The organism is Empedobacter sp. UBA2044 (assembly GCF_002333005.1).
GTDB classification, from domain to species: Bacteria; Bacteroidota; Bacteroidia; order Flavobacteriales; family Weeksellaceae; genus Empedobacter; species Empedobacter falsenii_B.
In genome coordinates, this window is record NZ_DDBA01000066.1 from 84,882 (window position 1) to 142,552 (window position 57,671).

The following is a 57,671-nucleotide window of genomic DNA, read 5'->3' on the forward strand; positions in this document are numbered from 1 at the left end:
TTTAATTTTCGTGCAACATTTCCCGAATGTACATCCAAAGGACAGGAAAGAATAGAAGTTGGAATGGATTTCCAAATTCCTAAATCTACGCCTTGTTTGTCATCACGAATCATCCAACGCAAGTACATATTGATACGCTTTGCAGCCGAATTATTCAATGGATCTGAAATATGTTTAGTTGTTCGAGTTGGATGTTCTATTTCAAAAAAAGTTTGTTTGAAATTCGAGATTGATGCTTGCATCGAATCTGAAGTTTGATGTTTTGCAAAAACTTGTTCCAATCCGCCATGATTTTGATAAATGTTACGAAGCGATTGCATGAAAAATTTCAAATCTTCACTATTGAATGTTCTGTGAACAAAACCACCCAAATTCTTTAAATGATTCTCAGAGAAATTCATCACAAAATCGTAAGGCGAATTTCCCATCAACTGCATCATTTTATTCGCATTATTGATAATCATTTTACGATTTCCCCATGCAATTGTTGCCGCTAAAAACCCAGCAATTTCGATATCTTCTTTCGCAGAAAATCTATGCGGAATCTGTACTGGATCAGAATCGATAAAGTCTAATGTATTATATTGAAGAACTTTTTCGTCTAAAAAATCCTTTAATTCTTCTTGAATCATTTACATTTCTATTTGAAAAATTCCATCAGCCATCACCAATTTTCGATCAGTCATATTTGCTAATTCTTCGTTATGTGTCACAATGACAAAAGTTTGTCCAAATTCGTTTCGAAGATTGAAAAATAATTCATGTAATTCTTCAGCATTTTTAGAATCTAAATTACCAGAAGGTTCATCAGCAAAAACTACTTTAGGCTGATTAATCAACGCACGAGCTACTGCTACACGTTGTTGTTCTCCTCCAGAAAGTTGATTAGGTTTATGTGTCAAACGTTGCGAAAGTCCCAAATAAGACATTAACTCTTTTGCACGCTTTTCGGCTTCTGCTTTTTTTGTTTTCTTGATAAAAGCTGGAATACAAATATTTTCTATTGCATTAAATTCTGGCAACAATTGATGAAACTGAAAAATGAATCCAATGTTTTCGTTACGAAATTTAGATAAATCGCGATCGTTTAACTTCGTGATATCTTGTCCCGCAATCTGAATAGAAGTATTATATTTCTTTGGCTCAGAACTTTTTTCTAATGTTCCTAAAATTTGAAGCAAAGTTGTTTTTCCTGCTCCAGAAGCACCAACGATAGAAACGATTTCTTTTTCTACAATCGATAAAGAAACATTTTTTAGCACTTCTAATTCACCAAATTTCTTAACAATATTTTCTGCTTTTATCATGAGGTAAAGATATAAATTAAGTACTAAGTCTTAAATCATAAGTGATAAGTTTTTTTTGAATTAAAATTCGTCAGTTCGAGTGATTTTTAGAAATGAAATGATAAAAAATTGTATCGAGAATAGAATTTCACTAGAATTGACGGTTTTTTATTGATAAAATTATAAAATCAATCCTCCGTCGAAAATGCTTTAAACCCAAAACAAACAATTTTAGTGTACTTGGTACGATTTAAAAATTATATAACAATTGTTTTGACTTTTTAAATCATTAATATTCGTATCTTGTAACCTCTAAATAAATAATATTAATCACTTTTTTAGCATAAGCTGATAAAATTAATATGGCAAAATTTAGAATACATCAACAATATTTTTATTTTTGTAATTGAAAAATCAAAAAAAATGAATCTTCACGAATATCAAGGAAAAGAAATTCTTAGTAAATATGGTGTGAAAGTACAACGTGGTATCGTTGCTACTACACCAGAAGAAGCTGTAGAAGCTGCTAAACAATTAACTGAACAAACTGGTACAGGTTGGCATGTCGTAAAAGCACAAGTACACGCAGGTGGTCGTGGAAAAGGTGGTGGAGTAAAGCTTGCTAAAAACTTGGACGAAGTTAAAGAGAAAGCAAACGAAATCATCGGAATGCAGTTAGTAACACCTCAAACTTCGGCTGAAGGTAAAAAAGTTCATCAAGTTTTAATTGCTGAGGATGTTTATTATCCAGGTGAATCTGAAACTGAAGAATACTATGTTTCTGTATTGTTAGATCGTGCAACTGGTAAAAACATGATTATGTATTCTACTGAAGGTGGAATGGATATCGAGGAAGTTGCTGAGCACACACCAGACAAAATCTTTACAGAAGAAATTGATCCTGCTGTAGGAATCCAAGGTTTCCAAGCGCGTAAAGTTGCTTTTAACTTAGGTTTATCAGGAAATGCTTTCAAAGATGGTGTTAAATTTATCACTGCTTTATATAATGCATACGTTGCGATTGACGCTTCTATGTTCGAAATTAACCCAGTTCTTAAAACATCTGACGATCAAATTATCGCTGTAGATGCTAAAGTATCTATCGATGATAACTCATTATTCCGTCATCCAGATATCGCTGCTTTACGTGATACAAGAGAAGAAGATCCAACAGAAGTTGAAGCTGGTGAAGCTGGATTAAACTTCGTAAAATTAGACGGAAACGTAGGATGTATGGTTAACGGAGCTGGTTTAGCAATGGCAACTATGGATATCATCAAATTATCTGGTGGTAATCCTGCAAACTTCTTAGACGTTGGTGGTACTGCTGATGCTGAGCGTGTAGAAAAAGGTTTCCGTATTATCTTAAAAGATAAAAACGTAAAAGCTATCTTAATCAATATTTTTGGTGGTATTGTACGTTGTGATCGTGTTGCTCAAGGTATTTTAGATGCTTACAACAATATGGGTGACGAAATTAATGTGCCAATTATTGTTCGTTTACAAGGAACAAATGCAGAAATCGCTAAGAAAATGATTGATGAATCAGGTTTCGCTGTTCACTCTGCTATCACATTAAAAGACGCTGCTGATAAAGTAGAAGAATTAGTAGGTTAAGATTTAACTTATTTACAATATATAAAACCTCTCAAAGAAATTTCTTTGAGAGGTTTTTTTTGTATAAATTAATTTAATAAAATAAATCAAATGAATAAAAATTTATCATCATCCTTAAATAAAACATTAGTTGAATCAGATTTAACTAATATAACTATTGACTTAATTGAAAATTTTTTAGACGAAAAATTTCTTGAAGATAGCATCTTAAAAGAAATTCCTATAATAAGCACAATAATAGGATTTAATAAAACTATAAACTCTGTAAAGGATTATTTATTTGGAAAAAAAATATTAAATTTCCTTAATGGGTTATCTGAAATAAGTATAGAAAAAAGGAATAAAGCAATTTCTAAAATAAATATTAGTAGTGATTATGCTCAATCTGTAGGTAGTAAATTACTTTATATTATTGATAGTGCTCAAGATCATGTAACATCAAAAATAATATCTAAATTATTTGTAGCATTTATAAATGAAGAACTTAGTTATCAAGAATTTTGTAAAGCATCTTTAATTATAAATAAAATAGACTTTTACGATTTAGATCAATTCTTAAATATGCCTGACGAAGTATATGGATATAATAGAATTGGTATGTCAAAATCAGAAGAAATAGATATTTATCTTATTAATTCAGGATTATGTTATACTGAAATGGATCCTGTTACTGTTGAAGATCAAGACGACTGGAAATCTAATGAAAAATATATTGTTAGAGGAGGAGAATCTTTAGTATACAGAACAATAATTGGAACAAAAATTTATAAAATATTAGCAAAATAAAAACCTCCGCTCAATAATTTGAGCGGAGGTTTCTTTTTACGCATATTTAGTAAAGTCTATATATCGTCAAAATCGATATTTGTAAAAGATTCAACTTGCGTTTCATCTTTACTCACAACTTTATTTTTTGGATCAAAATCTTTTTGATGTCTTTCCGAAATTACCTCTTGTCCTTTTTGTGCAAAAACAAAATCGGTCGTTTCATCTAACATATCTTTGAAACTTTCAAAATCTTCTTTGTACAAGTAGATTTTATGTTTTTTGTAATACACATTTCCATCGTCCTGCGTATTTTTTTTACTTTCTGTAATCGTCAAGTAATAATCACCTGCTCTTGTTTCGCGGACATCGAAAAAATAAGTTCTTCTTCCAGCCCTTAATACCTTTGAAAAGACTCCTTCTGCATCCACCTTTTCTTGGTTTTCAAAATCATTCATAAGTCTAAATAGAGTTTAATTGTTAAATGTTTCCTAACAAATCTAAAAAAAATTAAGAAAACAACAACATTTTAACCAAATATTTTCTCTTTTTTTATTAAATCTCTATAAATAAACTTAATCTAGCAGTTGTTTATTGTACAATTCATAATAATAACCATGCTTATTTAATAATTCGCTGTTCGAACCATTTTCTAAAACATGACCATCTTCTAAAACCAAAATCTGATCAGCGCGCTTTGCAGAAGACACACGATGCGTAATAATGATGGTTGTTTTACCATTAATTTCAGAAGATAAATTATTTAAGATTTGTTCTTCAGTTTCGGTATCTACAGCAGACAAACTATCATCAAAGATTAATATTTGTGGATCATTCACCAATGCACGAGCTATAGAAACACGTTGTTTTTGACCTCCAGAAAGCGTAACGCCGCGTTCACCAACAACTGTTTCGTAACGTTCTTTAAATCGATCAATGTTATCATGAACAACCGCTTTCTTCGCAAAAATTTCAGCCGTTTGCTCATCTGTATCATCAGAACCAAACAAAATATTATTGGTTAGCGAATCCGAGAAAAGGAAAGCTTCCTGCGGTACATAACCAATTTCTTCTCGAATAGATTCTACATTAATATCATGAATATTTTTACCATCAATCAAAATTTCACCAGAAGTTGGTTCCAACGAACGCGCAACTAACAAAGCAATTGTCGATTTTCCTGAACCAGTTTTTCCAAGAATCGCTAAATTTTCACCTTTATTAATTTTGAATGAAACATTATCCAACGCCTTAATTCCAGTGTTTTCGTAGATATACGTCACATTCTTAAATTCGATTGTACCTTCTACTTCATGATTCACTAATTGTTTTTCTTTTACATCAGTTTCAGCATTCAAAAATTCGTTGATACGAAACATCGACGCTTCTGCACGCTGTACAACCATCGTAATCCAACCTAAGGAAGTAAATGGCCAAATTAACATATTTAGGTAAAGGAAAAATTGAGCAATAGAACCAATATCCATTGTTCCTTCTATATATTTTACTCCTCCCAAATACAAAATCACCAAATTACTCACACCAACTATAACAACCATCAAAGGGCCAAAGGCTGCCTGAATTTGAGCTAAATTAAGTGCACGTTTCTGATATTCGTCTGCTTCTACTTCGTATTTAGATTTTATAAATTCTTCTGAATTGAATGATTTTATCACGCGAATTCCAGCAAAAGTATCTTGTACAGATGACGAAATCGTAGATTGTTGTTCTTGTACGCGCTTACTTTTCTTGTTAATATTTCGTGCAACATTATAGATTAACAATGATAAAATCGGTAATGGAGCTAATGTATAAAGCGTTAATTGCTTATCTATTTGCAACATAAAATACGCAATGATCACAACTCGCGACACTAAATCAATCGGATACATAATTCCAGGTCCAAGATACATACGCACCAATCCGACATCTTCGGTAATACGATTCATCAAATCGCCCGTTTTGTGTTTTTTGTAAAAGGACAACGATAATTTTTGATACTTATCGTAAATCACATTTTTCAAATCGAACTCAATATAACGCGATGCCACAATAATCATTTGTCGTGTACCAACCGTCAAAACTCCTCCCAAAACTTTAAAAAAGAAAAAAGCCAAACTAGCATACATCAAACCATCTTTCAAAATATCGAGGTTATCTGTTCCTTCTTTCTTAAAATTTCGTAGCAATTCTTCAACTGTATTGATTGCTTCTCTAATATATGTAACGGAATAAACCTGCACCCAATTGGCACAAATCGTAAAAATGAAGCCCAAAAATATTCTCCATTTATACTTCCATAAAAATTTATTTAACTTTTGTAATGATTTCACAAAACAAAATTACATTCTTTTTTTTACCTTTGCATCAATTTATTAGACGTTATATCATTGAAATTATGTTGGGAAGAAGACAACTACGCGAAAAAGTAATGCAGAATATCTATGCTTACAATAGTTTAGGAACTGAAGGCGAAGAAAGAGCGGTCGAGAAAAATATGATGAAAAGTATCGATCAAATCTACGATTTGTACATTTATCTCCTAAATTTGATTAAAGTTCAAAAGGACATTGCAGAGCATAAAATTGAACTTGCAAAATCAAAAAACTTTCCAACCCAAGAAGATTTAAATCCAAATTTAAAATTTGTTCAGAATAAAGTATTCAAAATTATCGAACAAAATCTTGAATTAACTCGTTATTCTACTGACAACAAGTTTTTACTTTGGGATATTTATGATTCTTATCCAAACAATATCTTTAAAAATTTGACAGAAAGCGAATTGTACAAAACGTACATGAGCAGCGACAAACATTCTTTTGAGGAAGACAAAGAATTTATCTTGAACTTTTTCGTAGAATTTATTGCTGAATATGAAGATTTGCACGATTACTTAGAAGGAATTCAGATCACGTGGGCAGACGATGTACATATTGCAAATGCGATGGTACATACAACGATAAAATCGTTCCGTCAAAATAGTTCTCCGTTGATTTCTTTGTTCAAAGTTTACAAAGATTTAGATGACAAAAAATTTACTGAAGAATTATTCCGTAAAACTATTCGTCACCAAGCAGAAACAAGAAAAATTATTGACGAAAAAGCTCAAAACTGGGAATTAGATCGTATTGCAACAATCGATTTGATTATTTTAGAAATGGCTTTGACAGAATTTTTATATTTCTCAAATATTCCTGCAAAAGTTACGATCAACGAATATGTGGAATTAGCGAAAAGTTATTCGACAGAAAAATCACGTGTTTTTGTTAACGGAATCTTAGATAAAACATTAAAAGAGTTAAAAGACAATAATAATTTACCAAAATACGGTAGAGGTTTATTATAATCACTATTTTTTCTTAATTTTGACTAAGACAAATAATTATAAAAATGAAAAGTAAATTATTTATTTTAGGTGCATTTGCATTATCATTCGCAATCAGCTCTTGTGGAGAGAAAAAAGCTAGCGACAATTTTACAGCAGAAGAAACAGCTCAACAAGCTGAAAATGTTGTAGATCCAGCTACAGCTCCAGTTTTAACATTAGCAGAAGCGAATCACGATTTTGGAGATGTAAAAGCTAACAATAAAGTAGAAACATATATCAAGTTCAAAAACGATGGTAAATCTCCATTAGTTATTCGCGATGCGTCTGCAACTTGTGGTTGTACTGTTCCTGAGTTCCCTTCTACTCCAATTGCAGTGGGAGCTACAGATTCTATCAAAGTTGTTTACACAGCTGGAAACATGAACGGAAAACAACAAAAAACAGTAACTTTAGTAACAAACACAGTAAACGGTCACGAGAAATTTGATATTTCTGCAAACGTTGTTGGAGCTACTGCAAATGATCAAAATGCGCAACAAGCATTTGGACAATAAGTATTAAATCGATAAAATATAAAAATGATTCAAACAATCTTTTTACAAGCTGGTGCACAAGGCGGAGGAATGTCTATGCTTTTGATGTTCGGAGGAATGTTCGTAATTATGTACTTTTTCATGATTCGTCCTCAACAAAAGAAAGCGAAACAAGAAAAACAATTTCAAACGGGTATCAAACGTGGTGATCAAGTTGTAACAACTTCTGGAATTCACGGGAAAATCAACGAAATTTATGACGACGCTGTTATCATCGAAACTGGAGCTGGAAAAATTAAATTTGAAAAGGCTGCAATTTCTCGTGAATTAACTGCTGCACGTTATTCAAAAACGACTGACAAAGCTGAAAAATCAGACAAAGTAGTAGAAGAAAAAAACTAAGTTTAAGGTTAACATATATTTAACTGATTGCCGAAGGAATTATTCTTCGGCATTTTTTTAACTTCAAACCATGAAAAACAACCAACCTTTTGTAGCAGGTATTACTGGCGGAATAGGATCTGGCAAAAGTACAGCAGCAAAATTCTTCGAAGAATTAGGTATTCCGGTATATAATTCTGACACAAGAGCGAAAACGATTCAGAATGAAAACTCTGAAGTAAAAGTTAAAATTATTGCAGCTTTTGGTGAAGAAGCGTACAATGAAAATGGTTTGAATAAACCATTTATATCAAAACAAGTTTTTCAGAATAATGAAAAATTGAAGCTATTAAATTCAATTGTTCATCCAGCAGTTTTCCAAGATTTTGAAGATTGGAAAAAAGCTCAAAAATCGGACATTGTAATGAAAGAAGCTGCCATTTTAATAGAAAGTGGTAGTTACAAAGATTGCGATGTTGTGATAAGTGTAGTAGTCGATATAGAAACGCGAATTGCACGAACTATAGAAAGAGATGGTTTATCACGAGAAGAAATTCTTGCGAGAATAAACAATCAGATTTCGGACGAAGAACGAATCGCTAAATCAGATTTTATTATTGATAATAATGGCGATTTAGCTCACTTGAAAAATGAAGTGGAACAAACGTTTATCAAAATCAAAAAAATGATTTAATCGTCCAAATTTTAACAAAAAGATAGAAATTAGAAAAGATTAAACTATTTTTAATCATTCAATAAAAAATAAATGAAAAAAGGATTTTATAAAATCTTAATCGTTATCATGAGTGTTGCGCTTATAGGATTGATAATTATTCAATTCTATTGGCTAAACTTAACAATTCAGAATGGTACAGACAGTTTTAACAACAATGTGTACCAAGCGATGAATTATACAACAGAGAAAATAAACAAAAACGAATTAGAGCGTTATTATAAGAAATTCAATAATATACAATCTGATTTAAAATCAAATAAAGATAAACCGCAAGTTGTAACCAATCAAGTCATCAAAGATTCGCTTGGTGTAACGTACGCTTATGTAACGCGCTATGTAGTCGAAAAATCGATGTTGCCATCATCTGGAAAATACAATGACAGCTTAACGAAAGCGAATATTTATTCGCAAGAACGCGTTTTCAAAATAGACAAAGATTCTTCTGCAAGAGGAATTCCGAATCTTAATCTGAATTTTGAACACGCTTTACAAGACGGAACATTTACATTGGAAAGTGCTGCACGTTGGGACGCTGGTTCTACGCCAATCGACAAACGTGTGAATTATGCGATGCTAGATTCTATTTTGAAAAACGAATTACGCAACAGAGGAATTCACCAAGCAATGCCAATTTTGGCAGTTTTGAAAAAAGATTCGACAGAAACAAATGTCAAATCAAAAGATTTCGATCGCAATAAAATTGAGTTTATGGTTCCGCTATTTTTGGATAGAAAGGATCATATCGAATATTATTTGGCAGCAAATTTTGTTAACCGAAATTTAGCCATTATTGCACCAACCGTTCCAGTTATTTCGTTGACATTTATCTTAACCATGATTATTATTACGGTTTTCTCCTTGTCAATTTATTATATGCAATTGCAACGCAAGAGTTCGGAAATCAAAACAGATTTCATCAATAATATGACGCACGAATTCAAAACGCCTATTGCAACCATTAATATTGCGTCTGATGCATTGCGTAATGAAAAGATATTTACTGATCCTGAAAAGGTGAAATATTATGCAGATTTGATCAAACAAGAAAACAAACGTATGAATGCTCACGTTGAGATGGTCTTACGAATGTCGAAGCTTGATCGCAATCAAATGGACATGAATTTTCAGGAAGTAAATTTGAATGGTATTGTACAAAAAAGTGTTGAGCCGATAAGATTTATTGTAGAAGAAAGAAATGGTACAATATTTGAGGAATACAACGCAGAACAATCATTTGTAAAAGGAGATCCCTTCCATTTAGAGAATATCGTTATTAATGTATTGGATAATGCTCGAAAATACTCTCCAAACACACCAGAGATTAGAGTAAAAACATACAACAAAGACAACAATTTTTTAATTGAAATTTCTGATAAAGGAATGGGAATGTCGCAAAACGTTCTGAAAAAAATATTTGAACAATTTTATAGAGAAGAAACGGGAAATATACACAATGTAAAAGGTCATGGACTTGGGTTGGCTTATGTCAAAAAAATCGTTCAGCTTCACGGCGGACAGGTTTGGGCAGAAAGTTCAGCAGGAAAAGGAAGTACTTTTTTCATTAAAATCCCTCTAAAATCATAGATCAATGAGTGATAAACAACGATTACTTTTAGTAGAAGATGATCCAAGCTTCGGAAGTGTATTAAAGGATTATTTGGTTATAAACGATTTTGACGTAACGCACGCAATCGATGGTGAGGACGGTCTTACCAAATTTAAAGAAAGTGATTATGATCTATGCATCCTTGATGTAATGATGCCTAAAAAAGATGGTTTTACATTAGGAAAAGAGATCAAAGAACTAAAAAGTGAACAACCAATTATATTTTTAACAGCGAAAAACATGCGCGAGGATGTTTTGAATGGTTACAAAATTGGAGCAGACGATTATGTCTTAAAACCATTTGATTCAGAAGTTTTATTGTACAAAATAAAAGCTGTTTTACAACGTAATTCTGGCGAAGAAGAAAAATTTGAACAAGAAGATTTCAAAATTGGTAAGTTTACGTTCAATGCAAAATTGAGACAATTAATTTACGATGGTAAATCACAGAAACTTTCGCCAAAAGAAAACGAATTATTACGTTTATTGGCAGTTTACAAAAATGATTTAATGCCTCGTGAGATTGCCTTAACACGTATTTGGCACGATGATAATTACTTTACATCACGTTCTATGGACGTATATATTGCGAAATTACGTAAGTATTTGAAGAAAGATCCAGCAGTAGAAATCGTGAATATTCACGGTGAAGGATTCCGACTTTTAATTCAGGAATAAGATTAATCTTTATAGAAAAAAACCTCAACATAGTTGAGGTTTTTTTGTGGTATTGTACCGTCATTTACAATAATACATTTCCAATTTTGATAGGTTTGATCTAAGACTGATTGTAGACATTCGTCCATATAAATAGACTGATTGTAGCAAGGAACAATAACCGAAATAAGAGGTTGTTGCATGATGTGTATATTAAGTGTTTCTAATTTAGCTGTTTACAATGTTACTTCATTTGTAAGAATATACAAGTTATTATTTGATGGCATTGCTCTTCTATTTTTTAAGCGTATTTATTTATCATTATTTATTTTATACGATAATTAAGATATTCTTAATGAAAAGTAGATTTACTAATTATAGCTTATGCTTTCTTATTTATAGGAATGTGGTGAGTGTATAGTGAAAAGGATGAAAGAGTTTAGCTTGTTCGTTGTCTTGTGTCACAATGGATATGCCGACAAAAGGAAAAATTGTTGATGAGTTTTGTTGTTCTTGTATTTGTGGTGATAATTTAATTTCTGCAAGTGGTGTAGCAAGGTTATCTATTGGAACATAGAAATTTTGAAAATTGATAAGATTTAACTCTAATTCTTCGGTGCAAACCAACCATCCTATACTGATTTCTAAAAAAGCGTTTGGGAATTTGGATTTGTGTTGAAATACTAGGCCTGCTTGTATTTTTAATTCATTTGTTTGGGCATTATATTCCACATAAAACGGGGATAGTTTGCACTTTTTGTTGAGTGAACGATGTTGTAATTTACCATTTTTGTAGGCTTCTACTAGTGCTGTGTACATGGTAGATTGATTGGTTTCTTTTTTTATAGTAGAAAAAAATGAAACCAATTGGTTGTGAAAAGTTCCGTCTTTTTGTTTCCAGTTGAATGGTAGTATGTGTTTCTTGAATGATGCGGAAAACATCGATAATTCTTTGAAACGTCTCTTAACTTCTATTGTATTTGGATGTTGTTGTGCTGAACTATTAACAAATCCGCCTGCATATTTTTTGACAAAAGATTTACCATTACGTTGAAAAAAAATTAAATTTCCTAATTTACCATTTATATTAAATTCATTATCTGTTTTAGCCATAAATTTACTATATTTAACTATTGAAAATCAATTAATTAAATTTAGCGAATTTATTTCTATTTTTCTCCTTTTTAATTATTTTTTACTTCTTCAACTGTATTCCTAAGTTATTTTTATAGTAGTTCTATGCTACCTCTGTGCTACCTTTATGTCGCCTCTAAGCCGACTTAAAGAGGAGGTTTGTTATAGGAATTTGTGATGATACTTCATGTATATTAGCTATAATGATGCTGAATAAATTTGTGGATTGCTTAATTTTGATTTTGATTTGTTTTATACAAACAGATTGTTTAGTGTTTCTTGCTAAATGTAGATTAGTAGAGGTTAGCTATTAGGTTTTGTTGTAAAGTAAAGTTGTTACCGATTAATATGAGCTTTTTCTAATTATAGGTATTTATATCCTTTAAATAGTCCTAATTTATATAGTAATTTTAGTAATCTTGATTTTTTTAGTAACTCTAATTTAGTAGAAATGTTGTCATTTCCATTTTATTAGTTTTAAAGATGTTCTAAAGCCAATATCTTTAATATAATTTATATACGAAATATCAAACGTTGAGTATTTCAAAATAAAAAAAATATGATTTTTAATTCTTTTATGAATTAGTTTCTTTTGTGAATTATTTAGCTTTTTTTTTAAAGTTTCTTTAATTTGCTAACCTCCTTATTATTAATATTTATAAGATTTGAATGATTTTTTGCTAACTGTGAATATATTCGGAAAAAGTATAAACGGCAGTAATCTGATTGATATAATAAACTGGGATATTGTTGATAGCAAAGCTAAAAATTAAAAGTACCACCAATAGAAATGGAAAGTAGAGAAAATTAATATCTAAATTAACACCGAAATAAATTAAAAAGACGACTAACAAAATAAGTTTCAATCCTAGATTGAAACTTATTTTATACATACCAGCCATTAGAAGCGCTTCTTTAGGGAAATTAATTTTAGAAATAATTCCCTTTCCTGCGTTTACAGAAACCATAGAGCTTTGAACTGTATCAGCAAATACACTCCATAAAATTGTACCAATCACAACAAACAAAGGATAAGGAATACCAACTCCTTGTACTGAAACAACACCTGATCCATTTAAAAACAGCCACACTAATTAGTTAATAATAACTGGAGCAAATGCCAAAAAATACCCAAATAAGACTGTCTATACTGTGCTTGTATGTCCCTTTTAGCCATCTGAAAAGCTAAAAAGTGAGAATTTGATATATCTTTAAATATATTTTTTAATTCCTTGAGGAAATGTGTTTTTTTTGTCAGAAGAGTAAACTACTGTTTTTAAACTCATAAAAACTTTTTAGGTTAAGGTTTTAAGTTTATAGATTAATTTCTTCATTAACCTATAAAACCCTTTTTTAATTATATTGTTTTTCGTAATAATTTTGATAATCGCCAGATGTTACATTGTCCAGCCATTCTTTGTTTGATAAAAACCAATCAATTGTTAGGCTCAAACCTTGCTCAAACGTCACACTTGGTTTCCAGCCTAATTCTTCGTTGATTTTAGTCGCATCAATTGCATAACGTAAATCATGTCCTGGACGATCTTTCACAAAAGTGATTAATTGTTCTGAAGTTCCCGCTTCTTTACCTAATTTTTCGTCCATTTGTTTACACAATTCTTTTACCAAATCGATATTTTTCCATTCGTTGAAACCTCCTACATTGTAAGAATCTCCATTTTTTCCCTCGTGGAAAACCAAGTCAATCGCTTTTGCATGATCGATTACAAATAACCAATCGCGTGTATATTTTCCATCTCCATAAATAGGTAGCGGATTTCCGTTCAAAATATTATGAATACACAACGGAATTAATTTTTCTGGAAAATGATTTGGCCCATAATTATTCGAACAATTTGTCATCACAATTGGTAAACCATAGGTATCATGATAAGCTCTTACAAAATGATCCGAAGATGCTTTTGATGCCGAATATGGTGAATGCGGATCATACGATGTTTCTTCCGTAAAGAATCCTTCATCACCCAAAGCGCCAAAAACCTCATCTGTAGAAACATGATGAAAACGTTTTCCTTCGAAATTATTGTTCCAAATTGTTTTTGCAGCATTCAATAAGTTTACTGTTCCAATCACATTTGTCATCACAAAGTCTAATGGATTTGTGATCGAACGATCCACGTGAGATTCGGCAGCTAAATGAATAACACCATCTGGCTGATGTCTTTCAAAAACTTCTAATATATGTTTTGCGTCAGTAATATCAGCTTTTACGAATTCATAATTTGATTTACTTTCGATATCTTTCAAATTCTCTAAATTTCCTGCATATGTCAATGCATCAAGGTTGATAATCTTCGTTTCAGGATATTTTAAGACAAATTCTCTTACAACGTGAGAACCGATAAATCCAGCTCCACCTGTAATTAAAATAGTTTTCATAGTATTTTATAGTTGTTATTTTTAATCGTTTCCAAACAAATCGCGCGTATAAACTTTCTCTTTCACGTCAGCTAATTCAGGTGCATTTCGATTCGAGATAATCACATCACATTCTTGTTTAAAAGCTTCAAAATCATTCATCACTTTCGATCCAAAGAAAGAATCTTCTTTCAGAACTGGTTCATAAACCACCACTTCAATTCCTTTTGCTTTGATACGTTTCATTACTCCTTGAATTGCTGATGCTCTAAAATTATCTGAACCTGATTTCATAATTAAGCGGTAAACACCAACTTTTTTAGGATTTTTTGCAATGATAGAATCTGCAATAAAATCTTTTCGCGTTCTGTTTGCATCAACAATTGCTTGAATAATATTATTCGGAACTGCATCATAATTAGCCAATAATTGCTTCGTATCTTTTGGCAAACAATATCCTCCATAACCAAACGATGGATTGTTATAATGCAAACCGATACGAGGATCCAAACCAACTCCTTCGATAATTTGTTTACTATCCAAGTTGAATGTTTGTGCATAACTATCTAACTCATTAAAATAAGCGACACGCAACGCTAAATAGGTATTCGAAAATAATTTGATTGCTTCTGCTTCTGTTGAATGTGTAAACAATGTCGGAATATCTTTCTTAATTGCTCCTTCTTTTAACAAATTAGCAAAAACTTCTGCTCTTTCACTTTGTTCACCGATAATAATTCTTGATGGATACAAATTGTCGTATAAAGCTTTTCCTTCTCGCAAAAATTCGGGAGAAAAAATAATATTTTGATAGTCTAATCGTGATTTTAAATCTTCAACAAAACCAACCGGAACAGTTGATTTTATAATAACTACAGCATTCGGATTATATTGCTTGACATCCTTTATAACCGATTCTACGCTTGATGTATTAAAATAATTTGTTTTTGGATCATAGTCCGTAGGCGTTGCAACAACCACATATTCTGCATTTGCATACGCAGTTTCTTTGTCTAAAGTCGCAAGAAAATTAAGCTCCTTATTCTGCAAAAAATCTATAATTTCTTTATCTTCAATTGGAGATTTTTTTGCATTGAGCATTGCAATCTTTTCTGGAACAACATCTAACGCCACTACCTCATTACGCTGAGCTAATAAAATTGCGTTAGACAGACCAACGTAGCCTGTCCCCACTATTGCTATTTTCATTTATGGTTATTTAAAATTAGTTTAAGAGAACAAATTTAGTGAAATTCTCTCAATTCGAACACCAATTTACTAAAAATGAGCAAATAGACAAGTATATTTACTTTTACAAAATTGTGAAAATTGTTATTTCATTTTTAACTAACCGTTTATCTTATTCCTCATCTGTCAAACTGGAAAAAATATCAGTCAAAATTAGTTCTGTCTTAATATTCAAATTAACTTTACAAAAGTTAAAAATATAAACGTAATGTCTGTAAATAAAGAAATCAAACGTATCACTACCGAAACTGTGCGTAACATGAAATTTACCGGAGAAAAAATTTCGATGTTAACGGCTTACGATTTTACAATCGCTTCGCTTGTAGATGCGGCTGGAACTGAAGTTATTTTAGTTGGTGATTCTGCAGCGAATGTAATGGCTGGTCACGAAACTACTTTACCAATTACTTTGGATCAAATGATTTACCATGCTCAATGTGTCGTTCGAGGAGCTAAACGTGCTTTGGTTGTGGTTGATTTACCTTTCGGAACTTATCAATCTGATCCACAAAAAGCCTTAGAGTCTTCTGTTCGAATCATGAAAGAATCTGGTGCACATGCGATCAAATTAGAAGGTGGAAAAGAAATTGAAGAATCTATTCGTCGTATCGTAAATGCTGGTATTCCTGTTATGGGACACTTAGGTCTTACACCACAATCTATTTACCAATTTGGTTCATATAAAGTACGTGCAAAAGAAGATGCGGAAGCAGAAAAATTAATTAGCGATGCTAAATTATTAGAGGAATTAGGATGTTTTTCATTAGTAATGGAAAAAATTCCAGCTGATTTAGCTGCTAAAGTAACAGCCTCTGTTAATATCCCTACAATTGGAATTGGTGCAGGTGCAGGTTGCGACGGTCAAGTTTTAGTTGTACATGATATGTTGGGATTAAACAACGAATTCAAACCAAAATTTGTTCGTAAATATTTAAACTTAGAAGATCAAATTCACCAAGCAATTGGACAATATGTTCTGGATGTAAAATCGGGCGACTTTCCAAATGTGAATGAACAATATTAAATAAGTCATGAGTAATAAGTTTTGAGTAGTGAGTTTTTCAATAACAACTTGAGGAAATTCTAACTCAAAACTTTTATCTCACCACTCAAAACTCACTCATGAATCCAAAAATTTTATTCGAAGATAATCATTTGTTAATCATCAACAAAAAAGCAGGTGAATTAGCACAAGGAGACGAAACAGGCGATATTCCGCTTATCGATAGTCTGAAGAACTATATAAAAGAACGCGATAACAAACCTGGAAATGTTTTCTTAGGGTTGGTGCACCGTTTGGATCGTCCAACTTCTGGTGTGTTGATTTTTGCTAAAACTTCGAAAGCGTTAACACGAATGAACGAAATGTTTCAGAAACGAAATATTGACAAAGTTTACCGTGCAATTGTTCAAAGTAAACCGTCAAAAGACTTCGAAAGATTAGAACATTATCTAAAGAAAAATCCAAAAAATAATAAAACAACTGTTTATTCTAAACCAACGCCTGATGCTAAAAAAGCAATTTTAGAATACACCTATTTAGGTGCTTTGGATACTTTTCATTGTGTCGAAGTGAAGTTATTTACAGGTCGTTCACATCAAATTCGCGCGCAACTTTCTTCAGTTGGTTGTCCTATCAAAGGCGATTTGAAATACGGCGCTAAACGTTCTAATCCTGATGGAAGCATTTGTTTACATGCGCATCGCATCACGTTTGAGCATCCTGTCAAAAAAGAAGAATTGACAATTGTAGCTCCTGTTCCGAAAGATGCAATTTGGCAAGCAACGAACAAATTTAATTCGTAAATTTGTCGCTTATTTGTTTGTTAAATGAACAGCATTTTTTATTTCATAATTTTTCAAATTTCACGTTTACCACTTTCGGTTTTATACAGATTTTCGGACTTTCTGTTCTTTCTGTTGTACACGGTTATTGGTTATAGAAGACGTGTCATTAGAACAAATTTAGAAAACTCTTTTCCTGAAAAATCTCACGAAGAAATCAAAGCAATTCATAAAAAATTCTATGCAAATTTTTGTGATTATTTGGTCGAAACTTTAAAAAGTTTTTCTATTTCTCAAGAAGAATTGGACAAACGATTTACATATTCTAATCTCGACGTTTTTAATGAAATAAAAACTGAAAAACGAGATGTCATGTTGATGTGTGGGCATATTTTTAACTGGGAATGGTTTATTGGAACGGTGAAACATTTACCAACAAAAGAAAGTGCAGCTGTTTATCATAAAATTCGAAATCCATTTTGGAACGATAAAATCAACGCTATGCGTGGGCGTTTCGGAACAAAAGCATTGGACATGAAAGATGTGTTGCGTTTTATGATGAAAGCTCCAAATGATGGAGAATTAGCCTATTTATTTGTCGCAGATCAAAGTCCAAAACAATCGGCTGTTCATTATTTTATTGATTTTCTCAATCAGAGAACTCCCGTATTTAATGGTTTTGATAAAATTGCACGCCGCAAAGATATGGCTGTTGTCTTTTGTCAAACCGAAAAAATAAAACGCGGTCATTATCACACAACTTTTATTCGACTACAACCTCAACGAGATAAATTTGAAGAAAATGAAATTGTTCATCAATTTTTTCATCATTTAGAACAAACTATTCAACAACATCCAGATAATTGGCTTTGGAGCCACAAACGTTGGAAATATGCCGATTTGTAATTTTTAAATATTCATGAAAACAGCAATTGCAATCCTAAATTGGAATGGCGAAAAATTATTGCCTCAATTTTTACCTTCGGTTATTAACAATTCTAAAAACGCAACAATTTATGTAATTGATAATGCGTCGACTGACAACTCTATCGAATTGTTGACAACTCAATTTCCTTCTGTCAAAATCATTCAGAACAAAGGAAATTATGGTTTTGCACAAGGCTATAACGAAGGTTTAAAAGAAATTGATGCAGAATATTTCTGTTTATTAAATTCGGATGTCGAAGTAACTGAAAATTGGATAGAACCAATTGAAAAATTGTTTGACAACAATCCTGATATCGCCGCAATTCAACCCAAAATATTAGACTACAAAAACAAAGAATATTTTGAATATGCGGGTGCTGGAGGAGGTTTCATTGATAAATTTGGTTATCCATTTTGTCGCGGACGTGTTTTTTCAACTTTAGAAAAAGACAATGGGCAATACAACGATACCGCACAAATTTTTTGGGCAACCGGTGCAAGTTTATTCATCCGAAAAAAAGATTTCTTTGATCAAAATGGTTTTGATGAAGAATTCTTTGCACATATGGAAGAAATCGATTTGTGTTGGCGGTTAAACAATGCTGGGCGAAAAATTTATTATTGTGGAGAATCAACTGTTTATCATTTGGGCGGTGCAACTTTGGATAAATCCAATCCAAAAAAATGGTATTTAAATTACCGAAATAGTTTGTGGATGATGCTTAAAAATCTACCTGCAAACAAACTTTTTCCGATGCTTTTCACACGTCTTTCAATGGATGGAATTGCTGCTGTTGCCTTTTTACCCAAACAAGGACTTCCACATGTTTGGGCTGTTTTCTTATCACATATGCATTTTTATTTTGGTTTTATAAAAATGTATAAAAAGCGTCAACAACATCAAATTAAAAATTATTCAGATAAAGAGTTATTGCCATTTCAATATTTCGTGCAAAAACGTCAGTACTTTAAGGATTTAAAATAATCTATCTTCAAATATTAAATCATTTCTTAAAATTTCTATAATTTTTTAAGTCTATTATTGTAGAAATAAAATCTTTTACTATCATTGTAGAACAAATCAAACTACAATGAAAAAAATATTGACAATCTTTACATTATGTTCTTTTCTAACAACTTCTTTTGCACAAAAACTTGAAGTGAATTATCAAGAAACTACTGATATTAATGTAGATGAGTTAAAGAAAAACATGAAAGTTGAAACTTCTGGTTCAGTTAATTTACCAAAAGATTTTTACGATAATATGTTTAAAAGTATGTCTGAACCAAAAGATTATACGTTGACTATTTATGACAATACATCAACTTATAAAAAGGTCGAAAAATTAAGTAATGGACAAGGAGGTGGAGGTTTTTCTATATCTGTTAGTTTTTCTGGTGGAGGAAACGGAATTTTGAAAGACTTGTCAACAAAAGAATATTCAAAAAGTGTCAACTTAATGGATAAGTCATATTTAATAAAAGATAAACTAACCGAATACAAATGGCAATTGACACGTGAAACAAAAAAAATAATTGGTTTTGATGTCAAAAAAGCAACAGCTGTAATTGATAGTACAAAATCTGTTGTTGCTTGGTATACTCCGAGTATCGCTGTCAAAGACGGACCTTCTATGTACAATGGTTTACCTGGATTGATTTTAGAAATGGAAATTATCAACACTTCAAAATCTGATAAAAAATCTTTTGGAAATGTAACTATAAAAGCTACAGAAGTTAAAGAAGTTCCAGATATGAAACCGATAGAAAAGCCAAAAGAAAAAAATGTAATTACAGAGAAAGAATTCAAAGAATTATCTGATAAGCAAATGGAACGATTCAAATCGATGCGCTCAGAAACTATTGATAAAAAAGATTAATTTTTTTAATTACTCATTAAACATTTTATACTATTTCTTGTCTAAGAGCTATAATCACATTTAAAATGAAAAAAATAATTTCAGTTTTTATTTTTCTATTTAGTTTTTCTGCCTTTGCGCAACAAGAAAAAGTAGAAATTTCGTACACAACGCGTATTATTTTGCCAGACGATTTTACGTTTCAACCTCCGGGAGGTGGCAATGGACGTACGATGCCAAAAGAAATGCAAGAGCAATTCAAGAAAAATATTCAGGAGCCGCAAGAAGCTAAGTTGACTATTTTGGGAGATGAATCTTTGTATAAAATGGTTGAAAAAATATCAAACGATCAAAGTCAAGGAATAAGGGGTCCACGTGGAGGCGGAATGCGAATGATGTCGATGAATGGAGATAATATTTATAAAAATAGTACAAATCATTTGCTTTTAAAAGAGCAAAACATGATGGGGAAAAGTTATGTTGTGAAAGATTCTTTGCAAAATTTTGATTGGAAATTAACGCGTGAAACGAAAACAATTTTAGGAAACGAAGCCAAAAAAGCAACTGCTATTATTGATAGCGTTCAGACAACAGTTTGGTACATTCCAACTTTGAAATATAAAACTGGTCCAGAAAATTATTGGGGATTACCAGGTTTAATCGCAGAAGTACAAACAGAGATTAACAGAGGAATGTTTAAAGGTTCTAAAATTATTTCTTTGACAGATATCAAAACATCAACAAATACAAAACCAATCGAAAAACCAAAAGATAAAGGTGCTATTTCTCAAACAGAATTTGATAAATTGATGCAAGAACAACGCTCACGTTTCGAAGAAATGAGAAATTCTGGCGTAAATAAACGAGATTAAGGTTTCTTAAAATTCGATTAATTTTCATAAAAATTGGTTCAATTTCATATTATAAAACTTATATTTAATTCTAAATTAATCTTAAGAAATAAAATACTATGAAAGCTTTAATCATCGTAGATATGCAATACGATTTTTTACCAGGAGGTTCGTTAGCTGTGAATGATGGAGATAAAATTATCGAACGCATAAATAAATTGCAAGAAAAGTATGATGTTGTTGTGGCAACGCAAGATTGGCATCCAGCAAATCACAAAAGTTTTGCTTCGCAACACACAGATAAACAACCTTTTGATGTAATCGAATTAGGTGGAAATCGTCAAGTTTTGTGGCCAGATCATTGTGTACAAGGCACTAAAGGAGCAGAAATACACAAAGATATCAAGCAAAATAAAATAAGTGCAATCATCCGAAAAGGTATGAATCCAGAAGTTGATTCGTATAGTGCTTTTTTTGATGTGAATAAAAAGAATCCAACAGGGCTAAATGGATTTTTGAAAGATCATAATGTAACGAGTGTATACATTTGCGGTTTAGCAGCTGATTATTGTGTGTATTATACAGCAAAAGATGCTTTAGAATTGGGATATACAACATATATTTTAGAAGGAACAACAAAGGCTATTAACCAAGAACTTTTTGATGAATTGAAAGAAGATTTTATCAAAAAAGGAGGAAATGTCTCGACGTATTTATTATAAAAAAATAATAAATTGCTAGATAAAAATGTCATTTGAAAATCCTTAACTTTTTGAATGACATTTTATTTTTAGAATAATTTAAGCAAATATCTGTAACATTAGTCAACAAAAGCAGACTAATTAGACAAATACAACAATTATGAGAAAAGCAATCTTAACATTTGCCTTAGGAATTATCACAACAACAATTTCTATCGCGCAAGACAATAAAACACAAAATATAGACGCAACTTATGTTTGCGAAATAAAAGTTGATTACGAACAAACTATGAAGGAGATTCCTTCTCAATATAAATCTCAGTTTGGACCAATGTTAAAAGCTGAAATTGATGCAGGAATTTTCATGACATATTTTTATAAATATAATGGTAAACAATCAACCTTTACTTTAGAACAAAAAGTAAATAATGGACAAGGTGGTTTAGGATTTATTGCGCAACAAATAACAGCAATGGATAACAAACCAACTTACAAGGATTTTACTGCAACACCAAATATGTACTATAAAGAAGTTGATTTTGGTGTAAAACAGATATTAATCAAAGATCAAATTCCAGATTTTAAATGGAAAATTTCTCGTGAAAAAATGGATATCGCAGGTTATCAAGTTACAAAAGCAGAAGGTGTAATGTTAGACTCTATTCCTGTTACAGCATGGTTTGCCCCTTCTATCCCTGTAAAAGATGGTCCTTATTCATTTGCTGGATTACCAGGATTTATCATCAAAGCGAATTTTAAAGTAAAAGGAACTGAAATGATTTATACCTTAAAAGATTTAAAAATTTCGGATAAAGAATTAAAAGTAACATTACCAACAAAAGGTGAAGTAATGAACGAAAAACAATATATACAATTTATTCAAGATTTTCAGAAAAAAATGCAAGAACAAATGAATAGCGGTGTAGACACCCAATAATTCATCAAACAAAATATAAAACGCATCTGTTTTTAACACATAAACAGATGTGTTTTACAAAAAACTCTATTTTGAGTCATCAACTAAAAAATACATATGAAGAAATTACTCTATCTAATTTTATTTACTTCTGCTGCTCAAATCTCATTTGGACAAGAATGTAAATTAAAAGGATCTGTTGCAAATGATGCTGGAATTCCTGTTACAGATGCTTCTGTCTCTATTTTTGATAGTAAAAACGAAGGAAAAGGTTTTGTTTTTACAAGTAATATGGGTGAATTTGAATTCAAATTACCTTGTGGACAAAAATATGATATCGAAATTGAGCAATCTGGTTACGAAACATATGTTGAAAATGTTGATTTGACTGAAAATGTCAACAAAAAAATAAAGCTTAAACAAGGAAAAGAAATTTCTTTAAAAGAAACAATTGTAAAAGCTCAACAAGCGATCAAAGTAAAAGGTGATACAATTGAGTTTGATGCAGATTCTTTCAAAGTTGGAAATGAGGAAACATTAGAAGATATCCTTAAAAAATTACCTGGAATTGAAGTTCAAAATGGAAAGGTAATGTACAAAGGTAAACCTATGTCGCAAGTAACAGTTGGTGGACGTGAAGTTTTGGGTGGTAACGAAAAATTATTGAACAAAAATTTACCTTCGGATGCAGTTTCTAAAATTCAATTAAATACTAAGTTCAAATCAAATCCGTTTGCTTCTTCCTTACAAGAAGATGACGAACAATTCTCGTTAAACATCGAACTAAAAGATGATATGAAACGTCTTGCATTTGGTAATGTGACGTTAGGTGGAGATGCGGATAAACATACAGATGCACAAGCAAAGATTTTCTATTTCTCAGAAAAAACGGACGGTACTTTAATCAATGATTTTAATACATTCGGGAAACAAGTTTTTGATCAAGATGATTATATGAGCTTCTTTGGTGGATATTCTGAATTTAATTCTGAAGGAAGTATTTATTCATTAAGAGGAAATTCGAACAATCTAAACTTAATGACAAAAAATGATGCGCCGAGTATGAATACCTATAATGGTGCTGTGCATTTTGGTGTTGAACCAAATAAGAAATTAAAAATCTCTGGTTTTGGTTTACTTAATACCAATAATATTCGTTACAATTCTAAATCTGAGCGTTATTACAACAACATCGAAACGCCTTATACAACTGTCGATCAAGAACAAAATAAGAGCAATATTTTGATGGGAATGTCGCGTTTGCGTTTAGATTATAATCCGAATGATAAAGGACAAATTAAATATCGCTTAAACTTTAATTATTTAGATAGCGAAAACGAGCAATTGGTTGATAGTTATTATAATGATCAAAAAAATAGCTTTAGAAATGTAAATTCTGAACAGAAGAATTATTCTTTATCACAAACTTTATCTTACATCCGTAAAGTTGGGCGCGATGATAATGTTGGTTTATATTTCCGTCATCAATATCAAAAAGATACGCCAGATTACAATGTTTTATCAACAGCAAATCCGTTCTCATCTTTTAATTTGTTCAAGAATTTATCTCAAGTAAATAATCAATATAATATCAATCAAGATCAAAACTTTGTTTTGAATACTGTTCAATTATATGGAATCTATAATCATTTGTTGACAAATACATCTAACCTTAAAGTAAAAGTTGGAACAAATTTTAGTACACAAGATTTTGAGAATAAAATCTATGATTTTCAGAAATTAATGAATAATAATTTATTAATCAGTAATACAGATCTAGATTACAACGAGTCTTTTGCTGATGTAACGTTGACAAAAAAATTAGGAAACTTTCAAGTAGATGCAGGAGCAGGAATTTCATTTTTTAATGAAAAATCTAAATACCAAGATGGTGAAAAATTAAATCGTTCGGAAACAAAATTTTTACCTCATTTGAATTTGCAATACAAGTTTAACAATGCAACAAGTGTTCGCGCTAGTTATACACAAAACTATAGCTATCCGTACACAAAAGATTTTAATGATTCTTACACAATTCAAAGTTATCAATCGATTTTCTATGGAAATAGAAACTTAAGACAAGCTTTGACACATACAGCAAGTCTTAATTTTAGTCATTTTAACTCATTCACATTTTTTAATATTTTTGCGAATTTGAGTTATACATTACAAGAAAAAAGTATACAAACACAATCTGTTTTAAACCGTGATTTTATCATCTCAGGAAACGATACAATTGTAAATAACTATCAATTCAATACCTTAATTAATTCTGGTAATAATCAAGAAACTTATTCAGGATATTTCATGATTGGGAAACGTTTTGCTAAATGGTACAATGCACGATTAACAGGTAATATTTCTACTTCTAATTATTATACCATTACACGAAATATTGAATACAAAAATGGTGTTGTAACAAATGATAAATTAAACAATGTTAACAACAAGAGTTTTAATCAAACTTATAATTTAGAGAACTCATTTACATTCAAAAAGAAATTTGAATTGAAGGCTGGGGTTAATTTAAACCTAAGTAAATATCAATCATTATCTGAACAGAAATTTACGAACTGGCGTCCATATGGAGAAGCTGCTTGGTCCGCTACAAGTAAATTATTAGTTCAGACCGATTTCTCTTATCGTTTACAATACCGCGATGGAGTAGAAATAAACACAGCAAAAGAATGGAATGCTTCTGCACGATATAATATTGCGAAGAAAACTTATTTAACTCTTACAGGTGGAAACTTATTAGGAAATAACGTAATTGTTTCGAATGGATTTAATGATAACTACATATCGACTACAACTAAAAATGTTTTGGGAAGGTATTTTATCGTGAGTTTACGATATAAGTTCTAAAATAAATGAATTAAATAGTAAAAGCCCTTCAATTGAAGGGCTTTTACTATTTAATCACTTGTGGATAATCAAACAAATTATTCGGATCATATTTCTTTTTCAACTTTTGTAATCGAACCAAATTATTCCCGAAATAAGCATTATTTGCATCAGGAAAATTGATATCTGGATAATTTCGGTATTGTTTTACATTTCCAAGATTTCTTAACAATTGTTGCACTTCTTCAAATGATTTTGTCAACTTTTCTTCTTGCGAAGGCAAATCCCAATATGCTTGTAATTCGCTCAAATAATTAATATCACGATGTGGATAAGCAGAATCTGAAGCTTTGACTTCATTTATTTTTCCTCCCAAAGTATTGATCTGATAAATCATTCCTTTAGAAGCAACAACTTTTGCAAAAATATCTTCCAAACCTTTTTCTATATCTTCAATTCCTGTGTACAAACCAGCCGAAGAATTTTTGAAATAAATTGGTTCTGTTACACCATAATAATTTTTGAGTGCAACAGCCAGATTTCTATTTTTCATCGGTTTGTAATCATTCGCTAGTGGAATTAAACTCGAAAATGTTTTCTCAAAATCAGTTTGATTTGTTGCAAAATTGGTAAATAAAATCGTTAAAAATTTTCCATTCAACACAAAAGCCGAAAAAGCATCGTTGGGTAACTTTTCCGTTGCTTGAAACCAAAGTAGAATTAATTTGACAAATTTATCAGAAGTCAAATTATTAAACTTCATGCGATATCCAATGAAAGATTGTGGTGCTGGATAAGTTTTGAAATGTAATTCCGTCACAACTCCAAAATTTCCATTTCCTCCTCCTTTACACGCCCAAAGTAAATCTGGATCTTTATCAGAGTCGATTGTATTTCCTTTGTAATCGATCATTTTTACACGAAGCAGATTATCACAAGTCAAACCATATTTCCGACTAAAAAAACCATAACCACCGCCCAAAGTCAAACCACCAATAGCGACAGTTCCACACGAACCAGCTGGAATAATTCTTTTCTTAGGTAAAAAATTCGCATAAATCTCTTGCAACAAACAAGCTGGTTGTAATTTCACTTTATTCTCTTGCAACCACGTAATTTTCTTCATCAATCCAAGATGAATCAACAATCCGTTATCAACATTCGAAAAACCTTCAAAACTATGTCCTCCACTTCGAATGGCAATTTTTAGTTTCTTTTCGTTTGCTAATGCAATTGCTTTTTTTATTCCAGTTTCAGATTTACAAACTGCTATAATTTTCGGAAACTTCTCAATTCTTTTGTTGAATGATTTTCGGTATTGATCATATTTTGCATCATCTTTTGTCAAGATTATTAAATCATCATCCAAAAAATCATCAAACGAATAAAAAGACATAAAAAAAATTCCTAAACTACCTGTACCAAGCAGTTTTAGGAATTCTCTTTTTGTATAATTTGGTTGTAACATAGCTAAAATTGGTTTAGCTAAAGATACAACTATTTGATATTATTCTCTTTTAACCAATTTCTATAATTCTCAGCATTTTTCAAATGTTCCTGATAATCATTGGTATAAATGTGGTAACCTGGTTTTTTAGGATCTGCAACAAAGAAAATAAAATCGTGATTTGCTGGTGATAAAACCGCATCAATTGCTCCTAAATTTGGTAAACAAATTGGTGCTGGTGGCAAACCTTTGTTACGATATGTGTTGTACGCATTCGAAGACCACGTCCATTTTTTGTACACACGTTGTACTTTTTGATCCCAACCATTTTCCATTTTGTACGCATAAATAGATGTTGGATCGGCTTCTAAACGCATATCTTTCGCCAAACGATTCATATATGCACGTGCAACTTTTTGTTGTTCATCCATATTATCAGATGATTCCAACTGTACAATAGACGCCAAAGTTGTCACTTGCAAAGGTGTCATGTTGAGCGCTTTTGCTTTTGCCAAACGATCTGCATTCCACACTTTGTCGTGCTGCGCCACCATTTTGTCCACAAACTTTTCTGGTGTTAATCCCCAATACACGAAATACGTTTCTGGAATAAAATATTGTTTAACTGTTTCGTCGTTTAACGTTGTATCGTTTTTTTCTTTCACAAAATCGCGAATAGCTGTCAAAACTTCGATAGAGTCCATATCAATTTGTTTGGAAACTGAACCCGCCAAATGATAAATTGTTGGCTCATTTTTGATACGAAGCTTCACTTCTTCTTGCTCTCCCCCTTGCAAACGATCAATAATATCGCGGTTAGAATCTGAGCTTGATATTTTATATTTTCCAGATTTTATCGTTGCTGGATAATCTGCATCTTCTGCATATTGTTTGAACAATTTTACATCCTTCAAAAATGGTTTTAAAGAATCTAAAACTTGTTCAAATTTAGCTCCACGAGAAATATAGATATAACCATCTTTGGTTGCATTCCCTTTGAAACCGTCTATAAATGTACATCCTACAAATGCGAATGAACAGATTAATATTAATACTAAATTTAATTTTTTCATTGGATTGAATTAAATTTCAATTTCACCTTCAAAAACTTTTACTGCTGGTCCATTTAACCAAACATTGACAAAGTTATGATTATTTTCTTCAAAATTTACAGATAAATCTCCACCCATTGCTTTTACTTTGATATCTTTTTTGTCTACCAAATTTTTGACATAAGCAGAAATCGCAGCTGCCGTAATTCCTGTTCCACAAGCCAAGGTTTCGTCCTCTACTCCACGCTCATACGTACGAATTGCAAGACTATTATCTGGCATAACTTCAACAAAATTTACGTTAGAACCTTTCTCAAAATAAGGCGCACCATTACGAATTGCTTTTCCTTTTTTGTAGACATTAATATCTTTCAAATTCTCCACAAATTCTACGTGATGCGGGGAACCTGTGTTCATAAATAAATATTTGTCGTGATCTTCTACTTCATTTACATCAATCATCTGTAAACGAATAACTTCTTGATCTACGATACCATGATGCAAACCATCAATCGCATTAAATGTCATTTTGTCATTGGCAACATCCAAATCATTTGCAAATCGAATAATACAACGTCCTCCGTTTCCGCACATTGTACTTTCGTTTCCATCCGAATTGAAATACACCATTCTGAAGTCTGAATTTTCATCATTTTGTAACAAAATCAAACCATCAGCTCCTATACCAAAATTACGATCACATAGCCTATTAATCAATTCTGTAGAGATTGGAAACGTTTTTTCTCGATCATCAATCATGACAAAGTCATTCCCAGCTCCTTGATATTTATAAAATTTTAATTTCAACTTCTTTAATTTTAAACAAAGTAAAGACATTTTTGTCACTCTTAACTAATGTTATAAAAGATTTATAATATAGTGTTAACATGCGTTAAACGGTTTGAAATGTTAAAATTTTGGTCTTAAATTTGATTAAATCTAAAACATTAAAAACTTATATAATAAAGATGAAAAAATATACAGGATACTTATTAGTTGGATTAGTGAGTTCTATGACAACTATGGGAGGTTTTTATTTGATGAACGAAAATGGAAGTAATCCATTTATTACAAACGCAAGTCATCAGAAAAACGGAGACTTTGAATTTGTAGATTATAAAGGAAATTATGGCTATGATGCGCCAAACTTTGTGCAGGCATCTAACAAAGCAGTACATACGGTTGTGAGTATCAAAAATTATTCGAATCAAAGACAGCAACAACAGCAACAAATGTTTGATCCTTTTGATTTCTTTTTTGGTCAACCAGAACAACAACAAAGAAGAAGACAACAACAGCAACCAGATCAAGATCAACCATCCGGAATGGGTTCTGGTGTAATTATTTCTCAAGATGGATATATAGTTACAAATAATCACGTGATACAAGGTGCTTCTAAGATTGAAGTGACTTTGAATAATCAAAAAAGTTATATTGCTGAATTAGTTGGAACTGATCCAAGTACAGATATTGCCTTATTGAAAATTAGTGAAAAAGGTTTACCATTCACAAAATTTGTCGATTCTGATGCCATTAATGTTGGAGATTGGGTGTTAGCAGTTGGTAATCCATTTGGATTGACTTCTACTGTTACAGCAGGTATTGTTTCAGCAAAAGGGCGTAGCATTAATATTTTAGGTAAAAATTCTGAATCACCAATCGAATCGTTTATTCAAACCGATGCAGCGATTAATCCAGGAAACTCTGGTGGTGCTTTGGTGAATGCAAACGGAGATTTAATTGGTATTAATACAGCTATTTCTTCGCCAACAGGAGCTTATTCTGGTTACGGGTTTGCTGTTCCTGCAAACTTGGTAAAAAAAGTTGTTGAGGATATCAAATCGTACGGAATTGTACAACGTGGATATTTAGGTATCAAAGGTTTTGATTTATCGAATGAAGATGCTGTAAAACAATATAACAAACAGTTCAAAAAGAACATTAAAACCGATAATGGAGTAATGGTAACTGAATTGGTTGCGAAAGGATCAGCAATTGATTCTGGAATCGAAGAAGGAGACATCATTACAGCTGTTGATGGAAAACCAATTACATCTTTCTCTTCGTTATCATTCATCGTAGGTAGCAAACGTCCTGGTGACAATGTTGCACTTACTGTAAGACGTGGAAACTCTGAGAAAACATACAACATCACATTGAAAGATGCTAAAGGAAGCACTAAAGTGAGAAGCAAATCTGACTTAACGCCAACTGAAGTTCTTGGTGCAGAATTTGAGCCATTAACAGAACGTCAAAAAGATAGTTTCGGAATTAATTATGGTGTCATGGTAAAACATTTAGATAATGCAGGAAAATTAGCAGCAGCAGGTGTTCAAGAAGAATTTATTATCTTATCTATCAATGATAAAAATGTAAGTTCACAAGACGATATCGAAAAAATCTTAAAAAATTATAAAGGTCGCGTGTCAATTAAATTTGCAGATTATTACGGACGAATCTATACAAAAGGATTCACGATGGATTAAAATTTTGAGTAGATTTTAAATTTTAATAAATCATTATAAATAGCTACAACAAGATAAGTTGTAGCTATTTATATTTACATTATATTTGTTTAACGAAAAACTATCCCATATTTATTAAAAAAATTATTCTTTCACTCTTTCTTTTGTTTAGTTCTTTTTCTTATTAACAAGAAGTTCTATGGGGACCAACCTTAAGCTACTCTAATCAATCTGGAAACTTTGGTAAAGCAGGTTTATTTTTTCTTTTCGGCTTAGGTGATAATATGGTTGATTTTAAATTAGACTCAAATGCTAATATGGGATATATGCGAGATAATTTTCACGTAATTCCTGAAGTTGGCATTACAGGATATGTTGCCGCGAGCCAGTTGATGTATATTTTTCCATTTGTAGAAAGTGAATTTACACCTTATACAATTACTCCAAAAGCTGGTATTTCATTAGCTTCTTTTGTAGATTTTGGTTTTGGATATGGTTTTAAGATTAATAAAAAAGATAGTTTTAAACCTATCAAAGGTTTTCAATTTTCAATTGGAGTAAATATACCTCTCAATTTGAAATAAAAAATCATTAATGATGATGAAAATTTATTTTTTGGGAGAAAGCTAAATAATTCATTAATTTTATCACATGAAAAAGTTCATCGCAATCTTTGTTTTTATCATTAGTTTTCAAGCGAAAGCACAACAAAATTTATCCGATTATTTTACAATTAATCTTGGTTATGAATATTGGAACGGAAATTACGGAAAAGTTGGAACAGATTTGTTCTTAGTACAAGATAATAACAATATTTTGACGTTTAGCGCCAATGCTAATTTGGGTTATATGAAAGACAAATTTCGTGTAATTCCAGAAGTTGGAGCTGGATATATGTTCAATTTTCGCAACAATACTGGTGATCCATATAGCTCTAACTTTAACTCTGCTTTTTATGTTATCCGTACTGAAGTTTCTCCGTGGACAATTACTCCAAAAGCTGGTATCGCAGTTTTGAGCATTGTAGAGTTAAATGCTGGCTATTCTTTCGAGTTTAGAGAAAATAAGGATTTTAAAGATATGAGCGGTTTCCGAGCTGGATTAACTATTCACTTGCCGACTCAGCTTTTTTAGCATTTCTAATACTTTTACGCAATTCTTTCAAACGAATATATAAATCTGAAGTCGACGCATTTTCTTCAATTGCATTAAAAATAAAGACACCTTTATCAATATAAAAGAAGATGATAGCTTCGTGATCTGCTACTTTAAAAGCATTTGTAATCCCATTTATTTTGTTCTCAACCCAAGATAATTTGCATGTTTTCAAATCAAAAATATGATCTTCATTACCCAAAATATCTTTGAAGATTAATTGTTCTCCTTGCGCATACAACACACCACTTCCTTGAAAAGATTTCATTTTAAGAAATCTACCTTGCGGACGCCCAATATTATAACGTACAACAGCCTTTAGATCTACCTGATCTGGTAAACTTTTCAGCGTATGTTGTTCATTTTTCTCTCTGACTTTCGCATCAGATACGGCAATAACAAAGAATATCGAAACAAAAATTCCGAAAATCAAAAATATTATTAGGATTGATATGATTGGTGCCATAATATATTAAATGTTAAGTAAAGTTATAAAAAAGCTTGAATTAATATCTAAATAAACCTTTTTTTTTACCTTAGCTTCGCAAACTGATAAAAATTACGAATGAATAAATTAATTTGGTTGTTATTTCCCGCCACAATCTTTGCTCAAAAAGGAGAAACACAAATAAAAGTTAATGCGTTAACAATGCCACTTGCAATGGTAAATCTTGGTGTTGAACATGCAATCACAGATAGAATAACTTTACAAGCTGACGGTTTTATCTCTCCTTGGAAATCATTTGCAGGTAATCATTTACAAATGTATATGGCTTTTGGTGAAGGTAGATATTACTTTGATAAATCTTTTAGTAAATTTTATATAGGTCCAAACATTGGAGTTGGTTTCTTTGATATTCAAAAATGGAATTATTGGAACACTGATAAATATCAACGTGGAGTAGCAATCTTAACAGGAGCTACAATAGGTTATCAAGTAAAAATTAACGAACATTGGGGATTAGATGTTTTTGTTGGTGGAGGACACTCTCAAGGAAATTACAAAGGATATTATAAAGAAGATTCTCCTAATTTGGGACGATATGATTCTGCGCAATCATTTAATAAAAGTGGGGAGTGGCTGCTTTACAAAGGCGGTGTAATGCTTACTTATAAATTTAAACGAAAAAAATCCAACTAAAATTAGTTGGATTTTTTATATCTAGTATTATTTTACTCTTACACAGGCGTATTCATATCGAAAGCCTCTAGATATTCGGCAACACGTTTTACAAACATACCTCCTAAAGCTCCATCCACAACACGGTGATCGTAAGCATGAGATAAGTACATTTTATGACGAATTGCAATCATATCTCCTTGCGGAGTTTCGATAACAGCAGGTTTTTTCACAATTGCACCAACAGCCAAAATAGCTACTTGAGGTTGAGGAATAATTGGCGTTCCTAATGTATTTCCGAAAGAACCAATATTTGTAATTGTATACGTTCCTCCCTGTATTTCTGCTGGTTTCAATTTATTATTACGCGCACGATTTGCTAAATCATTAACCTGAGAAGCTAACCCCGCTAAATTAAATTGATCTGCATTTTTGATAACAGGAACAATTAAATTTCCACTTGGTAAAGCAGCCGCCATTCCAATATTGATATTTTTCTTCTTAATAATTTTGTCTCCAACAACCGAAGCATTAATCATTGGGAAATCTTGAATTGCTTTTGCTACAGCTTCGATAAAAATTGGCATGAAGGTAATTTTCTCACCATGTTTTTTCTGAAATTCATTTTTATTTTTATCTCTCCACAACACAATATTCGTCATATCAACTTCTACGAAAGACGTTACGTGAGGAGCAATTTGTTTTGCTTGTAGCATATTTTGCGCAATAATTTTACGCATTCTATCCATTTCGATAATTTCGTCTCCTTCACCAACAGAAATTGGCGCAGATTGCACTTGCGGTGCTTGAGGTTGAGCAACTGGTGCAGCAACAGAAGTCGTAACAACTGTTTTCGCTGGTTGATTTCCTCTATTTTTAACGAAATCCAAAATATCATCTTTCGTTACACGTCCGTCTTTTCCTGAACCTAAAATTTGATCTAACTCAGCCTGAGAAACACCTTCTTCTTTCGCAATAGATTTTACTAAAGGAGAATAAAATTTATCATCTGACGAAGTAATAAGCGTTTCAGTTTTGATTGTTGCAACTTCAGCTTCGATAGATTTTGCTGCATCAGCAATTTCCTGATCGCTATTTGTATCTACTTCTTCTACCGAATCAGCTTGTTCTACAACTCTATCAACAGACAAAATTGCGATAGGCTCACCTACTTTTGCAATTTTGTCTACTGGAACTAAGATTTCTTTTAAAACTCCTGCAACTGGCGAAGGAACATCAGAATCTACTTTATCTGTTGCGATTTCTACAACCGATTCATCTTCACTAATCGAATCGCCAATATTTTTGATCCAATTTGTTACAGTAGCTTCCATTACACCTTCTCCCATAGAAGGTAGAATTAATTTATAGTCAGACATTCTTGTGTTATTTGCTAAATACAAATCTAAACATTTTTTCGATTCAAAAAAATACTGTTAAAAAGATTAATGTATTTTATTTTTAAATTATTCGCATTAATATCATAAATAATTATCAATTTAATAATTGATCTAACATTTATAAGATTATTTTTAATGATTTGATAGTTTTGATTGCATAAAAAAATCCCCCAATCTAAGATTGAGGGACTTTTTGAAATATTAAGAATGATTCTTAAGCTTCGTAAGTTGCAGTACCGTTGTTTACTTGAGGTTCTTTGATTTCACCAAAGCTTTTCTCAAAGTTAGTTACGTTTTCTGCTAACGATTGAGATAATTGTTTTGCTTGTAATGGAGACAAAATAATTCTTGATTTTACTGATGGTCTAGCACCTGGTAAAAATTGAACGAAATCTACAACGAACTCAGATGGTGAGTGGTTGATGATTGCTCCTGTAGCATAAACACCTTGAGCTACTAATTCGTTTAACTCAATGTTTAATCCTTCGTTTTGTTGATTTTCTGACATTATAATTCTTGTTTTGCGTTTATTAATTCCTCGTATTCACGGTTAGATCCTACGATGATGTTTTGATACTCTTTTAATCCAGTTCCGGCAGGAATTAAGTGTCCAACAATAACGTTTTCTTTTAATCCTACTAAACCGTCTACTTTACCAGCTACAGCTGCTTCGTTAAGAACTTTTGTAGTTTCCTGGAACGATGCCGCAGACATGAAAGATTTAGTTTGTAAAGATGCTCTTGTAATACCTTGTAAAACGGCTTCTGCTGTTGCAGGTAAAGCCTCACGAGCTGTCACTAAGTTTTTGTCTTCACGTTTTAATTTAGAGTTTTCGTCACGTAATTCGCGAACTGTGATGATTTGTCCTGGACTTAATGTGTCAGAATCACCAGCATCTTCTACGACTTTCATTCCAAATAAACGATCGTTTTCTTGCATGAAATCGTCTTTGTGCTCTAAACTATCTTCTAAGAATCTTGAATCTCCTGAGTCTACAATACGAACTTTACGTAACATTTGACGTACGATAATTTCGAAGTGTTTGTCATCAATTTTTACCCCTTGTAAACGGTATACATCTTGAATCTCGTTTACTAAGTATTCTTGAACCGCTGTTGGCCCTAAGATTCTTAAAATATCTTCTGGTGTAATTGCTCCATCTGATAAAGGCTCACCTGCACGTACGAAGTCATTTTCTTGAACTAAGATCTGTGCTGATAATTTAACTAAGTAACGACGGATTTCACCATTTTTAGATTCAACGATGATTTCACGGTTACCACGTTTTATTTTACCAAAAGAAACAACTCCATCCATTTCACAAACAACTGCTGGATTAGATGGATTACGAGCCTCTAACAACTCTGTAATACGAGGTAAACCTCCTGTAATATCGCCAGATTTAGCTGACTTACGAGGAATCTTAACTAAGATTTTACCTGCATTAATTTTTTCACCATCATTTACCATTAAGTGTGCACCTACTGGTAAGTTATATGTTTTTTCTTCACCATCAATCGTGATAACTCTTAACGCTGGAACTAATTTTTTATTACGTGATTCAGAAATAACTTTTTCTTGGAATCCTGTTTGCTCATCGATTTCAATTTGGAAAGTTACCCCTTGCTCTAATTGTTCGTATTCGATTTTACCAGTAGATTCTGCGATGATTACCCCGTTATAAGGGTCCCAACTTGCAATCTCTTGACCTTTTTGAACTTTAGCTCCGTTTTTAACAGATAAGATAGTACCATAAGCGATGTTAGTTTGTTGACGAACGTTTCCTAAATCGTCAATTACTTTCATCTCTGTAGAACGAGAAACAACTGTATCTACTTTGTTACCTGCATCATCTGTCGATTCAACAGTACGTAAGTCATCAAACTCAATTGTACCATCAACTTTAGCATTAATTGTATTTTGCTCAGAAACGTTACCCGCAGTACCCCCAACGTGGAAAGTACGTAATGTTAACTGTGTACCAGGCTCACCAATAGATTGCGCAGCAACTACACCAACTGATTCACCTTTCTGAACACCTTTACCTGTAGCTAAGTTGCGTCCGTAACATTTAGCACAAATTCCAGTTTTTGCTTCACATGTTAATGGAGAACGAACTTCTACATTTTCAATACCAGCTGCTTCTAAGGCATCACCAATATCTTCTGTAATAATGTTACCAGCAGAAATGATTAATTCACCATTATCTGGGTTGTAAATATCATTTAATGAAGTACGACCTAATACACGAGAAGATAAACTTTCGATGATTTCTTCTTTTTTCTTAAGTGCAGATACTTCTAAACCTCTTAATGTACCACAATCTTCGTGCATTACGATAACGTCTTGCGCAACGTCAACTAAACGACGAGTCAAGTATCCAGCATCGGCAGTTTTTAAGGCAGTATCGGCAAGACCTTTACGCGCACCGTGCGAAGAAATAAAGTACTCTAAGATAGACAGACCTTCACGGAAGTTAGAGATAATTGGGTTTTCGATGATATCCCCACCAGTAGAACCAGCTTTTTGAGGTTTAGCCATCAATCCACGCATACCTGATAACTGACGAATTTGCTCTTTAGATCCACGTGCTCCAGAATCAAGCATCATGAATACAGAGTTAAATCCTTGTTGATCTTCTGTCATACGTTTCATTACAATTTCTGTTAATGTCGCGTTTGTTGTTGTCCAAACATCAATAACTTGGTTGTAACGTTCGTTATTTGTAATAAGACCCATGTTATAGTTCATCTTAATGTTCTCAACTTGGTTGATCGCACCTGAGATAAGGTCTTTCTTTTGTTCTGGGATTAAGATATCTCCTAATGAGAATGATAAACCACCCTCGAAGGCATTACGGTATCCTAATTGTTTCATATCATCTAAGAAAGCAGCCGTTGTAGGGAAATCTGTAATCTTGATAATTTTATTAATAATTGTACGTAACGATTTTTTCGTTAATACTTCATTAATATAACCTACTTGTTTCGGAACGATTTGGTTGAATAACACACGTCCTACAGAAGTTTCGATTAATTGATTTTCTATCAACTCCTCTCCTACACGAATTGTTCCTTTTACACGAATTGGCGCGTTTAAGTCAACAGCTCCTTCGTTGTATGCAATTTGAACTTCTTCATCTGAATAGAAAGTTAATCCTTCTCCTTTTACTGTAAATTGGTGGTCTGTACGACGAATTTTCGTCATGTAGTAAAGACCTAAAACCATATCCTGAGAAGGTACAGTAATTGGAGAACCATTTGCAGGATTCAAAATATTTTGAGAAGCCAACATTAATAATTGTGCTTCTAAAACAGCTTCTGGTCCTAATGGTAAGTGAACAGCCATCTGGTCACCATCGAAATCGGCATTGAAGGCAGTACACACTAATGGGTGTAAACGAATTGCTTTACCTTCGATTAATTTCGGTTGGAATGCTTGGATACCTAAACGGTGTAACGTAGGGGCACGGTTTAATAAAACTGGATGACCTTTGATTACATTTTCTAAAATATCCCAAACAACTGGCTCTTTTCTATCGATAATTTTCTTAGCCGATTTAACTGTTTTTACAATTCCACGCTCGATTAATTTACGAACTACGAATGGTTTGTATAATTCAGCTGCCATATCTTTTGGTAAACCACATTCGTGTAATTTAAGTGTTGGTCCAACAACAATTACAGAACGAGCAGAATAATCTACACGTTTACCTAATAAGTTTTGACGGAAACGACCTTGTTTACCTTTTAATGAATCAGATAATGATTTTAACGGACGGTTACCATCAGCTTTTACAGCAGATGCTTTACGCGTGTTATCAAATAATGAATCAACCGCTTCTTGTAACATACGTTTTTCATTACGTAAGATTACTTCTGGCGCTTTGATTTCCATTAATCGTTTCAAACGATTGTTACGGATAATTACACGACGATATAAATCATTTAAATCTGATGTTGCAAAACGACCACCATCTAATGGAACTAACGGACGTAATTCTGGTGGAATAACCGGAATAACGCGCATTACCATCCATTCTGGACGGTTTACGTGGTGCATATTTGACTCACGTAACGACTCAACAACTTGTAAACGTTTTAACGCTTCTGTACGACGTTGTTTAGAAGTTTCGTTGTGTGCTTTGTGTCTTAATTCGTAAGATAACTCATCTAAATTGATACGAGATAATAGGTCTTCTAATGCTTCAGCACCCATTTTCGCAACGAATTTATTAGGATCTGTATCTTCTAGATATTGATTCTCGATTGGAAGAGTTTCTAAGATATCTAAATACTCTTCTTCTGATAAGAAATCTAATCTATTTAATTCTTCACCTTCTGGTCCTTTTGCGATACCTGGTTGAATCACTACATATCTTTCATAGTAAATTACCATGTCTAATTTCTTAGATGGTAATCCTAAGATGTAACCAATTTTGTTTGGTAATGAACGGAAATACCAAATATGTGCAATTGGCACAACAAGATTGATGTGTCCAATACGCTCACGACGAACTTTCTTTTCAGTAACTTCAACCCCACAGCGGTCACAAACGATACCTTTATAACGGATTCTTTTATATTTTCCGCAGGCACATTCGTAATCTTTTACAGGTCCAAAGATACGCTCACAGAATAACCCGTCACGCTCTGGTTTGTGCGTTCTATAGTTAATCGTTTCAGGTTTTAAAACTTCACCTTTAGATTCTTGAAGAATCGATTCTGGAGAAGCTAACCCGATACGGATTTTTGAGAATTGACTTGTTTTATTTTTTGTTGACATATAGAAATGTATCTAACAATTATATTATTATAACGAAAAAGGTAGAATAATAGGTTGCCCTATTATTCTTCCAAGTTTATGTCTAATCCAAGACCTTGTAATTCATGTAACAATACGTTAAATGATTCTGGAATACCAGGTTCTGGCATTGGCTCTCCTTTTACGATTGCTTCGTAAGTTTTCGCACGTCCAATTACGTCATCCGACTTAACTGTTAAGATTTCGCGTAAGATATTAGATGCACCGAATGCTTCTAATGCCCAAACCTCCATCTCTCCGAAACGTTGTCCACCGAATTGTGCTTTACCTCCTAATGGTTGTTGAGTAATTAATGAGTATGGTCCGATAGAACGCGCGTGCATTTTGTCGTCAACCATGTGTCCTAATTTCAACATGTAAATCACCCCTACAGTAGCTTTTTGATCAAAACGTTCTCCAGTATTACCGTCATATAAATATGTTGTACCGTGTTTTGGAATACCTGCTTCTTCTGTGATGCGATCGATATCAGCGATTTCAGCACCATCGAAGATAGGTGTAGCAAATTTTTGACCCATTTTAAGTCCAGCCCATCCTAATACCGTTTCATAAATCTGACCGATATTCATACGAGATGGTACCCCAAGTGGATTAAGTACGATATTTACTGGCGTTCCGTCTTCTAAGAAAGGCATATCTTCGTCGCGAACGATACGTGCAACAATACCTTTGTTACCGTGACGTCCTGCCATTTTATCCCCTACTCTTAGTTTACGTTTTTTCGCAATGTAGATTTTTGCTAATTTAACGATACCTGCAGGTAACTCGTCTCCAACAGAGATTGTAAATCTTTCGCGGTTAAGTGCTCCTTGTAAATCATTGTACTTAATTTTGTAATTATGTAACAATTCTTTTACTAATTCGTTCTTATCCTCGTCTGTTGTCCAAAGAGACTCTGCTCCAGTTAAATTTAAGAAATCTTCAACATTAGATAAGATTTTTTGTGTGTATTTTACACCTTTCTTGATTACTTCTTCGTTCAAGTCGTTGTAAATACCTTGAGAAGTTTTTCCGTTTAATAAAACGTATAATTTCTCTAATAAAATCTCTCTTAATTCGTTGAATTTAACGTCGTACTCAGCTTCTACACTATCAATAATAGCTTTGTCTTGAGAACGTTTACGTTTATCCTTAATACTACGTGAGAATAATTTTTTGTCGATAACAACACCACGTAATGATGGAGAGGCTTTAAGAGAAGCATCTTTTACATCACCTGCTTTGTCACCAAAGATCGCACGTAATAATTTTTCTTCTGGAGTTGGATCAGATTCTCCTTTTGGAGTAATCTTACCAATCAAGATATCACCAGGTTTTACTTCTGCTCCAATACGGATCATACCGTTTTCGTCTAAGTCTTTTGTAGCCTCTTCCGAAACGTTAGGAATGTCTGAAGTTAATTCTTCCATACCTAATTTTGTATCACGTACATCTAATGAATACTCATCGATGTGGATAGATGTAAACCAGTCTTCGCGAACAGCTTTCTCAGAGATTACAATGGCATCCTCGAAGTTGTATCCTTGCCAAGGCATAAAGGCAACAACCATGTTACGACCAATTGCTAATTCTCCTCCTTCTGTTGCATAACCTTCAGATAAAACTTGTCCTTTCTCTACACGATCACCAACTTTTACAATTGGTTTCAACGTAATTGTAGTTCCTTGATTCGTTTTTCTGAATTTTGTTAAATTATATGTTTTCTCAGCAGTATCGAAGCTTACTAATTCTTCGTCTTCTGAGCGATCATATTTAATTGTTATAATGTCAGCATCAACATAAGTTACTGTACCTTCACGTTCTGCATTTACTAAGATTCTTGAATCTTTTGCAACTTGTTTTTCTAATCCAGTACCTACAATTGGTGCTTGAGGTTTTAATAATGGAACTGCCTGACGCATCATGTTCGATCCCATTAACGCACGGTTGGCGTCATCATGCTCCAAGAAAGGAATTAATGATGCTGAGATAGATGCAATCTGGTTAGGTGCAACGTCAATTAAATCAACTTCTGCTGGCGTTACAACAGGGAAATCCCCATCTTCACGAGCAGTTACACGTTCAGTAGCAATAGTACCATCGTCTGTCATGTCGATATTGGCTTGAGCAATTACTTTTGATTCCTCCTCTTCCGCAGTTAAATAGATTGGTGCTGATTCGACGTCCACTTTTCCATCTTCTACTTTTCTGTACGGTGTTTCGATGAACCCTAAGTTATTAACTTTAGCGAATACACATAATGACGAAATCAAACCAATGTTTGGTCCCTCAGGAGTTTCAATTGGACATAAACGTCCGTAATGAGTGTGGTGTACGTCACGTACCTCGAATCCCGCTCTTTCTCTTGATAAACCTCCAGGTCCTAATGCTGATAAACGACGTTTGTGTGTAATCTCTGATAATGGATTTGTTTGGTCCATGAACTGAGATAACTGGTTCGTTCCGAAGAATGAGTTGATAACAGATGATAATGTTTTAGCATTAATCAAATCGATTGGTGTAAACACCTCGTTGTCACGAACATTCATTCTTTCACGGATAGTTCTAGCCATACGAGCTAAACCTACTCCGAATTGGCTAGCCATTTGCTCACCTACCGTTCTTACACGACGGTTAGATAAGTGGTCGATATCATCCACCTCTGCTTTAGAGTTGATTAATTCGATTAAGTATTTAATAATCGAAATGATATCTTCACGAGTCAATACTTGTACGTCCTCGCTAATGCTTAAGCCTAATTTTTTATTTAATCTGTAACGACCTACTTCACCTAATGAATAACGTTGATCAGAGAAGAATAATTTGTCAATAATTCCTCTTGCTGTTTCCTCATCTGGTGGCTCAGCGTTACGTAATTGTCTATAGATATACTCTACTGCCTCTTTTTCAGTATTAGTAGGGTCTTTTTGTAAAGTATTATGGATAATTCCATAATCAGCAGAATTGATGTCTTCTTTGTGTAATAAAATCGTCTTAACACCAGAATCTACGATTTGATCGATGTGATCTTTCTCTAAGATTGTTTCACGGTCTAAGATAATTTCATTACGCTCGATAGATACAACTTCTCCTGTATCTTCATCTACGAAATCCTCGTGCCATGTATTTAATACACGTGCAGCAAGTTTACGACCTACAACTTTCTTTAAATTAGCTTTATTAACTTTTACTTCTTCTGCTAAGTCGAAAATTTCTAAGATATCTTTATCTCTTTCGTATCCGATAGCACGTAATAAGGTAGTTAATGGTAACTTTTTCTTACGATCGATGTAAGCGTACATTACGCTGTTGATGTCTGTTGCGAACTCAATCCAAGATCCTTTGAAAGGAATGATACGAGATGAGTACAATTTTGTACCATTCGCGTGGAAAGATTGTCCGAAGAATACCCCAGGAGAACGGTGTAATTGAGATACAATAACACGCTCTGCACCATTAATAATGAATGATCCTGAAGGAGACATATAAGGAATTGTTCCTAAGTATACGTCTTGCACTACAGTTTCGAAATCTTCGTGTTCTTCGTCCGTACAGTACAATTTAAGACGAGCTTTCAATGGTACGCTGTACGTTAATCCTCTTTCGATACACTCATCAATTGTGTAACGTGGTGGATCTACGAAATAATCTAAGAATTCTAAAACAAACTGATTGCGAGTATCCGTAATTGGAAAATTCTCAGCAAATGTTCGGTAAAGACCTTCATTTTTTCGTTGGTCAGGTCTTGTTTCCAACTGGAAAAAATCTTCAAACGATTTGATCTGAATGTCAAGGAAATCTGGGAACTGAGCGACTGCTTTTGCAGAAGAGAAGTTCAATCTTTCTTTTTTCTCAGTCGAGTTGCTTAATGTTGCTTTAGTGGCCAATTTCGAATGAATTTTGGTTTATATAATGACTTTATGCGTAAAAAGGTTTAGACCTAACACGTCCTGTGTTAGGTCCAAACCTATATTTTTGAGTAATAAAAATTACTTCAATTCTACTACTGCACCAGCTTCTTCTAGCTGTTTCTTTAAAGCTTCAGCTTCGTCTTTAGAAACTGCTTCTTTAACTGTTGCTGGAGTTGAATCTACTAAATCTTTAGCTTCTTTTAATCCTTTTCCAGTTAATTCTTTAACTAATTTAACAACTGCTAATTTAGATGCACCTGCTTCTTTTAAGATTACGTCGAATTCTGATTGCTCTTCAGCAGCTTCACCTGCTCCACCTGCAGCAACAACTACAGCAGCAGCAGCTGGTTCGATTCCGTATTCATCTTTTAAGATTGTAGATAATTCATTAACTTCTAAAACTGTTAAGTTTACTAACTCTTCAGCTAATTTTTTTAAATCTGCCATTTTAATGCTTTTTGTTTTTTAAACTTTTATTTGATATGAGTGTGTCTTATTCTTCTGAAGCTCCTTCTTCTGCTTTTGCAGCCTCTTTGTTCTCTAATTGAGAAACAACAGTTTTGATTGGAGATTGAAGTAACATGATGATGTCTGCGATTAATTCTTCGCGAGATTTCAATGCTACTAATTGTGGTAATTTGTCATCACCTACGAATGTATTATCTTCAATCCAAGCTCCTTTTAAAATAGGTTTTTCAGATTTTTTTCTGAAAGTATCGATTACTTTAGCTGGTGCATTACCAACTTCAGCAGTCATTAATGCTGTATTTCCTTTTAAAGATCCGTAAAGCTCTTCGAAGTTTTTGTCTTCGATTTGCTCCATAGCTTTCTTTAATAAAGTGTTTTTTACTACGCGTAAAGATACATTGCTTTTGAAGCAAGCTCTTCTTAATTCAGTAGTATTAACAGCGTTTAATCCGTCGATATCTGCTAAGTAGATGATTTTTGCTTCTGCTAATACAGCTTGCAATTCATCTATCATATTTGCTTTATCTTGTTTTGTCATTGCCATAATCTACTAATTTTAAGCGTTTACACTTTTTGGATCTACTGATACACCTACAGATTGAGTTGTAGAAAGCGTGATGCTTTTTACATATGTTCCTTTAGCAGCTGTTGGTTTTAATTTAATTAAAGTTTGAATTAACTCATTCGCATTTTCTTTAATTTTATCAGCATCGAAAGATACTTTACCAACTGCAGCGTGGATGATTCCGTAACGATCTACTTTGAAGTCGATTTTACCTGCTTTTACTTCAGAAACGGCTTTACCTACTTCTAAAGTTACAGTACCTGATTTTGGGTTAGGCATTAATCCACGAGGTCCTAAAACACGTCCTAATGGTCCTAATTTACCCATAACAGCTGGCATAGTAACGATAACGTCAACATCTGTCCAACCTTCTTTAATTTTTTGTAAGTATTCGTCTAATCCTACATAGTCTGCACCTGCTGCTTTAGCTTCTGCTTCTTTGTCTGGAGTAACTAATGCTAATACTTTTACATCTTTACCTGTTCCGTGTGGTAATGAAACTACACCACGAACCATTTGGTTAGCTTTCTTAGGATCTACACCTAAACGAACTGCTATATCTACAGAAGCATCAAACTTAGCGTAGTTAACTTCCTTTACTAATGATGATGCTTCATCAATAGAGTAAAGTTTGTTTTTTTCTACTTTAGCTAATACTTCTTTTTGTCTTTTTGTTAACTTTGCCATTTCCTAAAATGTTTTAATTATTCTGGAGCTTGCCCACCTTTTACAGTTATACCCATAGAACGTGCAGTTCCAGCAACCATTTTCATAGCAGATTCAACAGTAAAACAGTTCATGTCCGCTAATTTGTCTTCAGCAATAGCTCTAACTTGATCCCAAGTAACAGTACCAACTTTTTGACGGTTTGGTACACCTGATGCTTTTTTCAATTTCGCAGCTTCCATTAACTGAATAGCAGCTGGTGGAGTTTTAATTACGAAATCGAATGATTTGTCTTGATACACAGTAATAACAACTGGTAACACTGCACCTTGTTTTTCTTGTGTACGTCCATTAAATTGTTTACAAAACTCCATGATGTTAACACCTGCAGCACCTAAAGCTGGCCCTACTGGTGGCGAAGGATTTGCTTGTCCTCCTTTAACTTGAAGTTTTACAACTTTTTCAATTTTTTTTGCCATTTTTTTAATTCTTAAAATTAAGCGTTATGTGGAAGCAGCCTAAATTTCTACTTTTAATTTGTTGATAGATTGATTATGCAATCTTTTCAACTTGGTTAAAACTTAACTCTAGTGGTGTTTTACGTCCGAAGATTAAAACCATCACTTCAAGTTTACGTTTATCTTCAATGATTTTTTCAACTGTTCCGTTGAAGCCATTGAATGGTCCGTCGATTACTTTTACAGTTTCTCCTACGATGTAAGATATTCCTAAGTTTGTATCAACGTTTTCTGCTAATTCGTCAACTTTACCTAACATTCGGTTAACTTCCGATTGTCTCATTGGTACAGGATCACCTCCTTTCGTTGCACTCAAAAAGCTAATTACACCTGATGTATTCTTTACCATGTGAGGAATTTCCCCTACAAGTTCGGCTTCTATCATGATGTAACCAGGAAAGTGTACTTTTTCCTTTTGATATTTTTTACCGTTACGGATTTGAATCACTTTTTCCATAGGAACAACAATTTGTCCTACATAATCATTCAAATTTTGGTACTGAATTTCTCTTTCAATATAATCCTTAACTTTCAGCTCTTGTCCAGCTACAGTCTTGATTACATACCATTTCTTTTCACTCATGATTCTAATTACTAAACGGGATATTTTACAAACTAAAAAGCGCCGTAGATAAAGTTAAGCACTTGTGTGAATAATGTATCTACCGCATATAAAAATATAGCTAACAAAACTGTAGCTATTGCAACAATAATTGTGTCTCTTTGTAGATCTGAGAATGATGGCCATGTAACATGATCTTTAAATTCTACAAAGGAATCTTTAAAATATTGTACGACTTTCATATCGTTTTCATTTAGCACGGGCACAAGGATTCGAACCCTGATCAACGGTTTTGGAGACCGCTATTCTACCATTGAACTATGCCCGTAGATAAAAAGAGTGGTAATCATTGAAGATTACCACATCTTCTATATTATATTTTGACTAATTAGTCTAAAATTTCAGTTACCTGACCAGCACCAACTGTACGTCCACCTTCACGGATTGCGAAACGTAAACCTTCGTTTAATGCGATTGGTTGTAATAATTCAACTGTAATAGTTAAGTTATCTCCTGGTAAAACCATCTCAACTCCTTCTGGTAAGTTGATTTCCCCTGTTACGTCAGTTGTACGTACGTAGAACTGTGGACGGTAACGGTTATGGAATGGAGTGTGACGACCACCTTCTTCTTTAGTTAAGATATAAACCTCAGCTTTGAATTTTTTGTGTGGTTTAACAGATCCTTGTTTTGCGATAACCATACCACGACGGATGTCAGTTTTATCAACACCACGTAATAATAAACCTACGTTATCACCAGCTTCACCTCTATCTAAGATTTTACGGAACATTTCAACACCTGTTACAGTAGAAGTTAATTTTTCTTCTCCCATACCAACGATGTCAACTGGATCCCCAGAGTTAATTACACCAGCCTCGATACGTCCTGTAGCAACAGTACCACGACCTGTAATAGAGAATACATCCTCTACTGGCATTAAGAATGGTTTATCTTGATCACGAACTGGTTGCTCAATCCACTCATCAACATTGTTCATTAAGTTTAATACAGTTTCAACCCATTGAGGCTCACCGTTTAATGCACCTAAAGCAGATCCTTGGATAACTGGAGTGTTATCTCCGTCATATTCGTAAGAAGATAATAAATCTCTTACTTCCATTTCTACTAACTCTAATAACTCAGCATCGTCAACCATATCAACTTTGTTTAAGAAAACAACGATACGAGGAACGTTTACTTGGCGACATAATAAGATGTGCTCACGAGTTTGAGGCATTGGACCATCAGTAGCAGCTACTACTAAGATACCACCATCCATTTGAGCAGCTCCTGTAACCATGTTTTTTACGTAATCCGCGTGACCTGGACAGTCAACGTGTGCGTAGTGACGGTTAGCAGTTTCATACTCTACGTGAGATGTATTAATTGTAATACCACGCTCTTTTTCTTCTGGAGCATTATCGATTTGATCGAAAGCTTTTGCTTCTGAATAACCAGCATCAGCTAATACTTTAGTAATCGCTGCAGTCAAAGTTGTTTTACCGTGGTCAACGTGACCAATAGTACCAATATTTAAGTGCGGCTTATTACGGTTGAAAGTTTCCTTTGCCATTTTACTTTTTATTAATTTCTATTGTTATACTTAAATTAAAAAAATAACTTTAAATTATTTTCAAGTGTAAAAGTACACTTTTTGATTTATATAAAGATATTAATTTTTGACTCGCGTTAACCTTGGTTTAAATGAGTTTCAACAACTACTTAAAAGATTAACTATACTGGACGAACCAGAATTTGAGCGGGAAACGGGACTCGAACCCGCAACATTCAGCTTGGAAGGCTGACGCTCTACCAATTGAGCTATTCCCGCATTCACTTCTAAAAAGCTTTGCAAATTTAAAGATTAAATCCTAAACCACAAAAAATTTTAAAAATTAAGTTTGTGGGGAGAGCAGGATTCGAACCTGCGAAGGTTACCCAACGGATTTACAGTCCGTCCTCGTTGGCCGCTTGAGTATCTCCCCGCCTTATTTTTTTGTTCTTCTAAAAACCTTGAGCCGATAGAGGGACTCGAACCCACGACCTGCTGATTACAAATCAGCTGCTCTAGCCAGCTGAGCTACATCGGCATTTTTGTTTTTAAAAGCGTTATTTAAAAGAACAGTCCGTTAAATATGTTTGTTTAACGGACTGCAAATTTACGTTGTTTTTTGAATTAACCAAATTTTTAGGTTCTTTTTTTAGTCAATTCCCTATTTTTTATCTTTCGCTAATTTTTTCTTTTTTTCTGATAATTAATTTTTTTAATGTATCTACCGCTAAATCAATACATTCTTCAAAAGATTGTCCTGTTTTACTTACAACAATATCATCTCCTGGTACTTCTAACTTAATATCAACTGTCTTGTTATTTTTTTCTGCAGTATTCTCTAATTTAAAAGAAACATTCGCTGCAATGATTTTGTCTGACAAAGTTTCTAATTTTTCTAATTTTTTCTCTAAATACTCCTCTAAACCTGGTTTAGTATTGAAGTTTACTGCTTGAAAGTTAATTGTCATAATTACTCTTTTTTGTTCTCACGCGGGTGAGCTTTGTTAAACACTTTTTTTAAATTTTCTATACTCCCATGTGTATAAATTTGAGTCGATGACAAACTTGAATGCCCTAAAATATCTTTTACTGCATTCAGATCTGCTCCTGAATCTAACATATGAGTCGCAAATGAATGCCTCAACATATGAGGACTTTTTTTATGTTTTACACTTATAAGACTAAGATAGTATTTTACTTTCGAATAAACAAGATTATCGTACAAAGGTTTTCCTTTTTCTGTTACAAAAACATTCGTACATTGTAAAGTAATTTCGTTATGTTTTCTAGTGTTATAATTCGCCAAATCCTCTAACAGAAAGGTAGAAATAGGAATTATGCGTTCTTTATTTCTTTTTCCAAGAACTTTTATAGAAAGTGTATTCGGATCGATATCATTTTCTTTCAAACCAATTAATTCGGCACGTCGAATTCCTGTTTGATACATTACATCAATCATTAATCGATCACGTAAACCTTCGAATGTGTCAGGGAAAAATTCATCATTATTCAACAAATCATTCAATTCTGCTTCTGTAAAAGGTACTAAAACTTGTTTATTTTGTTTAAGTGAATGAATTTGCTCGATTGGATTAATGGAAAGATGATTTTCTTTGACCAAATATTTATAAAACGTTCGTAAAGCGCTTAATTTGCGATTAACTGTTTTCTCAGACTTTTCTAATTCTGATAAATGCATCACAAATGCACGAATATGATTTTTTGTTGCAAGTTGTATTTCTGACGAATTTTCTTCTTGTTGATAGAACTCAACAAAATCGTCCAAATCTCTTTTGTAGCTAGTAATTGTTAGCGTAGAATAGTTTTTCTCGAGCGCTAAATAATCTAAGAATAGTTGAATAAATTCCATAAAAAAACCTATTCATCAAAGTTACAACTTTAATAAATAGGTCAACAGAAATTAATTTCTTTATATCGTTTAAAACGGCAATTTATGCTTCCTCCTTTTCGATTAAGGCTTGTTTGTAGATTGCTCTACTCATCTTAATTCTATTTGTAACAGAAGGTTTTGTAAATTGTTGACGTGCTCTTAACTGACGTACAACACCTGTTTTATCAAATTTTCTTTTGTATTTTTTTAGAGCTCTTTCGATTGACTCTCCGTCTTTTACTGGTATAATCAACATAATTTTATCTATTTCTTTTTGAGATGGCAAATATACAACTCTTTAGTAATTAAACAAATCGTTTTGTATTAATCTTTCAAAATATTTCTTCCAATCACTAATTTTTGGATCTCAGTTGTTCCTTCACCGATTGTACACAACTTAGAATCACGGTAGAATTTCTCTACTGGAAAATCTTTTGTATATCCGTATCCACCAAATATTTGAACTGCTTCATTCGAGATTTTAACACACGCTTCCGATGCATAATATTTTGCCATTGCACCTTCTGTCGTCATTGGTTTTTTATGATTTTTTAAATAAGATGCTTTACGAATTAATAATTCTGAAGCTTCGATTTCTGTAATCATTTCAGCCAATTTAAAGTTAATTGCTTGGAAATTTGCAATTGCAGTTCCAAATTGATGACGCTCTTGTGCATATTTCAATGCTGCTTTGTATGCTCCTTTCGCGATTCCTAAAGATAAAGCTGCAATCGAGATACGACCACCATCTAAAATCTTAAGTGCTTGCTTGAAACCATCACCAACATTTCCTAAACGATTTGCATCCGAAACACGTACGTTATCGAAGATTAACTCTGCCGTTTCCGAAGCACGCATTCCTAATTTATTTTCTTTTTTACCCGATGTAAAACCTGGCGTTCCTTTTTCTATTACAAAAGCTGTCGCGTTATTTTTAGCTCCTTTCTCTCCTGTTCTTGTCATCACAACCGCAACATCACCAGAAATTGCATGTGTAATAAAGTTTTTTGCTCCGTTAATCACCCATTCATCTCCATCTTTTACAGCTGTTGTAGACATTCCTCCTGCATCAGATCCTGTGTTGTGCTCTGTTAATCCCCAAGCACCAATCCATTCTGCTGTTGCTAATTTTGGTAACCAACGTTGTTTTTGTTCTTCGTTACCGAATTCTAAAATATGATTTGTACAAAGTGAATTATGTGCCGCTACAGACAAACCAATAGAAGGATCAACTTGTGAAATTTCATCTACAATTGATACATATTCATCATATGACAAACCACTTCCTCCATATTCTTCTGGAACAACGATTCCCATGAATCCCATTTTTCCAAGTTCTTTGAAAACTTCAACTGGAAAAGTTTGAGCTTCATCCCACTCCATTATATTCGGTTGAATGTATTGTTTTGCAAAATCTCTTGCCGATTGCGCGATTAATGATAAATTTTCATTTTCTAAGAAATCCATTTTTTTGAGTTTTTTTGTTTTTTTATGACTTTCCTCCAAAAGTAATAAATTTCTATTAAGTGAAAAGTTTTTCTTTTACGATTATTTTTACTCATTAAAAATAATTGACTATCAGCGTGTTTAAGTTAATAATATCCTTAAAAAAAACAAATGTTTAAAGTCATTTTCGGAAATGATATTTGACATTTTAATTCGGATGAATTAATCCGAGTTTTGTTTCGAAAAATAAAATAAACATTATGAAAAAAGGACTATTAATATTAGGAGCAATCTTTGCATCAACAATTTCATTTGGACAAGAGGCTAGTGAATTACATATGCGTGTAAGAGCAACTGGTGTAGTTCCTATGGAAGATGCTAAAATAGAAGCAATAGGTGGAAATGTAGCAGTTACAAACAATCTTATTCCAGAAATTGACTTTACCTATTATATTACAAAAAATATCGCGGCCGAATTAATCTTAGGAACATCTAAACACGAAGTTGTAGCGGTAAATACTGCATTAGGAAATTTAGATTTGGGACGAGTAATGCTGTTACCTCCAACTCTTAATGTACAATATCATTTGTATCCAACCAAAAACCTAAAACCTTATGTTGGTGCTGGAATTAATTATACAATCTTCTATGATCAAGGGCAAGGAAAAGGGAGAAACGCAGCCGTAACTAGTGTAGATTACAAAAACAATGTAGGTTTCGGATTTCAATTAGGATTTGATTACAAAATCAATGATAAATTATACTGGAACGTAGATGTTAAAAAATTATACTTAAACACAGACGTTACAGTTGGTGCAGCTTTAGACAAACAAGTTTATGTACCAGCAGATGTAGATCTTAATCCTTGGTTAATCAGTACTGGTATTGGTTTCAAATTATTCTAAAATCGACCTTTTATATATATTATGATTTTTTATTAACCAACTAAAAGATCAAAAAGAGAAGCAATTGCTTCTCTTTTTTTATTTAATATAATTTATTTTTACTCCTCCACTCTTTTATCTTCGATGTGATTTGTTCGAAAATATTCTCGAACCGAGACAAAAGTAGGCTCTATATGCACTAATACATCTTTTACTTGTGGCATTTTAGCTTGTACAGCATCTTTCAGATCATGACTAATTTTATGTCCTTCCACCACCGAAATCGTTCCATCGACTATTGCATGTAAATCGACATAATAATTCATTCCATTCTTACGCACATTACATTTTTCAGTCGCCATAACACCCGGAACATGCGAAGCGATTTCTCTAATTTGTTCAATTTCATTTTCGTACAATTGCTCATCCATAATTTCTCCCAACGCAGGTCGAAGGATTTTGTACGCATTATATAAAATAAAACTTGATGCAAAAAGTGCTGCAACATCATCTGCTGCCTCCCAACCTGGTCCCATTACCAATGAAATCGAAATTCCGATAAACGCCATTAACGATGTAATTGCGTCCGAACGATGATGCCAAGCATCTGCTTTTAGAGAAGAACTATTGGTTTCAACACTTTTTCGCATTACATACTGAAACGATAATTCTTTGAATAAAATAATTCCTCCAAGAACTAATAAGGTAAATGGTTTGGGCTGATGATGTGGTGTAATAATATTGTTAATACTTTCTTTTGCAATGATAATCGCAGAAACAATAAGGAAAGTAACCACTAAAAATGTGATTAACGCTTCTGCTTTTCCGTGTCCATAAGGATGATTTTCATCTGCAGGTTTTGCAGAATACTTTAGTCCAAAGAAAACAAATATAGAAGAAAAAACATCTGCCGAAGACTCGATTGCATCTGCAATAAGTGCGTAAGAATTCCCAAAATAACCAGCCAAAAACTTAATTCCAGCCAAAGAAGCGTTTCCTACAATACTAAAAATTGAAGCTTTGATTGCTTTTTCCGAATTATCATTCATACCAAAAAAATAAGCCCTACAAATGTAAGGCTTATTCTAATTTTGTATCTCGAAAATATTATTTTTCTAAGAATGGGTATTTGTAATCTTTTGCAGGAACAAATGTTTCTTTGATTGTTTGAACAGAAGTCCAACGTAACAAGTTCATTGCAGAACCTGCTTTATCATTTGTACCAGAAGCACGCGCTCCACCAAATGGTTGTTGACCTACAACTGCACCTGTTGGTTTATCGTTGATGTAGAAATTTCCACAAGCATTTTTCAATGCTTTAGCAGCTAATTCTACAGCAGCACGATCTTTCGCGAAGATTGATCCTGTTAATGCGTAAGCAGAAGTTTCGTCAACTAATTTTAAAGTTGCTTCAAATTCATTTTCATCATAAACATAAACTGATAATACAGGTCCGAAGATTTCTTCTACCATTGATTCATATTTAGGATTCGTTGCTTTGATAACTGTTGGTTGAACAAAATATCCAACTGAATCATCATAAGTACCACCGATTACAACTTCAGCTTCAGAAGATGCTTGTGCACGATCGATATATGCTTTAGATTTTTCGAAAGAGTTTTTATCGATAACCGCTGTCATGAAATTAGAGAAATCCTCTGGAGATCCTAATCTAACAGTTGCTAACATTTCTTTCATTTGTTTCTCAACTTCGTTCCATAAGTTAGATGGAATATAAGCACGAGAAGCAGCAGAACATTTTTGTCCTTGGTATTCAAATGCTCCACGAACTAAACCTACAGCAACTTCTGTTGGACAAGCTGATTTGTGAACCATTACGAAATCTTTTCCTCCTGTTTCTCCTACGATACGTGGATAAGTTCTGTAATTGTTGATGTTATCTCCAATTTGTTTCCATAAAGTATTGAAAACTTTTGTAGAACCTGTGAAGTGTAAACCTGCGAAATCTTTGTGTTCTAAAACTGTTTTTGCAGTTTCTGCTCCATCAGTTAAGATCATGTTGATTACACCATCTGGTAAACCAGCTTTTTTGAACACTTCCATTGTTACTTTAGCAGCTAAAGTTTGTTTATCAGAAGGTTTCCAAACTACAACGTTCCCCATCAAAGCCATACAAGATGGTAAGTTACCAGCGATTGCAGTAAAATTGAATGGAGTAATTGCGAAAGTAAATCCTTCTAATGGACGATAATCTACACGATTCCAAATTCCAGGAGAAGAAATTGGTTGATCTGCATAAATTTCTGTCATGTATTGTACATTGAAACGTAAAAAGTCAATCAACTCACAAGCTGAATCAATTTCTGCTTGCATTGCATTTTTAGATTGACCAATCATTGTTGCAGCATTTATTTTTGCACGGTAAGGACCAGCAATCAAATCTGCAGCTTTCAAGAAAATTGCCGCTCTATCTTCCCAAGGCATTGCAACCCAAGCTTCTTTTGCAGCTAAAGCTGTATCAATCGCTTTTCTTACATCATCTTGTGTTCCTTCGTGGAAATAACCAACAACTTTTTGGTGGTCATGTGGAGGACGAATTTCTTTTTTATTTCCTGAAAAAATTTCTTCAGAACCAATGTATTGAGGAACTTCAGTTACCTCGTTAAACATTTTTTTGTAAGCGTCTAATAATTGCGCACGCTCTGGTGTTCCAGGAGCATATGATTTTACCTCTTCGTTAACAGCGTGAGGAATTTGAGCAAATGATTTTGACATTTTGATTATTTTGTTTGTTTATACTTTTCAAAGTTCAAATTTAAGAAAAATAAATGGAAATGTTTCAGTTCAGATAATTAAGTCTTTTACCACTTTAAACATAAAATCATCCATTATTCTTCCTTTTTATTTTCTTTTTTATCTTTTGTATGAAGAATTTGATTTTCGATATTCTCTAAATATTGGATTTGCATTTCCTGTATTTCTAATAATTTCTTATTCTGATGAACCAATAAATGATCTATTTTTTCGCTTAATAATTTTATTTCCAATTCAGCTTTCAAGTTAATTTTATAATCATGTTCGGCTCTATCACGGTCTTTATCTTCTTGACGATTTTGACTCATCATAATAATTGGAGCTTGTATTGCTGCTAAACAAGACAAAATCAAATTGAGTAAAATAAATGGATAGGGATCAAAACCTTTGTTGTGCAACATCCAAAAATTAAGAAACATCCAAACCAATAAGAAAATAAAAAACGAAATAATAAATGTCCAACTTCCTCCAAAAGACGCTACTTTATCTGCGATTCTATCGCCTGTTGTCAATGGCTTTGATGTATTTTCTTTTATATTTTCGGAAAGAATAGAATTATCACGAATTGCTTCTACTACATCTTGATCCAATTTTTCCATTTCACCTTTTTCTTGCGAAATCAAATTTGCAAAAAATTGACGACGATATTTGTTCAATATTTTTATCGAAACATAATCTTCTTCGGTAATTGCTGGATAATCTTGCTCAATCAATTTAAAAATCTCTTGCTGAATTTCTTTTCCTTTTACAGCTTCGTAGCGATTAATTGGTTCTTGAGTTACAAAACATTTCATAATAATCTATTTTAGTCAAAAATCACATCACAAAAAACGCTCCTAAAAATAAAAGCGTTTTAATTATTAAAAGTTATTTGTGTAATAATCGAAATATTTACAATTTGATTTTATTTCTTGATATGTTTTCGTGTCCGAATATTGTTTCAAATTTTTAAAATTAGAACGATAATTTGCCACTTTAAACGCTAAAATTTTATCTTCGTTGTCATATTGATTTTCGTACAAACGTTTCAACACAGGATCTTTTGCATTATAAAATCTTCCTTGTTCATTCTTAGACAATGCAAATAAAATTTGCGCTTTCATTTCTTTGTCTTTTGTCGAATCAAAAGCTTTTTTCAAATAATTTTCTGACGGCGTAAAATTATCTACGTAGTTTCCACCCCAACCGAAACTTTTGTAAAAGAAGTTGCTTGTCGCTTCATATTGATCACCATAATTATTAAATTTTGGTCCATTATCATTGTTTCGATCAAATGTCAACAAATAACGATAATAGCCTAAAGTCGTCGTATTGTAAAAGAAATTCCCCAACAAATAATTCGCTTTTGCAGCTTCTTCGGTATTCTTCTTTGCTATTTTATTCAATTCAATCATCGCATTTGTCAATTCTAATTTTGACATTTTTGGTTTGATAAATTTAAATTCATTCAAATAAGGAGTTGCGATCACTTGATTTTCGTCACAATTAAAACATTCAATCTTATTATATCCAAAGATTTTATTCGGAATATTATGATAACCATCAAACTGATTTTCTACCCAAGTTTTGCTTTCTTTTTCTGTTGTATAATCGTAATCATAAACAAAATAAGCACTTTCTGACGTGTGATATTTTTGATCAATCTTCTCAAATTCTTTTTTCGCCAAATCAAATTTCATTTCGCCTAAATACAATGTTCCTTTGAAATCGGCTAAATAATCTGATAATTTAAACTGAATTTCTTTTGATTTTTTTGTTCTCCAATCCCATGAACTCGATTTTACTTTTGCATTAATCAAATATTTTTCGAAAGCTGTTTTATTCGATTTTTTATCCAATTTATCTAAATCATTGATAATCGCCCAATCTGGATTTGAACCTAATTGTGTAATTTCATTATGAATCAAAAATGCTTTTCCTTTGTCACCTTGCAAAAAATATCGATTTGCTAAAACATCTAAAATCACATTTTTCAAGTTCATTTTTTGATCATCTTCATCCGAATAACCATAGACATCTTCTGGTAATTTTGGATATTCATAATTCAAAATCGACGCATATTTTTGCATCAATTGATTCTCAAAACTATCTGTAATTTTCTTTTGTTCGAAAATTTCTAATAAAATTTCAATCACTTTTTTCTGTTGTTGAAATTCTTTCGAAGTTGAATTTACTTTGGTTAAATACGTTTTTGTTTCCGCAAAATTTTTGTTCAATAAATTCAAATATGCCACCGATAATTTCCAATATTCTTTGTCGTCAGCTTTTATCGCTTGTGATTTTGCCAGAGCAATCAATTCATTAATCTGAACTTCATCTTTTGAATCTTCGGGGTTACTGTAATAATTGCCATTTGTTTTTACAGGTAAATATAAATCTGTATATTTTTTTCGTTCTTGAGAAGAATTCCAATAATAATCTTCAGGATTTTGTTGCAAATATTCGCGTTCAATTAAATTAATAGAACGTGCAAATAAAATTCTCGCTTGTGGCGCATTTACATCATTCGCAATAATTTTTTTCGCAGGAGCTAACGGATTCGAAAAATCATTATAACCAATCAATAAATACAAATCATTTTTTTCTTGAATCGTTTTGGCATTGGCTAACATTTTCTCATAATTCAAATCTTCTGTCACGCGCATCGATTGATAAGCACTCATTTTTCGATCATTCGAATGAGAAAAAACTTCGAAAAAGTCATAATTCGCCTGAATATAATTTCCAAGTGCACGCTCCGCTCCACCTTTTTGATCTAACGCATAATAATACATCGAATTTTTGAGTCCTTGCGACGCCACATACATATTAAAATAATTGATAGCGTCTTTATATTCGTGGAAATAATGCGCAAAACGCACCAATTGATAACCGTAACGAACTTTTAATTCTTTGTCCGTTTCTGCATTCCAACTTTTCTTTAGAACCTCAAGAACTTTTCTATAGTTTAGATTATTGACATTTTTTTCTGGACGATCTACATACGACCATTCACCATTATCGATATAATAAAAAGCCATATAAGGCTCTAAATACTTGGCATACGACAAGTAAAGTAAACTTTGCTTATTCTTTTTTACCCAATCTGTTGTCGCAAAATTATAGTTCGTATTGGACGATTTTCCATTCTTTACCATCAAATCAATTTCTTGTTTCGATACTTTAAAAACCAACTCAAACGCTTGCTGATAGCTAATTCCTAACGTTTTTTGCCAATCCAAAATATTCTCATTCTTTTGATTTGCATCCATCGTATAATATGGATTATCCAACGTCATCAAAAATGGCTGATATTGAGGCGCTTCGCTTAAAGTTTGCGAAAAAAGATTGTAGTAATAATAATCTTCTCCACCTCCATCAGCACACGCAAATACTTTGGTTAAACCAAAAGTTAAGCATAAAGTAAGTACTATTTTTTTCATAATTGTGTTGGTA

Annotated in this window: 55 protein-coding genes and 4 tRNA genes (2 of these 59 cut by a window edge); 22 read left to right on the forward strand and 37 right to left on the reverse strand. The window is 32.7% G+C overall.

The annotated features are described in order from the left end of the window. On the reverse strand, nucleotides 1-632 hold the 5' portion of the coding sequence (locus tag B4E59_RS12130) for a TIGR02757 family protein (RefSeq protein ID WP_221853949.1). Its footprint begins 133 nt before the window's first position; 632 of the gene's 765 nt are visible here — the first part of the coding sequence; the start codon lies at nucleotides 630-632; its stop codon lies off the left edge, out of view. Next, nucleotides 633-1,307, reverse strand: a complete 675-nt coding sequence (locus tag B4E59_RS12135; protein WP_038335263.1) for an ABC transporter ATP-binding protein — start codon at nucleotides 1,305-1,307, stop codon at nucleotides 633-635. A gap of 402 nt (nucleotides 1,308-1,709) precedes the next feature. Here B4E59_RS12135 and sucC point away from each other — a divergent pair, with 402 nt between their 5' ends. Beyond that, the gene (sucC, locus tag B4E59_RS12140) at nucleotides 1,710-2,903 is read left to right on the forward strand and encodes an ADP-forming succinate--CoA ligase subunit beta (RefSeq protein WP_221853950.1); all 1,194 of its coding nucleotides are present in this window, start codon (nucleotides 1,710-1,712) and stop codon (nucleotides 2,901-2,903) included. 90 nt (nucleotides 2,904-2,993) lie between these two features. Continuing rightward, complete coding sequence (locus tag B4E59_RS12145; protein ID WP_291053216.1) at nucleotides 2,994-3,689, forward strand: hypothetical protein; 696 nt, start codon at nucleotides 2,994-2,996, stop codon at nucleotides 3,687-3,689. A 56-nt stretch (nucleotides 3,690-3,745) separates the two neighbouring features. Here the strand turns inward: B4E59_RS12145 and B4E59_RS12150 are convergent, their stop codons facing one another. Next, nucleotides 3,746-4,126: a PUR family DNA/RNA-binding protein gene (locus tag B4E59_RS12150; RefSeq protein WP_038331127.1), complete on the reverse strand. Its 381-nt coding sequence runs from the start codon at nucleotides 4,124-4,126 to the stop codon at nucleotides 3,746-3,748. Between the two features lie 117 nt (nucleotides 4,127-4,243). Next, nucleotides 4,244-6,001: an ABC transporter ATP-binding protein gene (locus B4E59_RS12155; protein WP_291053219.1), complete on the reverse strand. Its 1,758-nt coding sequence runs from the start codon at nucleotides 5,999-6,001 to the stop codon at nucleotides 4,244-4,246. Between B4E59_RS12155 and nusB the strand changes: the two genes are divergently transcribed. The 6 genes from nusB to B4E59_RS12185 all read left to right on the forward strand — a co-directional run bounded on the left by nusB (nucleotide 5,992) and on the right by B4E59_RS12185 (nucleotide 10,930). Continuing rightward, a complete protein-coding gene (gene nusB / locus B4E59_RS12160; protein ID WP_280037842.1) occupies nucleotides 5,992-7,014 on the forward strand; it encodes a transcription antitermination factor NusB in 1,023 nt (340 codons plus the stop codon). The two genes, B4E59_RS12155 and nusB, sit on opposite strands and share 10 nt — an antisense overlap. Nucleotides 7,015-7,058: 44 nt before the next feature. Further along, nucleotides 7,059-7,550 carry a DUF1573 domain-containing protein gene (locus B4E59_RS12165; protein WP_221853954.1) on the forward strand — a complete coding sequence of 164 codons (492 nt, stop codon included), beginning with the start codon at nucleotides 7,059-7,061 and terminating at the stop codon, nucleotides 7,548-7,550. Nucleotides 7,551-7,574: 24 nt separating this feature from the next. After that, nucleotides 7,575-7,931, forward strand: a complete 357-nt coding sequence (gene yajC / locus B4E59_RS12170) for a preprotein translocase subunit YajC (protein ID WP_291053223.1) — start codon at nucleotides 7,575-7,577, stop codon at nucleotides 7,929-7,931. Between the two features lie 70 nt (nucleotides 7,932-8,001). Further along, nucleotides 8,002-8,604 (forward strand): dephospho-CoA kinase, encoded by a 603-nt coding sequence (coaE, locus tag B4E59_RS12175; RefSeq protein ID WP_221853956.1) that lies wholly within the window; start codon nucleotides 8,002-8,004, stop codon nucleotides 8,602-8,604. 72 nt (nucleotides 8,605-8,676) lie between these two features. Then, nucleotides 8,677-10,230, forward strand: a complete 1,554-nt coding sequence (locus B4E59_RS12180) for a sensor histidine kinase (protein WP_221853957.1) — start codon at nucleotides 8,677-8,679, stop codon at nucleotides 10,228-10,230. 4 nt (nucleotides 10,231-10,234) lie between these two features. Next, nucleotides 10,235-10,930, forward strand: a complete 696-nt coding sequence (locus B4E59_RS12185; protein WP_221853958.1) for a response regulator transcription factor — start codon at nucleotides 10,235-10,237, stop codon at nucleotides 10,928-10,930. A 2-nt stretch (nucleotides 10,931-10,932) separates the two neighbouring features. On the opposite strand, the gene B4E59_RS12190 is transcribed toward B4E59_RS12185, so the two are convergent. The 5 genes from B4E59_RS12190 to B4E59_RS12210 form a co-directional block, all read right to left on the reverse strand. Next, entirely contained in the window at nucleotides 10,933-11,112 is a 180-nt protein-coding gene (locus tag B4E59_RS12190; protein WP_221853959.1) for a glycosyltransferase family 2 protein, read from the reverse strand. Nucleotides 11,113-11,305: 193 nt separating this feature from the next. Beyond that, complete coding sequence (locus B4E59_RS12195; RefSeq protein ID WP_221853960.1) at nucleotides 11,306-12,022, reverse strand: hypothetical protein; 717 nt, start codon at nucleotides 12,020-12,022, stop codon at nucleotides 11,306-11,308. A gap of 701 nt (nucleotides 12,023-12,723) precedes the next feature. Continuing rightward, nucleotides 12,724-13,134, reverse strand: a complete 411-nt coding sequence (locus B4E59_RS12200) for an ABC transporter permease (protein WP_221853961.1) — start codon at nucleotides 13,132-13,134, stop codon at nucleotides 12,724-12,726. A 262-nt stretch (nucleotides 13,135-13,396) separates the two neighbouring features. Then, a complete protein-coding gene (gene rfbB / locus B4E59_RS12205; RefSeq protein WP_221853962.1) occupies nucleotides 13,397-14,443 on the reverse strand; it encodes a dTDP-glucose 4,6-dehydratase in 1,047 nt (348 codons plus the stop codon). A 21-nt stretch (nucleotides 14,444-14,464) separates the two neighbouring features. Then, complete coding sequence (locus tag B4E59_RS12210; RefSeq protein WP_291053227.1) at nucleotides 14,465-15,631, reverse strand: nucleotide sugar dehydrogenase; 1,167 nt, start codon at nucleotides 15,629-15,631, stop codon at nucleotides 14,465-14,467. 247 nt (nucleotides 15,632-15,878) lie between these two features. Here B4E59_RS12210 and panB point away from each other — a divergent pair, with 247 nt between their 5' ends. The 9 genes from panB to B4E59_RS12255 all read left to right on the forward strand — a co-directional run bounded on the left by panB (nucleotide 15,879) and on the right by B4E59_RS12255 (nucleotide 25,574). Then, nucleotides 15,879-16,694 carry a 3-methyl-2-oxobutanoate hydroxymethyltransferase gene (panB, locus tag B4E59_RS12215; protein WP_221853964.1) on the forward strand — a complete coding sequence of 272 codons (816 nt, stop codon included), beginning with the start codon at nucleotides 15,879-15,881 and terminating at the stop codon, nucleotides 16,692-16,694. A gap of 98 nt (nucleotides 16,695-16,792) precedes the next feature. Then, a complete protein-coding gene (locus B4E59_RS12220) occupies nucleotides 16,793-17,476 on the forward strand; it encodes an RluA family pseudouridine synthase (RefSeq protein ID WP_221853965.1) in 684 nt (227 codons plus the stop codon). Nucleotides 17,477-17,500: 24 nt separating this feature from the next. After that, on the forward strand, nucleotides 17,501-18,361 hold the full coding sequence (locus tag B4E59_RS12225; RefSeq protein ID WP_221853966.1) for a lysophospholipid acyltransferase family protein: 861 nt from the start codon (nucleotides 17,501-17,503) through the stop codon (nucleotides 18,359-18,361). A gap of 13 nt (nucleotides 18,362-18,374) precedes the next feature. After that, nucleotides 18,375-19,367, forward strand: a complete 993-nt coding sequence (locus tag B4E59_RS12230; RefSeq protein ID WP_286495060.1) for a glycosyltransferase family 2 protein — start codon at nucleotides 18,375-18,377, stop codon at nucleotides 19,365-19,367. Nucleotides 19,368-19,473: 106 nt separating this feature from the next. Continuing rightward, nucleotides 19,474-20,262, forward strand: a complete 789-nt coding sequence (locus B4E59_RS12235; RefSeq protein ID WP_221853968.1) for a GLPGLI family protein — start codon at nucleotides 19,474-19,476, stop codon at nucleotides 20,260-20,262. A gap of 65 nt (nucleotides 20,263-20,327) precedes the next feature. Beyond that, entirely contained in the window at nucleotides 20,328-21,113 is a 786-nt protein-coding gene (locus B4E59_RS12240) for a GLPGLI family protein (RefSeq protein WP_221853969.1), read from the forward strand. 98 nt (nucleotides 21,114-21,211) lie between these two features. Then, complete coding sequence (pncA, locus tag B4E59_RS12245) at nucleotides 21,212-21,814, forward strand: bifunctional nicotinamidase/pyrazinamidase (RefSeq protein WP_221853970.1); 603 nt, start codon at nucleotides 21,212-21,214, stop codon at nucleotides 21,812-21,814. A gap of 139 nt (nucleotides 21,815-21,953) precedes the next feature. Further along, the gene (locus B4E59_RS12250; protein WP_221853971.1) at nucleotides 21,954-22,730 is read left to right on the forward strand and encodes a GLPGLI family protein; all 777 of its coding nucleotides are present in this window, start codon (nucleotides 21,954-21,956) and stop codon (nucleotides 22,728-22,730) included. A gap of 96 nt (nucleotides 22,731-22,826) precedes the next feature. Continuing rightward, nucleotides 22,827-25,574 (forward strand): TonB-dependent receptor, encoded by a 2,748-nt coding sequence (locus B4E59_RS12255; RefSeq protein ID WP_291053235.1) that lies wholly within the window; start codon nucleotides 22,827-22,829, stop codon nucleotides 25,572-25,574. A gap of 46 nt (nucleotides 25,575-25,620) precedes the next feature. Here B4E59_RS12255 and B4E59_RS12260 read toward each other — a convergent pair whose 3' ends face one another. From B4E59_RS12260 to dapF, 3 genes are read right to left on the reverse strand one after another with little or no spacing between them, the layout of a single operon-like run. After that, a complete protein-coding gene (locus B4E59_RS12260) occupies nucleotides 25,621-27,021 on the reverse strand; it encodes an FAD-dependent oxidoreductase (protein ID WP_291053238.1) in 1,401 nt (466 codons plus the stop codon). Nucleotides 27,022-27,050: 29 nt separating this feature from the next. Continuing rightward, nucleotides 27,051-28,073, reverse strand: coding sequence for an endolytic transglycosylase MltG (mltG, locus tag B4E59_RS12265; protein WP_038331083.1), 1,023 nt, complete (start codon nucleotides 28,071-28,073; stop codon nucleotides 27,051-27,053). A 9-nt stretch (nucleotides 28,074-28,082) separates the two neighbouring features. Continuing rightward, the gene (gene dapF / locus B4E59_RS12270) at nucleotides 28,083-28,859 is read right to left on the reverse strand and encodes a diaminopimelate epimerase (protein WP_038331176.1); all 777 of its coding nucleotides are present in this window, start codon (nucleotides 28,857-28,859) and stop codon (nucleotides 28,083-28,085) included. A 161-nt stretch (nucleotides 28,860-29,020) separates the two neighbouring features. Here dapF and B4E59_RS12275 point away from each other — a divergent pair, with 161 nt between their 5' ends. The 3 genes from B4E59_RS12275 (at nucleotide 29,021) to B4E59_RS12285 (ending at nucleotide 31,651) form a co-directional block, all read left to right on the forward strand. After that, the gene (locus tag B4E59_RS12275) at nucleotides 29,021-30,538 is read left to right on the forward strand and encodes a Do family serine endopeptidase (RefSeq protein WP_221853974.1); all 1,518 of its coding nucleotides are present in this window, start codon (nucleotides 29,021-29,023) and stop codon (nucleotides 30,536-30,538) included. Between the two features lie 263 nt (nucleotides 30,539-30,801). Further along, the gene (locus B4E59_RS12280; protein WP_286495066.1) at nucleotides 30,802-31,101 is read left to right on the forward strand and encodes a hypothetical protein; all 300 of its coding nucleotides are present in this window, start codon (nucleotides 30,802-30,804) and stop codon (nucleotides 31,099-31,101) included. A 67-nt stretch (nucleotides 31,102-31,168) separates the two neighbouring features. Next, complete coding sequence (locus tag B4E59_RS12285; protein ID WP_286495068.1) at nucleotides 31,169-31,651, forward strand: hypothetical protein; 483 nt, start codon at nucleotides 31,169-31,171, stop codon at nucleotides 31,649-31,651. On the opposite strand, the gene B4E59_RS12290 is transcribed toward B4E59_RS12285, so the two are convergent. Further along, nucleotides 31,623-32,138 carry a hypothetical protein gene (locus B4E59_RS12290; protein WP_291047749.1) on the reverse strand — a complete coding sequence of 172 codons (516 nt, stop codon included), beginning with the start codon at nucleotides 32,136-32,138 and terminating at the stop codon, nucleotides 31,623-31,625. The two genes, B4E59_RS12285 and B4E59_RS12290, sit on opposite strands and share 29 nt — an antisense overlap. Before the next feature lie 99 nt (nucleotides 32,139-32,237). On the opposite strand from B4E59_RS12290, the gene B4E59_RS12295 reads away from it, so the two are divergent. Beyond that, nucleotides 32,238-32,813 (forward strand): DUF3575 domain-containing protein, encoded by a 576-nt coding sequence (locus B4E59_RS12295; protein ID WP_291047747.1) that lies wholly within the window; start codon nucleotides 32,238-32,240, stop codon nucleotides 32,811-32,813. Between the two features lie 38 nt (nucleotides 32,814-32,851). Here B4E59_RS12295 and B4E59_RS12300 read toward each other — a convergent pair whose 3' ends face one another. From B4E59_RS12300 to B4E59_RS12390, 19 genes are all read right to left on the reverse strand, one after another. Next, nucleotides 32,852-34,171, reverse strand: coding sequence for a dihydrolipoamide acetyltransferase family protein (locus tag B4E59_RS12300; protein WP_291047745.1), 1,320 nt, complete (start codon nucleotides 34,169-34,171; stop codon nucleotides 32,852-32,854). Between the two features lie 235 nt (nucleotides 34,172-34,406). Next, the gene (locus tag B4E59_RS12305; protein WP_038331074.1) at nucleotides 34,407-34,700 is read right to left on the reverse strand and encodes a DUF3467 domain-containing protein; all 294 of its coding nucleotides are present in this window, start codon (nucleotides 34,698-34,700) and stop codon (nucleotides 34,407-34,409) included. Further along, a complete protein-coding gene (gene rpoC / locus B4E59_RS12310) occupies nucleotides 34,700-38,977 on the reverse strand; it encodes a DNA-directed RNA polymerase subunit beta' (RefSeq protein WP_291047741.1) in 4,278 nt (1,425 codons plus the stop codon). The genes B4E59_RS12305 and rpoC overlap by 1 nt, the downstream gene beginning before the upstream one ends. Nucleotides 38,978-39,039: 62 nt before the next feature. Beyond that, nucleotides 39,040-42,882: a DNA-directed RNA polymerase subunit beta gene (rpoB, locus tag B4E59_RS12315; RefSeq protein WP_125349434.1), complete on the reverse strand. Its 3,843-nt coding sequence runs from the start codon at nucleotides 42,880-42,882 to the stop codon at nucleotides 39,040-39,042. 102 nt (nucleotides 42,883-42,984) lie between these two features. After that, nucleotides 42,985-43,353: a 50S ribosomal protein L7/L12 gene (gene rplL / locus B4E59_RS12320; RefSeq protein WP_019974307.1), complete on the reverse strand. Its 369-nt coding sequence runs from the start codon at nucleotides 43,351-43,353 to the stop codon at nucleotides 42,985-42,987. Between the two features lie 46 nt (nucleotides 43,354-43,399). Further along, on the reverse strand, nucleotides 43,400-43,912 hold the full coding sequence (gene rplJ, locus B4E59_RS12325) for a 50S ribosomal protein L10 (RefSeq protein WP_125349460.1): 513 nt from the start codon (nucleotides 43,910-43,912) through the stop codon (nucleotides 43,400-43,402). A gap of 18 nt (nucleotides 43,913-43,930) precedes the next feature. Then, nucleotides 43,931-44,626 carry a 50S ribosomal protein L1 gene (gene rplA, locus B4E59_RS12330; RefSeq protein WP_038331070.1) on the reverse strand — a complete coding sequence of 232 codons (696 nt, stop codon included), beginning with the start codon at nucleotides 44,624-44,626 and terminating at the stop codon, nucleotides 43,931-43,933. A gap of 17 nt (nucleotides 44,627-44,643) precedes the next feature. After that, the gene (gene rplK, locus B4E59_RS12335) at nucleotides 44,644-45,084 is read right to left on the reverse strand and encodes a 50S ribosomal protein L11 (protein WP_038331069.1); all 441 of its coding nucleotides are present in this window, start codon (nucleotides 45,082-45,084) and stop codon (nucleotides 44,644-44,646) included. A 73-nt stretch (nucleotides 45,085-45,157) separates the two neighbouring features. Further along, entirely contained in the window at nucleotides 45,158-45,706 is a 549-nt protein-coding gene (gene nusG / locus B4E59_RS12340; protein WP_219033762.1) for a transcription termination/antitermination protein NusG, read from the reverse strand. A gap of 32 nt (nucleotides 45,707-45,738) precedes the next feature. Further along, nucleotides 45,739-45,927: a preprotein translocase subunit SecE gene (gene secE / locus B4E59_RS12345; RefSeq protein WP_038331172.1), complete on the reverse strand. Its 189-nt coding sequence runs from the start codon at nucleotides 45,925-45,927 to the stop codon at nucleotides 45,739-45,741. A 15-nt stretch (nucleotides 45,928-45,942) separates the two neighbouring features. Next, a tRNA-Trp gene (locus tag B4E59_RS12350) sits at nucleotides 45,943-46,013 on the reverse strand. Nucleotides 46,014-46,073: 60 nt separating this feature from the next. Then, nucleotides 46,074-47,261 carry an elongation factor Tu gene (tuf, locus tag B4E59_RS12355; RefSeq protein WP_038331067.1) on the reverse strand — a complete coding sequence of 396 codons (1,188 nt, stop codon included), beginning with the start codon at nucleotides 47,259-47,261 and terminating at the stop codon, nucleotides 46,074-46,076. Nucleotides 47,262-47,446: 185 nt separating this feature from the next. Then, nucleotides 47,447-47,519, reverse strand: a tRNA-Gly gene (locus B4E59_RS12360). A 73-nt stretch (nucleotides 47,520-47,592) separates the two neighbouring features. Further along, nucleotides 47,593-47,673, reverse strand: a tRNA-Tyr gene (locus tag B4E59_RS12365). A 31-nt stretch (nucleotides 47,674-47,704) separates the two neighbouring features. Next, nucleotides 47,705-47,778, reverse strand: a tRNA-Thr gene (locus B4E59_RS12370). Between the two features lie 130 nt (nucleotides 47,779-47,908). Then, on the reverse strand, nucleotides 47,909-48,208 hold the full coding sequence (gene hpf / locus B4E59_RS12375) for a ribosome hibernation-promoting factor, HPF/YfiA family (RefSeq protein ID WP_038331066.1): 300 nt from the start codon (nucleotides 48,206-48,208) through the stop codon (nucleotides 47,909-47,911). 2 nt (nucleotides 48,209-48,210) lie between these two features. After that, entirely contained in the window at nucleotides 48,211-49,110 is a 900-nt protein-coding gene (locus B4E59_RS12380) for a tyrosine-type recombinase/integrase (RefSeq protein WP_125349436.1), read from the reverse strand. An 82-nt stretch (nucleotides 49,111-49,192) separates the two neighbouring features. Next, entirely contained in the window at nucleotides 49,193-49,387 is a 195-nt protein-coding gene (gene rpsU / locus B4E59_RS12385; protein WP_038331168.1) for a 30S ribosomal protein S21, read from the reverse strand. Nucleotides 49,388-49,455: 68 nt separating this feature from the next. Beyond that, nucleotides 49,456-50,598, reverse strand: a complete 1,143-nt coding sequence (locus B4E59_RS12390) for an acyl-CoA dehydrogenase family protein (RefSeq protein WP_038331167.1) — start codon at nucleotides 50,596-50,598, stop codon at nucleotides 49,456-49,458. 239 nt (nucleotides 50,599-50,837) lie between these two features. Here B4E59_RS12390 and B4E59_RS12395 point away from each other — a divergent pair, with 239 nt between their 5' ends. After that, nucleotides 50,838-51,482: an OmpW/AlkL family protein gene (locus B4E59_RS12395; protein WP_286495079.1), complete on the forward strand. Its 645-nt coding sequence runs from the start codon at nucleotides 50,838-50,840 to the stop codon at nucleotides 51,480-51,482. Between the two features lie 98 nt (nucleotides 51,483-51,580). On the opposite strand, the gene B4E59_RS12400 is transcribed toward B4E59_RS12395, so the two are convergent. From B4E59_RS12400 to B4E59_RS12420, 5 genes are all read right to left on the reverse strand, one after another. Then, the gene (locus B4E59_RS12400; RefSeq protein ID WP_125349438.1) at nucleotides 51,581-52,510 is read right to left on the reverse strand and encodes a cation diffusion facilitator family transporter; all 930 of its coding nucleotides are present in this window, start codon (nucleotides 52,508-52,510) and stop codon (nucleotides 51,581-51,583) included. Nucleotides 52,511-52,568: 58 nt separating this feature from the next. Next, a complete protein-coding gene (gene pruA, locus B4E59_RS12405; RefSeq protein WP_219033765.1) occupies nucleotides 52,569-54,197 on the reverse strand; it encodes an L-glutamate gamma-semialdehyde dehydrogenase in 1,629 nt (542 codons plus the stop codon). Between the two features lie 113 nt (nucleotides 54,198-54,310). Continuing rightward, nucleotides 54,311-55,030 carry a DUF1003 domain-containing protein gene (locus B4E59_RS12410; protein ID WP_291047729.1) on the reverse strand — a complete coding sequence of 240 codons (720 nt, stop codon included), beginning with the start codon at nucleotides 55,028-55,030 and terminating at the stop codon, nucleotides 54,311-54,313. A gap of 66 nt (nucleotides 55,031-55,096) precedes the next feature. Then, nucleotides 55,097-57,658: a hypothetical protein gene (locus B4E59_RS12415; RefSeq protein WP_291047727.1), complete on the reverse strand. Its 2,562-nt coding sequence runs from the start codon at nucleotides 57,656-57,658 to the stop codon at nucleotides 55,097-55,099. After that, on the reverse strand, nucleotides 57,655-57,671 hold the 3' portion of the coding sequence (locus B4E59_RS12420) for a hypothetical protein (RefSeq protein WP_291047725.1). The gene runs 973 nt beyond the window's last position; only the last 17 of its 990 coding nucleotides appear in the window; the start codon falls outside the window, past its right edge; it ends in the stop codon at nucleotides 57,655-57,657. Before B4E59_RS12420 ends, B4E59_RS12415 begins: the two co-directional genes overlap by 4 nt.

Excerpts from the sequence above, each read along its gene's own strand:
- tuf (WP_038331067.1), bottom strand. The coding sequence starts at position 47,261 with ATGGCAAAGGAAACTTTCAACCGTAATAAGCCGCACTTAAATATTGGT.
- B4E59_RS12185 (WP_221853958.1), top strand. The coding sequence starts at position 10,235 with ATGAGTGATAAACAACGATTACTTTTAGTAGAAGATGATCCAAGCTTC.
- B4E59_RS12290 (WP_291047749.1), bottom strand. The coding sequence starts at position 32,138 with ATGGCACCAATCATATCAATCCTAATAATATTTTTGATTTTCGGAATT.
- B4E59_RS12275 (WP_221853974.1), top strand. The coding sequence starts at position 29,021 with ATGAAAAAATATACAGGATACTTATTAGTTGGATTAGTGAGTTCTATG.
- coaE (WP_221853956.1), top strand. The coding sequence starts at position 8,002 with ATGAAAAACAACCAACCTTTTGTAGCAGGTATTACTGGCGGAATAGGA.
- B4E59_RS12235 (WP_221853968.1), top strand. The coding sequence starts at position 19,474 with ATGAAAAAAATATTGACAATCTTTACATTATGTTCTTTTCTAACAACT.
- rplL (WP_019974307.1), bottom strand. The coding sequence starts at position 43,353 with ATGGCAGATTTAAAAAAATTAGCTGAAGAGTTAGTAAACTTAACAGTT.
- B4E59_RS12225 (WP_221853966.1), top strand. The coding sequence starts at position 17,501 with ATGAACAGCATTTTTTATTTCATAATTTTTCAAATTTCACGTTTACCA.
- nusG (WP_219033762.1), bottom strand. The coding sequence starts at position 45,706 with ATGAGTGAAAAGAAATGGTATGTAATCAAGACTGTAGCTGGACAAGAG.
- B4E59_RS12150 (WP_038331127.1), bottom strand. The coding sequence starts at position 4,126 with ATGAATGATTTTGAAAACCAAGAAAAGGTGGATGCAGAAGGAGTCTTT.
- B4E59_RS12255 (WP_291053235.1), top strand. The coding sequence starts at position 22,827 with ATGAAGAAATTACTCTATCTAATTTTATTTACTTCTGCTGCTCAAATC.
- B4E59_RS12390 (WP_038331167.1), bottom strand. The coding sequence starts at position 50,598 with ATGGATTTCTTAGAAAATGAAAATTTATCATTAATCGCGCAATCGGCA.
- sucC (WP_221853950.1), top strand. The coding sequence starts at position 1,710 with ATGAATCTTCACGAATATCAAGGAAAAGAAATTCTTAGTAAATATGGT.
- B4E59_RS12210 (WP_291053227.1), bottom strand. The coding sequence starts at position 15,631 with ATGAAAATAGCAATAGTGGGGACAGGCTACGTTGGTCTGTCTAACGCA.
- mltG (WP_038331083.1), bottom strand. The coding sequence starts at position 28,073 with ATGAAAAAATTAAATTTAGTATTAATATTAATCTGTTCATTCGCATTT.
- B4E59_RS12195 (WP_221853960.1), bottom strand. The coding sequence starts at position 12,022 with ATGGCTAAAACAGATAATGAATTTAATATAAATGGTAAATTAGGAAAT.
- B4E59_RS12190 (WP_221853959.1), bottom strand. The coding sequence starts at position 11,112 with ATGCAACAACCTCTTATTTCGGTTATTGTTCCTTGCTACAATCAGTCT.
- rfbB (WP_221853962.1), bottom strand. The coding sequence starts at position 14,443 with ATGAAAACTATTTTAATTACAGGTGGAGCTGGATTTATCGGTTCTCAC.
- rpoC (WP_291047741.1), bottom strand. The coding sequence starts at position 38,977 with ATGTCAACAAAAAATAAAACAAGTCAATTCTCAAAAATCCGTATCGGG.
- yajC (WP_291053223.1), top strand. The coding sequence starts at position 7,575 with ATGATTCAAACAATCTTTTTACAAGCTGGTGCACAAGGCGGAGGAATG.
- B4E59_RS12380 (WP_125349436.1), bottom strand. The coding sequence starts at position 49,110 with ATGGAATTTATTCAACTATTCTTAGATTATTTAGCGCTCGAGAAAAAC.
- rplA (WP_038331070.1), bottom strand. The coding sequence starts at position 44,626 with ATGGCAAAGTTAACAAAAAGACAAAAAGAAGTATTAGCTAAAGTAGAA.
- B4E59_RS12135 (WP_038335263.1), bottom strand. The coding sequence starts at position 1,307 with ATGATAAAAGCAGAAAATATTGTTAAGAAATTTGGTGAATTAGAAGTG.
- rpsU (WP_038331168.1), bottom strand. The coding sequence starts at position 49,387 with ATGTTGATTATACCAGTAAAAGACGGAGAGTCAATCGAAAGAGCTCTA.
- B4E59_RS12230 (WP_286495060.1), top strand. The coding sequence starts at position 18,375 with ATGAAAACAGCAATTGCAATCCTAAATTGGAATGGCGAAAAATTATTG.
- B4E59_RS12240 (WP_221853969.1), top strand. The coding sequence starts at position 20,328 with ATGAAAAAAATAATTTCAGTTTTTATTTTTCTATTTAGTTTTTCTGCC.
- B4E59_RS12260 (WP_291053238.1), bottom strand. The coding sequence starts at position 27,021 with ATGTTACAACCAAATTATACAAAAAGAGAATTCCTAAAACTGCTTGGT.
- secE (WP_038331172.1), bottom strand. The coding sequence starts at position 45,927 with ATGAAAGTCGTACAATATTTTAAAGATTCCTTTGTAGAATTTAAAGAT.
- B4E59_RS12250 (WP_221853971.1), top strand. The coding sequence starts at position 21,954 with ATGAGAAAAGCAATCTTAACATTTGCCTTAGGAATTATCACAACAACA.
- B4E59_RS12395 (WP_286495079.1), top strand. The coding sequence starts at position 50,838 with ATGAAAAAAGGACTATTAATATTAGGAGCAATCTTTGCATCAACAATT.
- B4E59_RS12285 (WP_286495068.1), top strand. The coding sequence starts at position 31,169 with ATGAAAAAGTTCATCGCAATCTTTGTTTTTATCATTAGTTTTCAAGCG.
- B4E59_RS12400 (WP_125349438.1), bottom strand. The coding sequence starts at position 52,510 with ATGAATGATAATTCGGAAAAAGCAATCAAAGCTTCAATTTTTAGTATT.
- B4E59_RS12410 (WP_291047729.1), bottom strand. The coding sequence starts at position 55,030 with ATGAAATGTTTTGTAACTCAAGAACCAATTAATCGCTACGAAGCTGTA.
- rplJ (WP_125349460.1), bottom strand. The coding sequence starts at position 43,912 with ATGACAAAACAAGATAAAGCAAATATGATAGATGAATTGCAAGCTGTA.
- rplK (WP_038331069.1), bottom strand. The coding sequence starts at position 45,084 with ATGGCAAAAAAAATTGAAAAAGTTGTAAAACTTCAAGTTAAAGGAGGA.
- B4E59_RS12280 (WP_286495066.1), top strand. The coding sequence starts at position 30,802 with ATGGTTGATTTTAAATTAGACTCAAATGCTAATATGGGATATATGCGA.
- B4E59_RS12220 (WP_221853965.1), top strand. The coding sequence starts at position 16,793 with ATGAATCCAAAAATTTTATTCGAAGATAATCATTTGTTAATCATCAAC.
- nusB (WP_280037842.1), top strand. The coding sequence starts at position 5,992 with ATGATTTCACAAAACAAAATTACATTCTTTTTTTTACCTTTGCATCAA.
- B4E59_RS12305 (WP_038331074.1), bottom strand. The coding sequence starts at position 34,700 with ATGTCAGAAAATCAACAAAACGAAGGATTAAACATTGAGTTAAACGAA.
- B4E59_RS12145 (WP_291053216.1), top strand. The coding sequence starts at position 2,994 with ATGAATAAAAATTTATCATCATCCTTAAATAAAACATTAGTTGAATCA.
- panB (WP_221853964.1), top strand. The coding sequence starts at position 15,879 with ATGTCTGTAAATAAAGAAATCAAACGTATCACTACCGAAACTGTGCGT.
- B4E59_RS12180 (WP_221853957.1), top strand. The coding sequence starts at position 8,677 with ATGAAAAAAGGATTTTATAAAATCTTAATCGTTATCATGAGTGTTGCG.
- pruA (WP_219033765.1), bottom strand. The coding sequence starts at position 54,197 with ATGTCAAAATCATTTGCTCAAATTCCTCACGCTGTTAACGAAGAGGTA.
- B4E59_RS12165 (WP_221853954.1), top strand. The coding sequence starts at position 7,059 with ATGAAAAGTAAATTATTTATTTTAGGTGCATTTGCATTATCATTCGCA.
- B4E59_RS12300 (WP_291047745.1), bottom strand. The coding sequence starts at position 34,171 with ATGTCTGACTATAAATTAATTCTACCTTCTATGGGAGAAGGTGTAATG.
- hpf (WP_038331066.1), bottom strand. The coding sequence starts at position 48,208 with ATGACAATTAACTTTCAAGCAGTAAACTTCAATACTAAACCAGGTTTA.
- B4E59_RS12295 (WP_291047747.1), top strand. The coding sequence starts at position 32,238 with ATGAATAAATTAATTTGGTTGTTATTTCCCGCCACAATCTTTGCTCAA.
- B4E59_RS12415 (WP_291047727.1), bottom strand. The coding sequence starts at position 57,658 with ATGAAAAAAATAGTACTTACTTTATGCTTAACTTTTGGTTTAACCAAA.
- pncA (WP_221853970.1), top strand. The coding sequence starts at position 21,212 with ATGAAAGCTTTAATCATCGTAGATATGCAATACGATTTTTTACCAGGA.